Origin of the sequence: Aurantiacibacter sp. MUD61 (genome assembly GCF_027912455.1) — a bacterium.
Lineage (GTDB): Bacteria > Pseudomonadota > Alphaproteobacteria > Sphingomonadales > Sphingomonadaceae > Alteraurantiacibacter.
The window spans coordinates 1,081,161-1,137,677 of the sequence record NZ_CP115446.1; the positions used below are offsets into that span (position 1 = coordinate 1,081,161).

Sequence of the window (56,517 nt, forward strand, 5' to 3'; positions counted from 1 at the left end):
CGCTGTGCAGCGAGATGATCCGCAGCCCATAGAGGGCGGCGAACGAAAGTCCCGCCAGCATCGTCGCCTGGCGCAGAAAGCTGAGCGGTCTGGAGCGTGAGCTCCACAAACGCTTCACCAAAAAAGCGGCGGCCCCGATTGCGATAAGCGCCAAGACCACCACAAGAACAGCCTGGATATCACCGCGATCGGCATAGGCTCCCTGTTCGCGCAGCTGCGCGCGCAGCCATTCGCGCAAGGCATCCTCGCCGGAGAGCAACCGGCTCAACGCGAAAAAGGCGAACAAAGCGGCCGTGCCGAGAAAAGTGCTGCGATGCCGTTTCGGCAGTCCAGACCGCCCGGCTGAAGCCGCGGCGCGCAGGCAGCTTCCTATGGCTGCACAGTAAAGCAGGACCGCAATCACATTGAGCCACGAAATCATCGTTGTTTCCCTTGCACATAGATTCAGCGTTTCGCCACGGTTTTGGCCGCATTTTTTGCACAGCCTCAGGCGAGAACGCTGGTCTGTTTGGTTGCTAAGCGGCCTTGCCTCATTCACTATAAACCTACGCAATCCTGCCTGGGATTCGGGCGCTGACCAGCGTTGGCAGGAAATAGCTTTCAACCTTGGGGTTGCTTGAATGATGGACGTGTCGGGTGGCATTTTTTGGAGATCGAAAGCCCTTGCCGGGATGGTCTGTGCCTGCGCGCTGTCTGCATGTGCCGGGGGAGAGCCCGTTGCACCCGGTATGGCTGTGTCATCGCCAGATGTGGCTGCCAATCAAACAGAATATGCGGCTGATTTTTCAGGGGTTTACGTCCTTCGCCCGACCGATGTGATTTCGGTCACCGTGTACCGGGAGGCGGATTTATCGCTCAGCGATGTTACCATCGGACCTGATGGCGAGATTGCCATGCCGCTGCTCGGCGCAGTGCCCGCTGCAGGCCAGACGGCAGAGCAACTCGCTCAGCAAATCGAAGCGGGATTGAACGCGCGGTTCCTGCGTAATGCCGATGTCGCGGTGAATGTGGTCAACTACGCTTCGCACCGGGTAACGGTGGAAGGTGCAGTGCAGACGCCCGGTGTTTACAGCTTTTTACCGGGCACAAGGCTTTCCGGCGCGATCGCCATGGCAGAGGGTCCGACACGGGTGGCTGCGCGAGAGGAAATCGCGGTTTTCCGGGAAACCCCCGATGGCATCGCCATCGCGAAATTCGATTATGGCGCGATGCAGGCGGGCACCATGCTCGATCCTGTGCTTGCGCCTGGTGACCGCGTGGTCATCGGCACCGATGGCCTGTCGCAATTCTGGCAAGACCTGCTGCGAACGCTTCCCGCCTTCGCTCTCTTCACCAATGTGAATATCTGAGCGGGCCGGGTGCAGCGATGAACGAAGCAGTCAACCTATACGGCTCCCGCCCCGACGATGGGCACGAGGAAGAGGTCTATTACGGCGAGGATGGCGGAAGCCTTTTCACGCTGAACAATATCCGCGCGCTGCTGTGGCGGCAGCGGTATATTCTGGTGGGCGTGACTGCGCTCGCACTGATAGCGGGATTGCTGCTCACGCTCCTGATGAAGCCCTATTACCAGGCAACTTCGCAGGTGCGCGTCGATTACAACGAGAATGACATCGTCGAAGGTCAGGACCTGACGTCGACCTATCTCACCGGCACCGAAGTCGCGCGCTATCTGGAAACCCAGGCCGCCGAGATTCGCAGCCGGAGCATGGCTCTGCAGGTCGTCGATGATCTCGATCTCGCGTCGGGAGACCGGTTGCTCGGGCCTGCATCAGACGATGCCGGGACGGCTCTTTCCGAAGACGCGACGCTGGAAGCCCGGCGTGACCTTGCAGCATCGATCCTCGTAGACAATTTGACGGTTGAAGTGCCGATGGAAAGCCGGGTCATCTCGATCCGCTATTCCGCAGCAGAGCCTGTGCTCTCGGCCGATGTCGCCAATGCCTATGCGCGCGCTTTCCTGTCCAATGACCTCGGCCGATCGCTTGAAGCCTATTCCTACGCGCGGGAATACCTGCAGGAGCAGATTGACGAGACGCGCAATGCGCTGCGTGAAGCGGAAATCCTCGCCAATCAATACGCTCGCCAGAACGCGATCGTCGGCCAGCCATTCACGTCGGTGCGCGGAGATGGCGGAGAAAGCGAAACGGTCGCGACGCCGACGCTGACTGCCAGCAATCTGGCGCAAATCAATCGCCGCTATGTCGAAACGCGCGCCGCCCGCATTGCTGCGCAGGAACGCTGGGAATCGGTCGCGAATACGTCAGCGATGGAATTACCCGAAGTTCAGGGCAGCGCCGTCGCCCAGCAATTGCGCGGCCGCATTGCCGAACTTGAAGCGCGGCTGGCAGACCTGCTCGAACGCTATCAGGAAGAGTATCCTGAAGTGCGCGAAGTGCGCGCAGAAATCGTCTCCCTCGAACGGCAGCTGGCGCGAGTTGCGGCAGAGATCAAGAATTCGATCCGCAGTGAATATCTGATCGCCCGTAATCAAGAGCAGGCGCTGCAGTCGGAGCTGGAGCGTGTATCGGGTGAAGCGCTGGATGAGCAAGACCGGCGCGTGCAGTACAATCTGCTGGATCGCGATGTTGCCGCCTACCGCTCCCAGCTCGCTTCTCTGCTGGAACGCTTCAACGAGATTTCCTCGGCCGCGAATTTGCAATCGAGCAAAGTGACCTTGCTCGACGAAGCGACCGTCCCGCGCTCGCATTACAAGCCCAATCTAATGCGCAACATGCTCATCGCACTGGTTGTCGGTGGTGGCCTTGCGCTTGGCCTCGCCTTCTTGCGTGAAATCTTCGATGACCGGCTGCGCTCGACCTCCGACCTGGAGCGACGGCTTGGTGTACCGGCGCTAGGCCAGACGCCTTTCACGCCCGAAGGTGAAATCACGGAAGCGCTGGAAGACCCGTTCAGTGCCATCAGCGAGTCCTATTCCTCGGTCCGCGCGACGCTCGATTTCGCGTTACCGCCGGAGGCTCGGCAGGTGATCCAGTTTACCAGCGGCCAGCAGATGGAAGGCAAGACCACATCTGCCCTCGCCGTGGCCGCGCGCTATGCTGCAGTCGGCAAGAAAGTTCTGCTGATGGATGTCGATCTCAGGCGGCCTGCGGTGGCGAAGCGACTGACCGATCAGAAACCGAAAGATGGGCTGGTGAGTGCGCTGTATGGCCGTGCCGATTACAAGAGCCTGCTGCTCAAGACGGACACTGCCAATCTGGATGTCCTGCCAGCCGGAAAAGCACCGCCCAATCCGGTAGAAATTCTTTCTTCCGGTCTGATGCATGATTTTCTGGCGCAGGTGCGGGACGAATATGATGTCGTGATTATCGATGGTCCGCCCGTCATGGGTCTGGCCGATGCGCCGCTGGTGTCGCGTTTTGTCGACTGCACTGTTTTCGTGGCTGAGGCCAACCGTGTCGAATTCGGAAAAACACGCGCCGCCGTTCGGCGCCTGCGCGATGCCGGGGCCAATATCGCAGGTGCGATCCTGACGAAATATCGCGCGCTCGAAGCGGGCGAAAGCTACAATTACGAATATCAGTATTACACCTATTCCAAGGGATAGGGAGGTGACCGGAAGGTCAGGCGGATGCCCGTAATGAGCACAGGCGACACAGAACCAGCGGGGCAAAGCGAGGGCGCGGCAGACACCGTGAGCCCGCCATTCTCCGTTGTGATCCCTGCCCATAATGAGGAGCCAGTGATTGCCCGTTGCCTGAATGCGATCATCAATGGTGTCGCGGCGCAAGATCTTCCCGAGATCATCGTGGCGGCAAATGGCTGCACCGATCGCACGGTCGAGATCGCCCGCGAAACAGCGCCGAGCGCGACGGTCCTCGATCTGCCTGCGGGATCGAAAGTGATCGCGATGAATGCGGCGAATACGCATGCGACAGTCACGCCGCGGTTCTTTCTCGATGCCGATGTGCAGTGCGACTACCGATCGCTGCTGGCCACCGCGAAAGTCTTGCGGGAGCCGGGCGTAATGGCCGCATCGCCGCGGTTGAAAATGGACCTGCGCGGTTGTGACAGAAGGGTGCGGGCCTATTATCGCGTCTGGCGCACCCAGCCTTACGTGCAGGATCGCCTCGTCGGATCGGGCCTCTTTGGTCTATCTGCCGAAGGGCTGGAGCGGATCGGGACAATACCGCCGACCTTTGCCGATGATACCTGGGTGCGCACGCGCTTCTCTTACGATGAGCGTCGCAATGTGGCGCAAGACGAGAACGGCGCAGAGGCGTATTTCATCGTAACACCGCCGAGGACGGCCGCTGACCTGGTGCGTATCGAAGCGAGACGCAGGATCGGCAGCGAGCAGGTGCGCGTACTTTACCCGAGCCCGCACAATGGCCGGATTAACCGCCCCAGAGATTTGCGGGCGGCTTTGGCGGACGGCGCAAGCATCTTCGATGTGGTGATCTATCTTGGCCTCAAAGCCGCGGTATTGACGCGCTATCGCTGGAACAAATTGCGCGGAAAATCGCCCCAATGGGTGCGAGACACCAAAGCGCGGCAGACGACGGCATGAACCCTCTTGCTACCTCGCATGTGTCCGGTTTCCGCGATCGCCAGACAGCCCGGCCCAAGGTGAGGCGCCGCGAGGGCCTCCCCAAATATCTCTATTTCCTGATCATCGCAGGGTACGCCTGTCTGCTGCCGCGGGAATTCACCGTGTCGATCGCGGGCGCCAATCTGCCACCCTATCGCCTGATGCTGGTGCTGAGCCTGCCTTTTATCGTGCAGAGCTTCCAGTCCGGAGCCGTCAGGGTGCGCCCCTTCGATGCCGTCGTCGTGCTCGCTGCGCTGTGGTTTCCCATCGCGCTCGCCAATACGGCCACGATGCGCGACGTTTTCATCGTGGGCGGCTCGCAAGGTATCGATTATCCGCTGTCCTACCTGCTGGGACGCGCGTCGATCAGGCATTACCGCGATGTCGGCAAATTCTTCCGCGCAATTATACCGGGGCTAGCGGTGATCGCGCTCATCCTCGCAGCCGAGGCGATAAGCGGGCAGATGATCTTGCGGCCGCTCGCCGCCCAGATCACCGGGCAGGCGCCGCCCGTGCTCTATGAGCGAGAGAGATTTGGCCTGCTCCGCGCCATCGGCCCGTTCCCGCATCCGATCCTCGCTGGCCTGTTTATGGCAACCATCCTGCCATTTGCCTGGTATGTTTTTCGCAGGCCGGCTTACCGCGCGCTCGGTCTCGGCATCGCCTTTTGCGCGGTCTTCACCGTCAGCAGTGCCGCTGTCATCGCGGCGGCGATCTCCGCGGCGGCAATCACGCTTAACTGGCTAAAGCGGGAAACGCGTTTGCCGGTCTGGCCGCTGGCGACATTCGGTGCATCGGCGATCGCGCTTTTCATCGAACTTGCCTCGGGCAACGGCCTGCTCAACTTCCTCCTGCGAAATTTTACGCTCGATAGCGGGTCAGCCTTCTATCGCCGTTTGATCTGGGAATATGCAGGCGCAGAGGCGCTTTCGCATCCGCTGTTCGGCATTGGCCTCAGGGATTGGGAGCGATTGCCCTGGATGGTCGAATCGATCGATTCCTACTGGCTGCTTTTGGCGACCCGCTATGGCATGCCGCTGCCAGCCATGATCATGGTGCTAATGGTGGGCGCGATAGCAATTACCCTGCGCCAGTCCCGCGGACGCTCGCGCTATGAACGCGATGTGGCCTCTGCTTTTGCCATTGCTATCGCGAGCATGATCGTCGCCGGATTCACGGTGTTCATCTGGGAAAACATGACCTGCTGGTTGCTGCTGCTCTGCGGCATGGCGGTGAGCCTTGGCATGGATCGAACCCATCGCGCGCGCCGCGTGAAGAGGCCCAAACTACGTCCCGCCTTCGACCCGCCGATGGCCGACAGGATATCGTGATGAAACGGCGCGTGTGTGTGGTTACCGTGACCTATCGCGGTGACATCGACCTGTTCGAGCAGCTTTGCCAAAGCATGGATGAGACCATGCCTGAGATGGAGCATCACGTGCTTGTCGACCCGTCCGACCTCGATCTGTTTGGGCGCTCCGCCGGGCCAAATCGCCTCATCATCGACGCTTCAACTCTGCTGCCACAATTTCACCAATTCACTATCGGCGCACGGCGGTTGTGGTGGCGCTGGCCGTTCTACATTGCGCGCGGCTGGACCTACCAGCAGCTCGTCAAAATCGCTTACGCCAGCGAGCTTGATCACGATGCAATCTTGCTGGTCGATAGCGATATGGTTTTCCTACGCGCTGTGGAGGACGGTGACGTTTTCGAAGGCGACCGCGTCCGGCTTTATCTTCGTCCAGGCCAGGCGGACGGTCCGGAATTTGCCAAATGGCACGATGTCGCCTCGCGCGCTCTGGGCCTTCCCGAAACAGGCTATACCGGCAGCGATTACATCTCGACCGCTGTGATCTGGAGCCCGCAGGTCGTGCGCGCGATGATTGCGCGGATCGAGGCATCGACGGGCCGCAAATGGCACGATGCGCTGATCGCGAATTTCCGCTTCTCGGAATACATCACTTACGGAATCTTCTGTCAGCACGTCTCCGGGCTGCACACCGATCTGATCGCGGCGACGCAGAAAGAGCTGTGCCATTGTTCGTGGCATTATGATCTCAAGACCGAAGAAGGGGTGGCCGCCTTCGTCGCAGAGCTGGCGCCGCACCACGCGGGCGTCCTGATCCAGTCGAACCTCGGATTGACCGAGGTAAGGCGCGCCGAATTGCTCGCGCGATTCAGGCCATCATGACGGGCCGGGCTCCCAAAGTCAGCGTGCTTGTGCTCGGCTACAACTCGCGGCCTTATCTGTCAGCGTGCCTGCAGTCAGTCGCGGCTGCGGTGGGCCCGTACAGCTTCGAAATTCTCTTCCTCAACAACGGCAGCGATGAATCCGAGGATCTGGTCCGGCGGGAATTCCCGGAGGTGCGCGTGCTGCCTCCCGCGGGCAATATCGGCTTTGCAGCGGGAGTGAACCGTCTGGCCGATCACGCGCAAGGAGAATGGCTGCTGAACCTCAATCCCGATACCGTGCTGGAACCGGAAAGTATCGCCAGGCTGGTGGACTTCGCCGAAGAGAATCCAAAGTTCGGGGCGGTGGGCGGACTCAATGTCGATGCCGAGGGCGAGGCCTTGAGCATCACCCATGCCCGCCTACCAAGCCTGCGTTCGATGCTGCGTCGTTTTCTTGGTGTGCAGTCCCGCTTGGCGGACCATGCAGACACAGGCTCACCCGGATATGCGGAAGTGGAAACGCTATGCGGAGGTTTCTTCCTGATGCGGCGCGACCTGTGGCTGGAACTTGCCGGTTTTGACGAAAGCTTCTTTCTCTATTGCGAGGAATTCGACCTGTTCAAACGCATGCAATCGGGCGGGTACAAGGCTGCACTTGTCCCTGAAAGCCGCGTATTTCACGATGTCGGCAGCGGCACACCGCTCGCACCCGATCGCATCTTCTATCAGGTCGTGGCGAATGCCCATTACGCGCATAAGCATTTTGGGCGAGCAAAGGCTTGGCTCGCCATCATCCTCATCTGGCTTTCTGCGGCTACGCGCTACCTCTATGCCGCGCTGCTTTCCTGGCGCGGAGGGCGCTATCCAGCGATGAAACAGGCCTTTGCCAAGCCAGCGCTCAAACCCCAAAGCTGGATGGCGGGCTTCAATGCACCGGGCGCAGACCCCCGCAAGCAGGCGCGAAGTTAGACCGATGGGCATGATGACCAGCCTCGCCAAGAACTGGCTTCCGAAACCTCTTTTCAATTGGCTCAAGGCGAAACGCGATGCCCGACGCCGCGCAACACTTAAGGCTGCGGGCAGCCGCGCCGAAATATTCTCTGCCGTCTATCGGGAGAAGATGTGGGGTGGATCGGGAGAGAAATTTCATTCCGGCTGGGGCAGTCATCGCGCCGCTGTGGTCGAGCCCTATGTGACCGCCGTGAGCGACTATCTGCAATCGCTGCCGACGAAGCCCGATGTCTGCGATCTTGGTTGCGGCGATTTTGCCGTCGGCGTGCAATTGCGCCCCTACTGCGATCGCTACATCGCCTGCGATATCGTGCCCGAACTGGTTGAGCGCAATCGCAAGCAATTCGCCGATTGCGATGTGGATTTCCGCACGCTCGACCTCGTCACAGATCCGCTGCCTGAAGCGCAAGTTCTGCTGGTGCGGCAGGTTTTCCAGCACCTTTCCAATGGCGATATTGCAGCCACCCTTCCGAAGCTGAAACGCTACCGCGCCATCATCGCCACCGAAGATGTGCCTGATGGTGAGTTCGAGCCCAATCACGACAAGCCCGCGGGCTTCGACGTGCGTCTTTCGACGGGCTCCGGGGTCGATCTGGCAGCGCCGCCTTTCAATTTCGAACATCGCTCTTCGCGTGTGCTGTGCCGCGCTACGCACAATGGCCAGGTGCTGCTGACCACGCTTTACGAGCCGCTATAGGCGCCCGGGCCAGAAACCATTTTCCTACAGTTTGGCAGCATCAATAGGCCCGCCTCTTCTTGATTCTAAGAAGAGGATTTTGCCGTGATTGATGAATTCGACAACACCGCCGACAGCCCGATTGCCCCTGCGCAAAGCTGCTTTGCCATCACGCCGTCGGACACGCTCGACCTGCCGATGGCGACCAAGGGCATCTACATCGGCGTCGGCGGTGACGTGAATGTACTGAGCCTGCGCGGCGACCAGCCGGTGCTGTTCCGCAATGTGCCCGATGGCGCGATTATCGACGTGCGAGTGCAGCAGATCCTTGCCAGCGGCACGACAGCCGACGCGATCGTGGGCCTCGCCTGATGGCAGGTTTTGGGTTTGGCTTCGGTGCGCGCCAGCGTCGTCCCGGCAGCGGAGCGAAGCTTCCTGAGCTGGAGCCCTCCGCCGCGTGGACTGGCCTCGCGGGTAGCGGCTTTGCGACTGCGCCCGCAGATCCTGTCCGCACCACCGCAAAGCCCGTCATGCGTTCGCTCGTGCCGCCCAACCAGTATTTCACTGACAGTCTGATGGTGGGCGTCATGGCGGCGGCCAACAATCAGGGGAAATTGCTGGACAATCTCGGACTGCAGAAAGTGGTGATCCATTACGAAGGCGAAAACTTCGATATCACCGCTCCAAGTTTCCAGAGTTTCGAGCGTTATGACGGAACGACGTATCAAGTGCTCGGCTGGTGGGCGAAGCTCAACAAGCCAGCGAACACAGCGGGTCATGCGCATGTCTATTTCGAGGCCGTGCCGCAGGATCCGACGATGCAGAGCCGCGTGATCGGGCCATTGCAGTTCAGCCCGTCAGATATCTTGCATGATTGGAGCGCGACGATCGCGATCGACGGCAGCGGCGATTACGCAAATGTTTTTGACGCAGTGCAGGCAGCTAAAGCAGCCAATGCGCAAAACCCGCTCTGCACCTTCACCCGTTCGGGCAGCTATGACATTGCAGGTGGCGTACCCAATTACAGCGGAGCGGGCTATCTTACCTTTGCCTGCGCCGACGGGGTCTCGGTCGAATTTGCGAAGCCGGGCTACACCAGTGATGCCGCGATGCAGATGCGCCCGCGCTTTGACGGGCTATGGTTTCGCGGCCGCGGTTTCACTTTCGATTTCGCCTATGTGAGCGAGCTCTATCACGAATCGCAGGTCAGCAGCCCCTTCGCCGCCGGTCGCAGTCATGTTTTCGAAGGCGTTCGCTTCACCCGCTCGCTCGCACCCGATGCGCTGATACGCAAAGCTCTCCCCGGAGGCGGTGTCGCGTGGTCGGTGCGCGGATCGCCGTGGTTTCTCGAATGCGACATTCATAATATGCAGGACCCGGCGATGGCGGCGAGCCTCTACCGCGGCTGCACCTTTCGCGATGGCTTCCACGATGTGGCCTACGGCGCGGCCTGCGTAATCGGCTGCACAGTTGAGGGCTGGTCGTCCGAGGCATATCGCACGCCGGTCCCCGCGCTGCAGTTGCAGTATAACGGCACTGCCGCGAGTGCCACGGTTTCGCTTTCGGGCATCAATGGCGCGGGCAGCCGTACGCTGACGATCAAGGAGGATGGCGCGGCCATAGCGTCTCTGACCCTCCAGGGAAGCGAGGCTGCGTTTCTGACAGACACCAATTACTCGGTTCAGAACGTGGTCGACTGGCTCAGCGCGCAGGCCGGGTGGTCGGCGATGCTGACTGACAATTCGCGCTATGCCGTGCTGCTGACCGATGGCAGCGCGGGCTATGGCGCGTTCACCGATCTCGCTGCGAAGTCTGCGCCACTGCAGCTCTACACCGCTTTCGACCTACACACCGATTTCTATCAGAAAGATGCCTTCAACCTGACCGAGAACGTGATCGTCTACGGCAATTCCGGGATTGGAGTGGATGCGCAAATGTTGATGGTGGGCGGCAATGAAACGCGTGACTGGCTGATCGCCAACAATGCGCTCGATACCGCGGGAGCGACCCTGGACAATCCGGGCGGTGTGACGCTGCGCAGCCAGTTCTCCAAAGCCCACAGCCATGTGATCTTCGCGCACAATTCCTATCCGCGGCAGCAATTGTGGCTGCGGACGGGCGGCGCATCGATCCGGGGCTATGATCCGGACGCCTATTGCCTGGTGGCGAACAATGCGCTCGCCGATCTGCAATGGGATATCGGTGGGCCGAATTCGGCTGTGACGATTTCCGACAACCATCTGCACGCCGGCGCGATTGGCACGGGCGATCTGGGCGAAGCGAAAAGCGGGGATGCGGCGAGCCTCTTTGCCGACCATGCGAGCGGGGTTTTCGCTCCGGCCGGTGACCTTCTCGGCATACCGGCGACGCCGAGCCTTCCGTATGATCTGCGCGGCAAGAAACGAGGCGCGATGGCGGCGAAAGGCGCGCTTGCTTAGAAGCAGCCATGGGGCGGCGGGTGACGGTTTGAACTCGCCCGTCGCCTCAGCGCGAGCCTCACTTGGTGCAGACGAACAGAATTTCCGCCGGATCGAGTTGCCACGCGCGTGCGGCATCAGCGTCATCGGCAAATGCGCTGTATTGCAGCACTTCTAGTCCGGCGGATTTCAGGGTCTCGAGATATCCGCCCAAGTCGAACAATCGCAGGTGATCGTCCTGACCCAGCTTCTCCTCGCGCTCTTTGGCTGTGCTATCGGGTGACAGTTCGATGGCCTGACCGAGCGCCATAGCGATGGGGACCTGCAGGATCGCGGTCGCGCCATCGGCCATGACGCGTGTGATTTCGCCGAGCGCCTGTGCAACATCGGGGACGTGTTCCAGCACATGGTTGCAGACCAGCAAATCGACCGAGCCGTCCTCCATAGGCAACGAACTCAAATCCGCGCGCTGCACATTGGCGGTGTGCCGATAACGCGCCGGGTCGAGGTCATAGGCAGTATAGCCTGCCGGAGCAGCTTGGGAGAGACGCCGCGATAGCCCCTTCTCGGGTGCGAAGTGGGCGATGCGGATGCTGTGCGGAAAGCGAAACCCCTCGCCATTCTTCGAAAGCCACAACCAGATCAGCCGCTCACGCGCGGAAGAATGGCACACCGGGCAGACATCGGCCTCCCGTCGTCGTCCGCCGACAACTTCGAGCCGCTCAAGCACGTCGAAGCCATAGCCATAATCGAGAAAGCGCCGCACGCTGTTCTGACATACCGGACACTTTCGGGAGCCTGCGTAGAGCCATCGCCGCACATTCTCGATCAGAGGGTAGGGAAGCGCGCGGCCGATGGCTTTCTTGAAACGCATTCAGGCCCTCCTTTCCTCAGGTTTCGCGATGCCGAATACACGCCGCACCATATCTGCAGGCCAATGCTTGTGGCGCAGGGCAGGGCGCTCGATCAACCTCCAGCTGAGCCATGCCGCCAGCATGGATAGCGCAAGCCCTGCCCCGAACAGGCCCAGCCATGATTGCAAACCGGTGTAGTGGACCAGCAGCGTAAGCATCACGCTATGCGTCAGATAGACTCCATAGGACAAATCCACCTTCGCCAGGACGCCTCCCCAAGGGAAGCGAATGAGACCGCAGCCGACCACCAGATAGGTAACAAGGAACGGCGCGATGATCCCGCCCACGCCGCTCCATAGAGACAAGAGCAGGGCGACCAGCGCGACGACCATCAGCGTAAGTGACCAGCGGATGATGTCTCTGAAAAGGAAGATCAGCACCCCGCTCCCGAAATAGGCGAAAAGGTACAGGAGCAGATAGGTCCAGGCGTTCTGCGCCGCGTCCGGAGATGGGCCGAAGATGCCGGTCAGCGCAGCGATTGCCGACACGTAGAGCAGCGCAAAAGCCCAGCGATAGCGAAGCATTCCGGTAAACGAGCCGGCGGCGAGGATGCCGTAACAGAGCCATTCGAAATGCAGCGACCAGAGCGGTGAGTTTATCGCACTGCCGCCATCGTAGCTGGTGACCCCAGGCAGCGTGAGGCTCAGCAGCGTGGTGATATTGCGGAGGTAGGCCCACGTCTCTTGCGCGGTGAAATATCGCTCGAGCGGCAGGCTGGTGAGCAGCGGCCCGACCACAAATATCGTGAGCAAAACGACAGTCGCCAACAGCGGCATGATGCGCATAAACCGTCGGCTTAGGTAATCGAGCACGCTGCCGCTTTTCAGCAGCCCCGGCGTCACCAAAAAGCCGCTTAAAGCGAAGAATACCGACACCGCGAGCAGGCCAAGATGGGTGTATCGCTCGGAGAATGCGTAGATCACATCATCGCGCACAATGTCGTGGCTCAGCGCGCCGGCGTGATGCAGGACGACTGCGCTTGCGGCGATCAGGCGTAGCGTGTCGAAGCCCGGTGCCCGGTCTCCATGCGCAGCATAAGCGTCCTTGAACGTCGGCGCGCTGGCTAGCACCGATCGGGCAGAGATTGTGCTTTGCATGGGCGACATATTGGCGACGCGCTCTTTCAGGCCAGCTTTGCGAATGCGCCTTACACCCTAGGCCCGATCTGCTATCGGCTGAAAGCCCCACCGCTGCGCGATGCGCAGATTTCGCCAGGCTGAGCAGGGACGATAACTTTGATGGCTCTTCGGCAGGCCCTTGCTCGCAGTTCGCAAATGGTAGGCGGGACGCTCGGCAATCTGCTGTTCCAGCTGATCCGCAACAAGCTGCTGGCTCTCGCGCTGGGCCCTGCCGGGGTCGGTTGGATCGCTCTGGTCAACAATCTCGTCGAAACGACTGCGACGGTCGCAGGCGGCGGAGTCAGCGATGCATTGAACCGCGAATTGGCGCGCAAGCGACCGGCTTTCACCCAGCGGGAGATTTTCTCGACTGCACTTGGAATTGCGCTTCTTATCGCGGCGATCGCAATGCCTGCGGTTGGCGTGGCGCTAGCCTGGGTCGTTCCGCAGACGCTGAACTTCGGACTGCTGGCGCTGGGTGTGGTGGTGGCGATTGCCGGAGCGACGGGCTGGCGCATCCTCGCCGGACTGTTCCTCGGCCTGGGGCTGGCACGAAGGATGGCGCTGGCGACACTCGCTGGCGCTGCGGCCAATCTGGTGCTCACCGCAATTCTCCTATCGCTGGGCGCGACCGAGCCATTGCTCTTTGTGATGCTCTCACCGCTGTGTGTGGCCATTTGCGGATTGATCGCAGCGCGCAGCCGCCTGCCTGCGCTCATCGAACGCGCCGCAATCCGCGCTCTCCCCGCCAAAGGCCCCGTTCTCCAAATCGCTCTACCGGTATCGATCGGCCTGCTGCTTGATCCGCTGACCTCGCTCTATCTGCGCTCTGCCGTTGGTCTACAGCTTGGCGAGGTTGCAATAGGCTTGCTGCAGCCGGGGTTCCTTTTCGTGCTGCTGGCGGCGAGCATTTTCAACGCCATCGCCGGCATTACCATCGTGCGATGGGACCAATCGCATGAGCGCGCCTTGTCTCGCAGATACGCTTTGCTGCTCGGCGCGGCACTCGCTTTGCCCCTCTTGGGAATATTCGTGATCTGGCTTCTCCAGCCGGTCTACCCGTTCCTCATTTCGTTGCTCTTCGCCGATGAATTCCGCAGCGGGGCAAGTGCAGTCCCGTGGCTGCTTGCAGGTGAAGCGCTGCGCATGGGCGGGGCGCTGTTCCTGTTCACCTTCCTGTCGCGCCAGCTAGGTTATTTGACGATCCTGCCGCGCCTTGCCGGTCTGCTAACCGCCATTGCGATGATCGAGCTGAGCCCGCAGCTAACCATCGAGCTGGCGGCGCAAAGCTATGCCGTTGCCTTCGTTGCGAATTTCGCGCTCTCACTGGTCTTGTGGCTGGGGCTGCAATTGCGGCTTCGAGGCGCAGGCGAGGCTGTCTAGCGAGCGCTAACGGCCCGCCACCACGCCTCATTCTCCAGATACCAGCGAAGCGTTTCGCGAATTCCCTCGTCGAAGTCCCGCTCCGCCCGGTATCCCAGCTCTGTACGCGCCTTGCTGTCGTCGATCGCGTAGCGCCGATCATGCCCCTTGCGGTCGGGCACGAAGGTCTTCAGCTCGGCGGATGAACGGCCATGCGATGCGGGAGCATCGGGGAAGCGCGAGGCGAGACTTTCATCCTCCGCGAAGGCCCGGTCCACCTCGGCGCAGATACGGTCGATCACCGCCATGTTCGCAAGCTCTGCCCCGCCGCCGATATTGTATGTTTCGCCCGCCGTGCCGTTTGTGAGGCAGGCCTCGATCGCACGGCAATGATCGCGAACATGCAGCCAGTCGCGCACATTCATCCCGTCGCCGTAGATCGGCAGCGGCTTGCCGTGCAGCGCATTGAGCAGGAACAGCGGGATCAGCTTTTCGGGATATTGGTACGGCCCGTAATTGTTCGAGCAATTGCTGGTCGTCACTTCCAGCCCGAAGGTCTGATGATAGGCACGCACCAGGTGATCGGACGCCGCCTTGGACGCGGAGTAAGGGGAGTTGGGCTGGTAAGGTGTCGCTTCGCTGAAGGGCGGATCGTCCGGCCCGAGCGAGCCGTAAACTTCGTCGGTCGAAATATGGTGGAAGCGGTGCGGCTTGCCCGATCCCTCATCCAGCCAGACCGCGCGCGCCGCTTTCAGCAGGCTGTTTGTGCCCAGCACATTGGTCTCGATGAAGGGATCCGACCCGCTGATCGATCGGTCGACATGGCTCTCGGCGGCGAAATGCACCAGCGTTGCAATCCCGCGCTCGCGCAGCAGTTTTTCCACCAGCGCCGTATCGCGAATATCGCCGACCACCAGTTCCGCTTGCACGACACCGGCAATCGTTTCCCGGTTGCCGGCATAGGTCAGGCTGTCGAGGACGATCAGCGCATCATCGGGATGGTTTTCGGCCCAGTAATGGACGAAATTGCCGCCGATAAATCCCGCGCCGCCGGTGATCAGCAGATTAGCCAAGATGCTTCTCCGCGCGCAGCATGTGCCACAGGTTTATGCGCCAATGGGTGTAGCCATCCTCCAGCAGCTGCCGCGTCTTGCTGCTGTCGAGAAGAGAGATGGCGGGGCGCTTCGCAGGGGTGGGATAGTCGGCAGACGCGATAGGAGTGATCGGAATGCTGCTTTGCAACAGACCCATCGCGCGCGCTTCTTCCTGAATGGCGACAGCGAAATCATACCAGCTCGCAACGCCCGCATCGCTGTGATGATACGTGCCCTTCGCCTCCGTCGCGACAAGACCCCAGATCGTTTTGGCAAGGCCTGGTGCCCAGGTAGGGCAACCGATCTGATCGGCGACGACGCGCAGCTCGTCCTGCTCGGCCATGAGGCGCAGCATGGTGCGCACGAAATTCTGCCCGCCTGCAGCATAGAGCCAAGCTGTGCGGATCAGCAGATCGGACTCGCGCAGATGATCTTCGCCCGTCGCCTTGGTTCGGCCGTAGGCCGAGAGCGGATTACGGCTATCCTCTGGGCGATATGGCCTGCTTGATGCGCCGTCGAATACGAAATCGGTCGAGACATGCACGATCCTGCCCGCATGCGCCGCGACCAGTGCTGCAACAGCATCGGCATTGATCGCCTGCGCCATTTCGGGCTCGCTCTCCGCCTGATCGACGGCGGTATAGGCCGCGCAATTGATGATCAGGTCCGGCGCGTGATCGGCCACCATCGCCCGCACAGCATTGGCATCGGAGAGGTCGCAATCCTGCTTATCGACGCCAACGACCTGCGCCGCATGCGGGGCCAGATCGATCACCGCGCGGCCAAGCTGGCCCGCTGCTCCCGTCACAAGAACCTTCATGCGAAGGTCTCAATCACGCTGAGCGCTGTGCCATTGCGGTCTTTCTCAGACAGCTGGATGTCATTTTTTGGCATTGGCCATTCGATGCCGAGGGCCGGATCATCCCACGCCAGCGTATGCTCGTGCTGCGGTGTATAATATGCGTCGCACTTATAGAGGAAATCGGTGCCGTCCTCGAGCGTCAGAAAACCATGCGCGAAGCCGCGCGGAAGCCAGAGCATTCGCTTGTTGCTGGCCGACAATTCCATCCCCACCCATTGCCCGAACGTCGGCGAGCTCCGGCGCAAATCGACCGCCACGTCGAACACCGCGCCGTTCACCACGCGAATGAGCTTCGCCTGCGCCTGCGGATTCTGGAAATGCAGCCCCCGCAGCACGCCCCTGTCAGAGCGTGAGTGATTGTCCTGCACGAATCGCGCGTCGATCCCGGCTTCGGCGAATGCAGCGGCATTCCAGCTTTCGCAGAAAAACCCGCGATCATCGCTGATGACGCGCGGCTCAATGATCAGTGGGCCGTCGATGGCGCAGGGCGTCACCTGCATCAGCGCGCCCCTTCACCCAGCAGCCGCAGCAGATATTCGCCATAGCCGGACGTCTCTAGAGGCTTGGCAATCGCTTCCAGCTGCGCATCATCGATGAAGCCCTGTCGCCACGCGATTTCTTCGGGACAGCAGATTTTCAGGCCCTGCCGCTCCTCGGTGATCCGCACGTAACTCGCCGCATCCAGAAGCGAAGCATGGGTGCCGGTATCCAGCCACGCAAACCCGCGGCCCATGATTTCGACCGACAGAGCGTCGTCGTCCAGATAAAGCCGGATGAGATCGGTAATTTCCAGCTCTCCGCGCGCCGATGGGATGAGGCCGCGCGCGCGCTCGAGCACCGTATCGTCGAAGAAATAGAGGCCCGTAACGGCGTATGGCGACTTTGGCGCGGCGGGCTTTTCTTCGATCGATCGCGCTTTGCCCTCTGCGTCAAAATCCACCACGCCATAGGCTTCGGGATGGTTGACCCGGTAGGCAAAGATGCTCGCACCGGTATCTTCAGCGGAGGCGCTTTCGAGCAATTTCTGCAGCCCGTGCCCATAAAAGATGTTGTCTCCCAGAACGAGCGCGCATGGCGATCCGCCGAGGAAATCCGCCCCGATGTGGAAGGCCTGCGCCAAACCCTCGGGCTGAGGCTGAACGGCGTAAGACAACGAAATGCCGAGCCCCGATCCATCGCCCAACAGGCGCTGGAATTGCTCCTGATCCTCCGGCGTCGTGATGATCAGGATATCGCGAATACCCGCCAGCATCAGCGTGCTGAGCGGATAATAGATCATCGGCTTATCATAGATCGGCATCAGCTGTTTGGAGAGGCCGCGCGTCAACGGGTAGAGGCGCGTGCCCGTGCCGCCTGCCAGAATGATGCCTTTGCGTTGCAAGAAATCCGGCCTTTTCCGCCATTGCCATAGGTTTGCGATGGCTGTCGGCATCGCCGCTATCGCTGGTGCCGTCAACCTTTAGCGGTCCGATGGGGTGGGGTGCGTGCGTTGTGGATCAGAGTGCTCTGGCCAGTGGCTCTCAGAAGTTGCAAGGATGGAGGGGATAGAGACCCTCTGCAGAGCACATCCGAAAGGCCGTTCCACGGTGAAATCGCCCGTCGCCGCAAATACCGAGCAAGCGCCCGATTTGCCGGGGCTGGACGGCGCGCTCGCTGCGATGCTGCGCGGCCAACAGCCGGCTTGGCAGGACGCGTGGATAGGGGTGTCAGGCGAAGCGGCAGCTGTAGACCGCATTCGCTATCACGGGGTCGCTCTCGCGCTGATAGAAAGCGGGCAGGAATTTCCGGGCTGGCCCGACATAGTGGTCGAAAGCATTCGCGAGGAAGCGCGGCTTCAGGTCCTGTGGGAAGCGTCACACAAAGACGCGCTTTCGCCATTGCTTGAACGATTTGGCGCGCAGCAGGTCGACTGCCTGATGATGAAGGGAACGGCGACTGCCTATCTGCTGCACGAGACACCGGCCGTGCGCAGGCGGGGAGACAGCGACCTATTGATCCGGCCACATCAACTGGCCGCCGCGCGCGAAACTTTGCAAGAAAGCGGCTGGACGCGTCACGAGGTCGATTACTTCGGTCAGGAAAGCTGGTTGTTCGATACCGGCATGGGGTTCGTTCATACCGTCGATTTGCACTGGCGCAGTGTGGGCACGCCCTTCTTGGCCAAGACATTCGGGGATGATGAGCTTTTCGAGACATCGGTCCCGCTTCCGCGTCTTTGCGCTGAAGCGCGCACGCTTGCGCCGCCGCTCCTGCTGCTGCGCGGTGTGCTCAATCAGGCTCTGCACGGCCTGTCGGGATACATTCAGGGAGATGCGCCAGTGTTCGCCCGGGACCGGTTGATATGGCTGCTCGACACCGCGCTTTTGATGCAGCGGTTCTCCGATGCTGACTGGGATGCTGTTGTTGCGGCGGCGGAGGCGCGCGGAATGCGGAAGCTGTGCCTCGAAGAGCTGCGCAAAGCCGAGATGCACTTCGATGCAACGCTGCCGGAGAGTGTCGCAACACGGCTCGGCGCTGACCGTGATGCGACGGGTGTCGAAAGCTACTTTGCGCGCGGATCGGCTGCCGCGCGCCTCTGGATGGATGTGGGTGCACTTGAAGGCGTTACGCCGCGCCTCGCCTTCCTTCGCCGACATGTATTTCCCGCCGAGGACGCTCTTGCCCGCCGCTTCCCGAATGCCGCGCATTGGCCCGCGCCGGTCCTGCATGCACGCCGCATCGCAAGCGGACTTAAAAACCTGATTGGGCGCAAAGGCGGCTAACGCCCATCAACCAGCGGCAGGCTTGATCAGTCCATTGGCGAGCAGGTCATTTGCAAGCGCGATTACGTCCGCCCCGGCCTGCGCGGCGTCGATATCGTACTCTTCGACCAGAATTTGCGTGATTTCGGCGATCGAGCGGCTCTGGCCTTCCAGCATGGACCATATCCGCCCACCCACCGAATTGAGGCCGAAATAAACACCGTTCTCGAGGTCGAGCAGCACCGTTTCCCCGCCCACGTCGCGCGCGATGACATCGCGGGATTGCGTAAATGTGTCGCCTGCCTCAATCGCCATTATGTCATCCGCCAAATTGCTCGGCGATCGCTGTCACCACCGCTGGCAATCGCGCAAAGTCGCGTGGGTAGTCAAGGTGATGACACGGCACAGCATTGGCCAGCGCGGCGAGCCGCTCGAAATGTGCGGAAAGGCGGGCGCGGTCTTCCACATCGAGGACGAAGCTGTGCTGCATGATTTCGGCTAGGGCAACCGCCGGATCGCACCGGCTGATGGTCACCTGCTCGACATCGCCCTGTCCAAGCAGACAAATGGCGCCAAGCGGTGCCGCATCCTTCGCTGCCGGTACGTCCGCACTTTCCGCAAGCTCGCTTTTCTCACCCCGCGCCGACGCTACCTCTCCAGAGAGATAGGCCGCAGTATCGTCAAATACACGCAGCACCGGGCGCTGCGGCGCGACGCTGTAGTTCGAGCCATCCGGTGTGAGCGCCAGTACGTCTTCGGTCAGGAATGGGTGGCCAGCCTTCGCAAGCGCGCCCGCCAGCGTCGTCTTCCCTCTGCGTGAAAAGCCCATGATCGCCAGTGCCTTTCCGCCGATCATCACCGCGCTGCCATGCAGGTTGAACTCGCCCGCGTGATTGCCGACGACTGGCCGAACCGAATTGGCATAAAGCGAAGCGATAGTCCGTTCGTCGGTGTCCGGCGTGGGAAAGCAGGTGATCGCTTCCAACCCGTCTGCGATGGCGAAGTCGGCCTGATCGGGAAAGCGGAGCAGATAGCCGCGATCACTGCGATGAAATTCGGCCGCGACATCGCCCGCAGGGGTCAGCCAGCGATCATAGGGTGTGCTCGCGAGCACCTGCTGCGCGCGAGCAGTCTCGGTCGCGAAAAACGGCTCAGGAGTCACTCGGATACCGATTTCAGCTCGGAGGCAACGAAGCGTTTCACTCCAGCCTCGGATGGGAAAAGCGGAGGTTCGATTGCCAACAACGCCGCCTCGATTTCCTGCGCACTACGTTTGCCATCGATCAGATCGAGCAGCGCCTTTCGCGCACGACCGAGCGCATTGGCCCGCAGCGGGCTGCCGCTCGGACCGGCAAGATCTGCGGGCGACAGGATCGTGCTGCGCCAGGTTGACATGGACTGCGAATCTTCCCCGTCCTGTCGCGCGACTGTCCAAGACAGGATCGGGCGCTCGTGATCGATGCGGAATGAGACTGTCAGCCGCTCACCAGTGTGGACCTCGATAGGCTTCGCCAGCGGAAAGAACGCCTGCGACCGCGCGATGCTGCGTTTCTCGATGGGCGAATTCGTCATCCAGACATCCTCGGCCAATTCGCAATCGAACCAGCCTGCGATCCCGTGAAGGGTGCCTTCACTTTCAATCGTGATTTCGCTCTCAAAGCGCAGCACATCGGGGCAATCCCGGTCGAGCGGAACAGTGCCAAGCTCTGCAGGGAGGCTGCAGAGCTCGTCCGCACTCAATTCCACGCGGTGCTTGGAATTGGCGGCATAGCTGTCGAGCCAGCTATATTCGCTAGGGACTGGAGCTGTGGACCACGCTGCCGCCAGTTCCGCGCATTTCTCGGAGCGCACGCCCGCGATCTTCAAATCAATGCGCCGTGGCATCACAATGCCGTCAGGCTTCAGAATTCGCTTTCGTGCGTCAGCCAGCATCGCGACGATGCCGTAATCCACGCCAAAAAAGCCGACATGGTCGCAGATGATGAGGTCGACCTTTTCATTCAGCTGTGTGCGGAAGCTGCTGCCGCGGATGCAGTGATAGCGATCGGACAGCCCTTCTCGCCGGGCGGTCTCGCGCGCTATCTCGATCGCGTCTGTGCGGTCGATGCCGTGCACCTGCGCCGCGCCTGCCTCAAGGCACTGGAACCCCAGAACACCGAAACCGCAGCCCAGATCAGCTACGGTAGCGCCCTCGGCCAATACCTTCGCGATGGCCTGCGCATAGAGCTCGTGCCGCCGCTCGGCGGATAAATATTCGTGATGTTCTTCGAGAATGCCGACCATGTCTCAGCCATTGTCTCGGCAAAGCATCGGCGCGTAAAGCCTGAAATCAGGCGAGGGCAATTCCCAGCTGCGCATAGTCGACGCGGGCATAGCCGTTGGCATCGCGCTTGACGGCAGAGGGCACGATGGTTGCCACCTCATCGGCCATTACACCGAACTGGCGACCAGCGCCGTGCTCGGCCTGGAATTCCGGCTTGTAATCGAAGCGATAGAGGCCGAACCCTGCTGGATGCGTTCCGATCCGGACTACGTTCTCTTTCGCGCGCGGATCCGACATACCTGTCCGGGTCATCGATCCGCCGTCACCCTGAAAGCCGAGACTTCCGCCTGTAAGATTGCGCACCGATCCAAAGACCTTCAACTCCGGCCGGACGTATGCGGGCTTTTGCGATGTGTGGTTTTGCATGATGCTGATCCCTTTACGTGATCATCTGAGGTTTGGTGCCTGCTCCAAAAACACGGCAGAGGCGTAACTTCCCCATAGCGACCAGATGGGTATCCGGTCAATTGCGGCCCCCTTCGCGCTGTCGAATGCCCCGCACACGATGTCGCTTTTTACAACCTCGCGAAATTGCGTGTTTTCATCGAGTTGCTCAGCGATAAATGCCTGCATTTCGGGCAGATAGGGTGCGAAGGTCTGGCTGAAATGAGCCTTGTCTTCCCGGTCGACAATCGCTCGCGGCAGAAGGTCGCGCATAGCTTCGCGATGGATGTATTTTGTCGTAAATCCGCGAAGCCGGATATGTTCGGGCGTGCTCGCGCTGAATTCCATGAATTTGCGCGAAAGCATGGGATGGCGATTTTCGACGCCGAGGCGGACCGATTGCAGATTAAGCATGTCATACACCAGCAGGGCGAAGGGTTCGACTAGCTTGCCGCGCTTGGCACGATCATCGGCTGGGAGAGCAGCCGTTTCCGCCTCGAAAGCGTCGGCGCGTTGCTTCAGTACCATTTGCATTTCGTCAGACAGCCAGTCTGCTCCTGAAGCGATGCTTCGCTCGCCGTCGCGCAAGTCTCGCAGCCGGTCGCGCACGACATCGGGCAGTGCGGCGACGAGGGATTGTCTGAGCGCCTGACGAGTCGACCAGCCAAGCCCTCTTGCTCGCCGATCCGCCCCGAAGCTTTGCCTGAAACCGCGCCAGTCAGCGCCGCGCAAGGACTGGCGATAATAATGCGGCAATCCATCGAGCCATTGGTCGCCGCCCTGGCCGGTCAGGCTGATGCGGCAGCCTTGCTCTGACGCGGCCTTGGCCAGACTTCGCAGCATCACCGTGTTGGGCAGGAAGGGTAGGCGCTGGTCACTGTTTGCCTGTGCTTCGAACCACTCGAGATCGGGGCAGAAGAGCGGGACACCCTCGATCGCGCGGCCAGTCGAGCGCACCAGAGCCTCGACATAGCGCGCTTCATCGGCAGGCGTGCCGCGCGGAGCTGATAGCGTGAAACCTGCAAGACCGGGGGAAGGCCATTTGCCCGCCCGATCCATGTGGTTCGCCAGTGCGAATATCGCCGATGAATCGAGCCCTCCGCTGACTTCGCAGGCCACCGGATGATCGCTGCGCCCGGCCTCTGCAACGCATTCCGTCAGCAGGCTCCGGTAATGCTCGATATACTCACCATCGGTGCGGTAGCGCGTGGTTATGTCGAGCGGCAATTCCCAATATTCGCGCCGCTGGAGCTTGCCGTTTGCGACCGTCAGGCAGTGCCCGCGCGGGAGTCTCATAATGCCCTGCCACGGCGTCTCATCACAGGTGAACCAGCCATTGGCGATATGCTCGGCCAGATAGCCAAGGTTTGGATCGGGACGCTCATCCAGCGCTGCCAGAACGCCGGTGATATCGGTGGCCGCTACAAAGGTGCGCCCGTTCCAGTGATAATGCAGCTGGCGAAGCCCGGTGTGGTCGCAGGCGCAGAACAAGGCATTTTCGACGCGATCATAAATGGCAAAAGCGAACTCGCCGTCTATGTGATCGAGGCATTCCTGGCCCCACAGGATGAAGGCCTGCAGCACCAGTTCCGCGTCGGAGCGATTGCGCAAGCGGGCTCCTCGCTGCGTCAGATCGCGGCGCAGTTCGGCATAATTCGCGACGTAACCATCGAGCGAAATCGTATAGCGCGAACCATCATCGCTGAGCGGCTGCACACTGTCGCGATCTTCCGCGCTGATTTGGAGCGCGCAGTGGCCCATTCCGCAAGCGTCCAGCAATTGATGATGCACACCGTCCTGCCCGCGATAGTGCATTGCGGCGGTCATCGCGCTGATCGCCGATGCGGCGGCGGGTTCGCCGTCTGTGTGCAGGATCACCGCGATTGCGCTCATCGGTGCTTTCCATCTGAGTGCGGGAGGTGACGGGTTTCTAGGGTTGCTTGGACACCTGTGTCCAGCGAATGCTTGGCGCGGGCTGCCGCACGCAGCTTGCATTGCACCCTATCGCGGGGTTAAACCGCCACATTGATCGCTACGGGACAGTCCGCATGCTGAAGAACACGCTTGCAATCATTGCCGCGACATTCGTGGCAACTGCACCCATCGCGGCGCAGGCGAATACGCGTGCGGACAGCGCTGGCATCTCGCTAGAGACCACGCAGATCGCTGCCATCACGGACGAGGATGATGATGACGACGAGGGTTTCATCTACATCCTGCTGGGCGCGCTCCTGATCGGCGGAGGACTGCTTGTGCTGGTGGCCGCCGACACCAATGAGGGCTCGAACGCCTCGCCTGGCACGGGTGGCTGACCCAAATCGCCAAAGCGGCGCTAACTTACGTTTCGGACAATCCGCTCGCTGGTTCGGCTCGCCTGATGTACATCTCAAAGTTCTGATATTGCTTGCTATTCTGCTGGGCGGTGGAGGCGTGGCCTATGGCCTCGGCAACATGGTCATTCAGCTCGCTGCCATCGCTGTGCTGGCGTTGAACTTGCGCGCTTGTGCCGACTTCGCCCGCAATGGCCCGCGCGCTTTGGTCGCACTGGTCGCCGTGACGCTGGCTCTTCCGCTCATCCAGCTGATCCCGCTGCCGCCTGCGCTCTGGCAGAGCTTGCCCGGGCGCGATCTGATAGCGCAGAGCTTCACCATCGCAGGGCTGGGTGCGGATCGCTGGTTTCCTGCCAGCGTCGATCCCATGCGCACACTCGTCGCGTTCTGCGGCACGCTTGCTCCCGCAGCGATCATCGTCACGGGCAGCATGCTGAGCCGGGAGCAGAAGCTCGGCTTGCTGCGCTGGGCTCTGATCTGCATTTGCGGGGCCTTTGTCCTTGGCGTTGTGCAATTCGCATCCGGCAACCAATGGGGACTGCTCTATGATGAGCGCTCCGATCCGAATGTGTTCTACGCGACCTTTGCCAATCGCAATTCGACAGCGCTTATGTTCGTCATCGCGCTCACCCTACTGGCGGCGCTGCCTCGTGCGAGGGGATTGGCGGCGGTTGCGAGTGCAGTCGCGGGCGTCCTCTTCGCGGTGGCAGTTGTCCTCACCCAGTCGCGAACGGGCATGGCCTTACTGGCCGTGCCCATTGGCCTGTTGGTGCTTCGACTGGGTGCTGCGGCGCTCGGACGCCGAACGCGGGAGCAAACGAGCCCCCGCATGGCGTTCGGCATGGCATTGGCTGCTGCAGTCGTGGTCAGCGGAGTGTTCGGAGCGTCCTATCTCACAGGAGGCCGAGTTGCCGAGAGCGTCGATCGCTTTGTCTCGGCGGGCGCGGCTGACCGGCCTGAGATGTGGGAAGACAGCTATTACGCAGCCGGACAGTACTGGCCGGTAGGCAGCGGCATGGGCACGTTCGACGAGGTTTTCCAGGTCCACGAATCGCTTGAATACGTCTCGCCGCGCCGCGCGGGCCGGGCGCACAGTGACTGGCTGGAGATCGCTATTGAGGGCGGCGTCTTTGCGCTTCTGGTCGCGGTGCTCTGGCTCGGCTGGGTCCTGCTTTCGGCCCTGCCACGCGGCAGTCGCGAGGGGACTTGGCTGCGGCTTGGCGCAGGCGCGGCGATAGGGGCGATCGCGCTGCAGTCATTGGTCGATTACCCGCTGCGCAACCAGTCGCTGCTCTGCCTCGCTGCCCTGTGTATCGTGCTGCTGGTCTCTCGCAGAGAGCAGGTGTCGTGATGGGCCGGGTCATCTGGATTGGCGCGCTCCTGGCGCTCGCCGCGGTGGTGATCTTCGCCCAACTAGACCGTGCATCGCGCTTCCAGCCGCATCTGGCACCGCTCGTTCCGCGCGCTTTTTCCGGCTTTGCCGCCGAACAGCGCAGCCGCGAGGCCATCGCGGCGGGGTATGGCGAGACCGCTGTGCGTGAGGCTAGCCGCCTCATCGCGCGCCGCCCCTTGCCTGCCGAGCACCTTGCCCTGCTCTCGCTCGCGGCGACCCAGAATGGCGATCAGGCGCTGGCCCTCGCCGCGATGGAAGCGAGCGCGACGCGCGGCTGGCGTGTGCCGGTTGCCCAGCTGGCCTCCGCCCGCGCTGCGCTCTCGGCAGAGCGCTACGATCTCGCAGCGCAGCGCATTGCCGCGCTGCTGTCGACTGGCTCACTACCTGACGAGACCCACGCCCTGCTTGCCGAGCTCATCACCAGCGCAGAAGGCCGCGCCGCGATGGCCGAGCGTTACGCGGCTGAGGGGCATTGGCAGGCCAACTCGCTCACGGTGGCGCTGCCCTCTGCCGATCCGCGCGATGTCGCGTGGCTTCTAGCCGAGGCGCTCGATGCGGGCGCTACCCTGCCGTGCGACCGGCTCGCCATTCTCGCCGCATCCGCTTCATCAGAGGATCGTGCGCTCTTCTGGCCGCGCGATTGTCCTGCTGATTAGTTGCCTTCCGGCACCGCGAAAGTGCCCGACACGCGCCCGTCGCTGTCGCGCGAGCCCTGCCCGTCGACACTCGTCACGCCGGAGTTCAGATCGAGCACCAGACGACCGCCATCGAGCCGGTCGGTCCCGCGATTGATCGCCACCCCGCCAGACAGGATGATCACCCGCCGGTTGAAGTCATAGACTGCCGCATCGCCGCGCGCTCGTTCATCGCCGCGGGTCACTACGACGCCGCCGGTCGCATTGATGCGCTGGATGCGCAGCGTTCCGGCATCGGTGTACGCGATGGTCGTGCGGTCAGCGGTCATCCGCAGATTGCCCTGCTGGATCACGACATTGCCTGAAAGCACCACGCGGTTCTGCCGATCCTGCAGCTGGCCATTGTCGGCAGACCAGCTGACCGGCTCATTCGAGACGATTCCGCCCAGATCCTGCGCCCCTGCCAGCGCGCCAAAGCCGATCGCGCTTGCACCGCCTGCCAGAAGGCCGGCGGCAAGTCCGCGCAGGGCCAGCTTGCGTAAAGGGAGGCGGGAAGCTGTCGTGTCGGTCATCGTCGATCTCTTTGTCATACTAACGTCCCGGCATGCTCATGCCGCTTGGCATGCGCAATTGTCCGGGCACCATGCGTCCGCGCACATTGCCGGTGAGAGTGAATGTGCGCGCTTCCATGTCGGCCTGCATCGAATCCGCCTGGAACGTGCCTGCCGGTATCTCGCCGCGTATCCCGCCTTCGCCCATCAGCGTGCGGGTGAGGAGGTTGATCGTTACATTGCTGGCGGTGAATTCATAGCCGTCCGACGCGGTAAAGCGCACCGTGCCGGGAATGCCCACCTGCTCGTCATCGATGTCATAGCTGCCTTCGGGCGCGCTCAGCACGGCGGGGCCTTCGGGCAGCAGGAGGCGCGCGGTGAGCTCGCGCATTTCCACCACCGGCACCGAATTGCTCTGCTGGACGGCAGAGCCTGCGATCAGCGAAAAGGGCCGGCCTTCGCCGTCCTCTCCGCGGTACATGGCATTGTCGACGCGCAGCCGGTCATCGGCGACGGCGACCTTGTTGCGATCGAGCAGGAAGCTGACTTCGCCGCGCGGCCCCAGCGGGGTGATCAGCATGAGCGCTGCGACCACACCGACCAGTGCAGGCAAGCCGACCGCCAGCGCGCGCACGACCTTGTCGAGCGAGCTGCCCGGGGCGGCGAAAGCCTGGCGCTTTGAGCGCATACGGTCGGCGGCGGCGGTCATGTGTGTCTCTAACGCCAGAGGATGGCCATTTGCTCCTTACGCGTGGCTGAAGATGTCGTGATCCGCCCAACCGGCAATGTCGAGCCGTGCGCGGGTGGGCAGGAAGTCGAAACAGGCCTGCGCCATTGCAGTGCGGCCTTCGCGCTCCAGCCGCTCGATGAAGACATCGCGCATGCGGTGGAGGTAGCGCACATCGGACGCGGCATATTCGCGCTGCGCATCGTTCAGTTCCACCGCACCCCAGTCACTCGATTGCTGCTGCTTTGAGATCGACTCGCCCAACAGTTCGTCGACGAGGATCTTGAGGCCATGGCGATCGGTGAATGTGCGGGTCAGCTTGCTGGCGATCTTTGTGCAGAACACCGGGCCTGCCTCCACGCCCAGATAGTACTCGATCGCGGCAAGGTCGAAACGCGCGAAGTGGTAGATCTTGATGCGATCCGGATCGGCGAGCACCGCCTTCAGATTCGGCGCATCGAAGGTGCTGTCCTTGGCAAAGCGCACCAGATGCTCATCGCCCTGGCCATCGCTGATCTGGACGACGCACAAGCGGTCGCGCGGCGTTACCAGCCCCATGGTTTCGGTATCGACGGCAACGGGGCCATCGGCGAGCACGCCTGCGGGCAGGTCTTCTTCGTGAAAGTGTACAGTCATCGCTGCCGCCTTAGTCGCAATGGGGATAGGAGGGAAGGGCGGACTGGCCCTGCCATCCCGGCGCCCCTATCCGTTCGTCCTGAGCCTGTCGAAAGGCGATGAGAGGTTGATCCATGTCCGATGCCATTCCCGATAGCTGGAAGCCGGTTCTCGAACCTGCACTCGCCACGCCTGAAGCGCGCAGACTGGGCGGCTGGCTGCGAGCGGAGGAGGATGCGGGCAAGCGTATCTACCCGCCGCGCGGCTGCCGCCTGCGCGCGCTGGAGCTGACGCCGCTGGAAAGCGTGAAAGTCGTGATCCTGGGGCAGGATCCGTATCACGGGCCGGGGCAGGCGCATGGGCTGTGCTTCTCGGTGCAGGACGGTGTCAAAGTGCCGCCATCGCTGGTCAACATCTTCAAGGAGATGGAGAGCGATATCGGCATTGCGCGTCCCACCCATGGCAACCTTGAAAGCTGGGCGCAGCAGGGCGTGCTGCTGCTCAACAACACGCTGACGGTGGAGGAAGCCAGGGCAGGCAGCCATGCGGGTAAGGGGTGGGACGCGATTACCGATGCCTGCGTCGCGGCAGTGGCCGAGCGCGATGCGCCCTGCGTTTTCATCCTCTGGGGCAGCCATGCGCAGGCCAAGGCGAAGCGCATTCCGGCACTCGGCGCGAGCGATCGGCATCTGCTCATCACCAGCCCGCACCCCAGCCCGCTGTCCGCACATCGCGGCTTCCTTGGCAGCATGCCTTTCAGCCGGACCAACGCCTTTCTGGAAGCGCAGGGGTGTGAGCCTGTCGACTGGTCGCTCTGACCCGAGTCGAACGCCCGGGGGTGTGACAGGTGTGACAGGTGTGACAGTGTCCTGAAGCAAAATCTCCGGCGTGCGTTTCATGACTGCAAAATGCTGTATCGGAAAGGAAATTTGCATTGCGCCGAGCATGGGGTGGGCTTTGACAAACGCGCAGTTTGTAGGAAAGCTGTTTCGCATGACCGAGGATGACGCGCGCCAAGCTCTCACCGCCCGGCTGGAAGAGCTGGACCGGCTCGATGCGCTGAGCGCGGAGGGCCGAGAGCCCGTCACCCTGCAGCAGGACAGCGTGGGCCGCCTCTCCCGCATGGACGCAATGCAGCAGCAGGCGATGGCCCAGGCCGAGGAGCGCCGCCGCAGCGCAGAACGCGCGCGCATCAAAGCTGCCTTCGCGCGGCTCGACGAGGGCGAATGGGGCTATTGCGCCAAATGCGGCGAGGAGATTGCTGCGGGACGGCTCAGCAACGACCCGAGCGTCGCGCGCTGTGTGGGGTGCGCGGGTTAAAAAGATTCCGTAATTCCATTGCCTTGACTCGCGGGAGGGTCGCTTGCAGTGTACGCGAGAAGGGGAGAGGTCATGCTTGGCGAAGCATTCGTCCATGCCGTATTGGACAGCACTGATAGCCTGATTTTTGTGAAAGATCGCGAATCCCGCGTCGTCTATGCCAATGACGCGTTTCTCGCGCTCTATTCTCCTGAAGAACGCAAGAACGTGATCGGCGCGACGACAGTCGAGAATTTTGCCGAAGATGAGGCTGCGCTTTTCCTTGAGGAAGACCGCAAGGCATTTGCCCGCGGACAATCCGAAATCGTCGAAGAAATCACCGATTGGGAGGGTGAAAAGCGGATCCTCAGCACGCGCAAGACGGTCTATACGACAGAGGATGGTGGGGAATTGCTGCTGGCAATTGCCAAGGACATTACCGCGCTCAAAAACCGCGAGCATGCGTTGACCCGGGCTAACAGGCAATTGCGCGAATATGCCCATTCGGTGGCGCATGATTTGCGCAGCCCGATTGCAGCGATCATCAGCGGTGTGAGCATTATCGAGCGGGACAAGAATTCAAGCCTGAGCGAACGCGCCACACTGGTCAGCAAGGCCGTGAAGGAAAGCGCGCATGGGTTGTCGAAACATCTTACAGCCATGCTTGAGGCTGCGAAATCCGACCAGCTTGGGCTGAGCTTCAAGGAGACCGATCTCAACCTTCTGCTGGAGGAAGTTCGCTTCAATCTGTCCGCGCTGTCGATCAGTCGCGAGGCGAAGATCCATTCGCCGCGCTTGCCGGTAGTCGTTGTCGAACCGACCCTGTTCCGACAAATGCTGCAAAGCCTGATCGAAAATGCCATTCGCCATGCGGGGGTTGAAAAACCGGTGGTAAAAATTGGCGTCCAGCGCGACGGCGGCGAATATGAAATCAGTTTTTGCGACAAGGGCCCGGGCATTCCCACGGAAAAACGCCATCTGGCGATGAAGCCCTTCTCCAAACCCGAAGACGGGCATGTCGGCGAAGGCTACGGTCTCGGACTGATGCAGTGCCAGCGCATTGCCCAGCTCCACGAAGGGTTCCTCGAAATCCCAAACGAAAAAACGGCGCCCGACGATCCGACAATCGTCGCGCGTATCTCCGCAGAGCTGCAAGCGCGCTGAAGCGGGTTTTTGTCGGGCAGATCGCCCGGCGAGGCTCCTCTCCGCGATTGAGAGAAACGCAAGCAATTCGCGCTAAACCCGTGTCATGACGAGGAGTGCGGAGAGATTTCACACGCTTGATGCGATGCGCGGGATCGCGGCTTTGGCGGTGGTATTCTACCATGCCGGGCGGATGGTGCCGCGCGGATACCTCGCGGTCGACCTGTTCTTCGCGCTCAGCGGATTTGTGCTGTTTCACGCCTATGCCCACCGCATGCAAGCAGGACCGTTCCTGATCGAACGGCTTATCCGGCTTGGGCCCATGATGGTGATCGGTGCGGCGATCGGTCTGGCGATCAATGGCGGTTCCGCCGGAACACTGCTGATGATTCCGACAGGCCGGACTTTCCTCTATCCGGCCAATATTCCGCTCTGGTCGCTCCTGTTCGAATTCATCGCGGGGGCTGCATTTGCGTTGCTGCTGGGTTTCGGCAAGCGCGCTTGGGTGGCAGCTCTGCTGATCGGCTTGGTCGGCGTTGTCGCTGGCATCGAAGTGCGCGGGAGTGCCGACCTTGGCTTCCGATGGGACACCTTCGGCTATGGCCTTGCGCGCACGGCGTTCAGTTTCTGCATCGGCATTGCGATCTACCGGATCGTGACGCGTTCTCGCCTGCGCCTCGGCTGGCCCTGTGGAATGCTCGCCCTGCTGCTGCCTTTCACCGTCATGATGATGCCGCAGGATGGCAATGTGCTGGTCGATTACGCTGCCCTGATGGTCGTGATGCCACTCGCCTTGTGGCTGGGCGCGGTGAGCCGGTTTCCGAGAGCGAAAGTGGCCGCGTGGCTGGGTATTCCGTCTTATGCGCTTTATGCCGTTCACCACCCGCTGGTGAAAATGGAGCTGTCCGCCTGGCTGACCATTCCTGCGGCAGTCCTGCTGGCGATAGTGCTGGGTTTTCTGGTGGAGCCACGATGCCGCGCCGCCTTGCAGCCGCTGCAACAACGCTTCGCAAATGCTCACTTTCGCGCTTCGCTGAAAGGCCTATGATGGCGCCATGGCACGCGCCCTGATCGCTCGCATTCCGCGCAATGTCGCGGTGGTTATCGCCACTATCGCTGCTTTGGGTCTCGCGCGGCTGATGACCTATACGGACTGGGCTGCGGCGAATGTGACCATTGCAGCGCTGCTCTTTGCTTGGATCGTCATCGACACGCTGTGCCTTTCAACCATCGCCAAGGCTGAGAATCGCAGGCCCGGTGCCTTTGCAATGCTCAGTGCGGCCGCGATCGGGGCGCTGGTCGTGCTGGTGGGCGGAGCGCCTGCGGTGCGCGAACGCATCCTCGCCATGCCGCCACTGCTTGCAGCGCTGGCGGGCACCATCGCTCTCTGGGCTGTGTGGTCGGGCGTGAAGCTGCTCGCCGCGAGACGAGCTGGCGTAGGGTGGGAATCGGCGCTGGGCAGCGTCCTGCCGCCGCAAATGGTCAGTATGTGGGCCACCGAGCTTCGCATGATGCATCTGGCGCTGTTCGTCTGGCGGCGCGCTCCCGATGTGCCTGAAGGCACGCGGGGCTTCGCCTATCACCGCTATCTAACGCCCATGCTGGTGACGCTGATTGCGTTGCAGGTGATCGAACTGGGTGTCGTGCATTTGCTGCTGATGCTGTGGAACCCGCTGGTCGCATGGATCGCCTTCGCGCTGACGCTGGCAGGATTGATGTGGTTTGTCGCGCTCACCAAGAGCCTGCGACTGATGCCGGTGCTGGTGGGTCCGGACTACGTCCGCATCCGCGCGGGCGCTCCTCTGGATTTCACCGTGCCGCTGGATAACATTGCCGCAGTGGGTGAGACGTTCGATGCCGATACACTCAAGGCCAAATCGACCATCGACACCGCGATCCTTAGCGCGCCCAATATGACGCTCCGCCTTGGCGAGCCGGTCGAAGTTCAGGGCCTGTTCGGCAGGACAAAGCTGATCACCCACATCGCCTTGCGCCTCGATGAACCCGCCGCCTTCCGTGCGGCGCTGGATGAGGCGCGCGGCTAAACCGGCACTGCGGTGGTGAACTTCACCCGCGAATATACGACATGGCTATTGCACCGGCGCACGGCCGGGTCTGACAGGATGAAGTCCTGTATCCATTGTTCGTATGTCGCCATATCGGGCATCGTCACATGGGCGATCAAATCCACATCGCCCGTCACGCTGTAGCATTGGGTCACTTCGGGTGCGGAGCGGATGCGGCGTTTCAGCCGGTCGTATCCCGATGATTGCTCCTCCATCATGGTAATGGCGACGATAATCTCGATGCCGAGCTGCGCGCTATCGACCAGCGCCACCTCGCGCAGCACCACGCCTGCCTTGCGCAAGCGGGTGAGGCGGCGGCGATAGGCGGAGACGGAGATGCCCACCGCATCGGCGATTGCGGGCACCGGCCTGCCGATATCGGCCTGCACCTCGCGCAATATGCGGCGATCGATGGCGTCGGGAGCGGGGTGAACGTTTTCGGTCATTTCATACTTCATTAAGAGCGAAATACGTCAGCAATGTGGTGAAACAGGTCACCTTCGCTTCGCCACGGCTCTTACCCTCGCGGGCATGACGACTTGGAGAATTTCGATGGTTTCACCATATCTTGCCCTGCTCTTCGCCCTGTCCTGTGCTGGTTGTTCAGCCGCTGCTTCGGATGAGGAGGAGGGAGCAAGCGCACAGCCTGCAACCGACACCGCAGTCGCGACGCCGCTTGGGGCACGGCGGCTCGCCCCGGAAGCACTCGGCCAGGACGGACGGATCACTTTCAGCCCAGGCTTCTCACCTGACGGGCAGACGATGTATTTCACCCGCGCCGATTGCGAGCTGATCTGGGAATGCCCGCAATTGCTCTACCGCTCGCAGCGAACCGCCAGCGGCTGGTCGCCCGCCGAGCGCGTACAATTACCCCAAGCAGAAGCGCGCGCCGAATGGCCGAGCGTCAGCCCCGATGGCTCCACGCTATACTTCTCTTGGGCACCGGACCGCCCGCGCCACGCTGGCGAGAATGTTTACGAGGATTTCGACCTCTTCGCTCTCTCGCTTTCCGATGCGGGGGCAGAGCCGGTCGCGCTCGATAATCCCGACATCAGCCGCATTCGCGGAGGCCGCATCCGCCAGACGCGCTTCGTGAACAATGAAACCGCGCCGGTGCTGACGCGCGGGGGCGATCTCTATTTCTGGAGCGAGCGTCTCGACGGCGTGGGCCTGCGCGATATCTATGTCGCGCGCGGGAATGGGAGCGGCGGTTTTGCCGCGCCGATCCCGGTACCCGGAGACATCAATACCGCAGGCGAGAACGACGGATCATGGGTCACCGCCGATGGCCGCGTAATGCTGCTCAGCACCGATGTGGTTGAGGGCGAAGGCGGCGCGGATATCTTCGTTTCGGTGCTGTGCGAAGGCGAATGGAGCGCGCCGCGCAATCTCGGGCCGGAAATCAACACCCCGGACGCCGAGTTCGCCGCCCGGATCACTCCCGATGGCGAGAGCGTGGTCTTCACGTCATCGCGCCCCACCGAAGCGGGCGGCGAGAGCGGGCTCTATCAGGTATGGACGATGCCAGTCGCCGAAATACCGGTGCTGCGCGAAGTCCTCGGCGAAGCGCGCGCGAACTAGCGCGGCAGCTCGGTAACGCCCATCAGCGCTTCGTCCACGCTGGCGGCGCATTGGCGACCTTCACGGATTGCCCATACGACGAGGCTCTGGCCCCGGCGCATGTCTCCGCAAGCGTAAATCTGCTCGTCCGAGGTGCGGTAATCCTGCTCGTTCGCATCGACATTGCCGCGCTGGGTGATCTCCACCCCGGCCTGATCGAGCATGCCCTGCCGGCGCGGGCCGAGGAAACCCATGGCGAGGAGGATCAGGTCTGCCTTCAGCGTGAATTCGCTGTTCGGCACTTCTTTCAGCTGCCCTTCGGACCAGTCCGCGCGAACGCATTTGAGGCCGGTGACCTTGCCGTCTTCGCCAATCACTTCCTTCGTCAGTACCGCCCAGTCGCGCTCCACGCCTTCTTCATGGCTGGAGGATGTGCGCAGCTTCATCGGCCAGTCGGGCCAGGTGAGCAGCTTGTTCTCTTTCTCGGGCGGCTGCGGCATGATTTCGATCTGGGTGACCGAAGCCGCGCCCTGCCGATTGCTGGTGCCCACGCAATCGCTGCCGGTGTCACCGCCGCCGATCACGATCACATGCTTGCCCGTGGCGGTCAGCGAGCCGCGCGGTGCGGCGCGGGTTTCATCGTCGCCCGCATTGCGCTTGTTCTGCTGGGTGAGGAATTCCATGGCCAAGCGAACGCCAGCCATTTCCGCGCCCGGTATCTCGAGCTGGCGCGGATGCTCTGCCCCGCCCGACAGCACGATTGCGTCGAAGTTTTCCTTCAGCGACTTCATTGACACATCGACGCCGACTTCGGTGCTGGTGCGGAAGGTCACGCCTTCGGCCTCCATCTGCACCGCGCGGCGATTGATGAGGGTCTTCTCCATCTTGAAGTCGGGGATGCCGTAGCGCAGCAGGCCGCCCACGCGGTCGCTCTTCTCGAATACCGTCACCGAATGTCCCGCACGCGCCAACTGCTGTGCGCAGGCCATGCCCGCCGGGCCCGAGCCAACCACGGCGACACTTTTGCCGGACTGTTTCTCCGGCGGCTGCGGCTTTACCCAGCCTTCCTTCCAGCCACGATCAATAATGGCGCATTCGATGCTTTTGATCGTCACCGGCTGGTCGGTGATGTTGAGCGTGCAGCTCGCCTCGCACGGGGCGGGGCAGATCCGGCCGGTGAATTCCGGGAAATTGTTGGTCGAATGCAGCACTTCCAGCGCGTTCTGCCAGTCGCCTTCGTAGACGAGGTGGTTCCAGTCCGGGATGATGTTGTTCACCGGGCAGCCGTTATGGCAGTAGGGAATGCCGCAATTCATGCAGCGGCTGGCCTGCTTCTGCAGGGCAGGCTCGTCATGCGGAATGACGAATTCCTTGTAATGCTTCAGCCGCTCCTTGGGATCGGTATAGGTGCGATCTTCACGGTCGACTTCGAGAAAGCCTGTCTCTTTTCCCATTATTCTGACCCTTATTCCGCCGCTTCCATGGCGGCTTCATCGCGCTCAGCCTCAAGCTGCTTCAGAGCGCGCGCATAATCCTTCGGCATGACCTTAACGAATTTGCCCAGCGTGTTTTCCCAATCGTCGAGCATTTCTGCCGCGCGGGCAGAGCCGGTGTGCAGCTTGTGGCGTTCCAGCAGGATCTTGAGCCGCGCGGCATCGTGATAGAGCGGATCGCCCATGCCGAGATCGTCCACGGTGGAGGGGCGCTGCTGCGGCAGGCCCATACCCTCTGGATCGTCCGCCATGGGATCGATCTTTTGCAGCTCCACCTGCGCCATGTTGCAGCGTTCGTGGAACGTGCCTTTGGGGTCGTAGACATAGGCGATGCCGCCGCTCATCCCGGCAGCAAAATTGCGGCCCGTGCGGCCAAGCACGGCGACAACCCCGCCGGTCATATATTCGCAGCCATGATCGCCCGTGCCTTCGACGACGGCGACCGCGCCCGAATTGCGCACGGCAAAGCGTTCACCCGCCACGCCGCAGAAATAGGCCTCGCCCGAAATCGCGCCGTAAAGGCAGGTATTGCCGACGATAATGTTCTTGCGCGGATCGCGGTCCACGCCGTCGGGCTGGCGAACGATCACGCGGCCACCGGACAAGCCCTTGCCGACATAGTCATTGGCATCGCCCACCAGATCCAGCGTCACGCCATGCGCCAGCCATGCAGCAAAGCTCTGCCCCGCCGTGCCGGTGAAGTTCACGCGGACGGTATCGACCGGAAGGCCTGCGTGGCCATGTTGCTTGGCGATTTCGCCCGACAGCATTGTGCCGACGGTGCGGTTAACATTGCGGACTTCGCGCTCCACCTGAACGCTTTCGCCGCGTTCCAGCGCCGGGGCGCAGGCAGTGATAAGCTCGTTGTCGAGCGCGTTTTCAAGGCCGTGCTCCTGCGTTTCCGTATGGAACAGCTCCTTGCCTTCGGGCGGCTCGACCGTGTGAAGCAGGCGGGAAAGGTCCACCCCGTCCGCCTTCCAGTGACGGATGGCGCGGTTCATGTCGATGCGGTCCACCCGGCCGATCATCTCCTCCACCGTGCGGAAGCCCATTTCGGCCATGATCTCGCGCAGCTCTTCGGCGATGAAGAAGAAGTAATTGATCACATGCTCCGGCGTGCCGACGAAGCGCTTGCGCAGCTCCGGATTCTGCGTGGCGACGCCCACGGGGCAGGTGTTAAGGTGACACTTGCGCATCATGATGCAGCCCGCCGCGATCAGCGGAGCCGTAGCAAAGCCGAATTCGTCCGCGCCCAGCAATGCGCCGATCGCGACATCGCGCCCGGTGCGCAGGCCGCCATCCACCTGCACCGCGATGCGGCTGCGCAGATTGTTGAGGAGCAAAGTCTGCTGCGTTTCGGCGAGGCCGATTTCCCACGGGCTGCCGGCGTGGGTGAGGCTGGTGAGCGGCGATGCGCCCGTGCCGCCTTCATAGCCCGAAATGGTCACATGGTCGGCACGCGCCTTGGAAACGCCTGCGGCCACCGTGCCCACGCCCACTTCGGATACGAGCTTGACCGAAATGCGCGCGGCAGGATTCACGTTCTTCAGATCGTGAATCAGCTGCGCGAGGTCTTCGATCGAGTAGATATCGTGATGCGGCGGCGGCGAGATGAGGCCCACACCCGGAGTGGAATGCCGCACCTTACCGATGCGCTTGTCCACTTTGTGGCCGGGCAGCTGGCCGCCTTCGCCGGGCTTTGCGCCCTGCGCCATCTTGATCTGGATATCGTCCGAATTGGCGAGATATTCGGTGGTCACGCCGAAGCGGCCACTAGCAACCTGCTTGATCCGGCTGCGCATGGAATCGCCATTGTCGAGCGGCTGGAAACGGAACGGCTCCTCACCGCCTTCGCCGGTATTCGAACGGCCGCCGATCCGGTTCATCGCGATGGCGAGTGTCGAATGCGCTTCATGGCTTATCGAGCCGAAGCTCATCGCGCCCGTGCTGAAGCGCTTGACGATATCTTCCGCGCTCTCGACCTCTTCGAGCGGGATTGGATCGTTGGCCGGTTTTAATTCCATCAGGCCACGAATGGTCAGCAGGCGCTCGGCCTGTTCGTTCACCGACTTGGCAAAGGCCCTGTAGCGATCCTGCGCATTCTGTCCCGGCTCGCTGCGCACGGCATGCTGCAGGTCGGCGATATTGGCAGGCGTCCAGGCATGCTCTTCGCCGCGCAGCCGGTATTGGTAGATGCCGCCGACATCGAGCATGTTCTTGTAGATCGGGTTATCGCCATAGGCCTCGGCATGGCGGCGCACGGTCTCCTGCGCGACTTCCTTCAGGCCGATGCCTTCGATGGTGGTCGCGGTGCGGGTGAAGAAGCGCTCTACGAATTCGGAGGACAGGCCCACCGCATCGAAAATCTGCGCCCCGCAATAGGACTGGTAGGTGGAGATACCCATTTTGGACATCACTTTCATGATGCCTTTGCCGACCGCCTTCTGGTAATTCTTCTCGACCTCTTTGGTGGTCAGTTCAGGCGCCTTGCGTTGGCGGATGTCCTCCAGCGTCTCGAAGGCGAGGTAAGGATTGATCGCTTCCGCGCCGTAGCCCGCCAGCACGCAGAAATGATGCACTTCGCGCGCTTCGCCGGTTTCGACGACGATGCCGGTCTGCATGCGCAGGCCCTGCCGGGTCAGCTGGTGGTGCACCGCAGCCGTGGCGAGAAGGGCGGGCATGGGAATGCGGTCCGGCCCCTGTGCACGGTCGGACAGGATCAGGATGTTCTTGTCCTGCAGCACCGCTTCGGTCGCGGCCCAGCACATTTCCTTGATCGCCATTTCGAGGCCCTCTGCCCCGCTGTCCACATCCCAGGTGATGTCGATCGTCTCGGTACGGAAGGCGCCGTCGAGCACGCTCTCGACCGAGCGGATTTTCTCCATCCCGCTATTTGTCAGTATCGGTTGGCTGATTTCGAGGCGCTTGTGCGTGCCGGCCTCCCGGCCCAGCAGGTTCGGGCGCGGGCCGACCATCGTCAGCAGGCTCATCACCAGCTCTTCGCGGATCGGATCGATCGGCGGGTTGGTGACCTGCGCGAAGTTCTGCTTGAAGTAATCGTAGAGCAGGCGGCTGCGCTTGGAGAGCACGGCAATCGGCGTGTCGGTACCCATCGATCCGATCGGATCGTCGCCCGCCACCGCCATCGGCTCGAGAAAGCGCGAAATGTCTTCCTGCGTGTAGCCAAAGGCCTGCTGGCGATCGAGCAGCGAGACTTCGTGCTGCTGCACCGCCTCGTCATCGGTCTCGATCGCTTCGAGGTCCTTCAGCTTGTATTGCGCGGCGCGCAGCCATTCCTCGTAAGGATGCGCATTGGCGAGCTCGTTTTTGAGCTCCTCATCCTCGATAATACGCTCTTCCTCGAGGTCGATGAGAAGCATGCGGCCCGGCTGCAGGCGCCATTTCCGGGTGATGTCCTCTTCCGCGAAAGGCAGCACGCCGCTTTCCGAAGCGAGGCAGACGAGATCGTCCTTGGTCACGCAATAGCGCGCGGGGCGGAGGCCGTTACGGTCGAGCGTGGCGGCAATCTGGCGGCCATCGGTGAAGGCGACCGAAGCGGGCCCATCCCATGGCTCCATCAGCGCAGCATGGTATTCGTAAAAAGCCCGGCGCTTGGGATCCATGAGGTCGTTCTTGGCCCATGCCTCCGGGATCAGCATCATCATCGCATGGGCGAGGCTGTATCCGCCGAGCAGCAGCAGCTCGAGCGCATTGTCGAGGCAGGCGGTGTCGGACTGGCCGTGCGGCACGATCGGCCACAGCTTGTCGAGATCGGCACCCAGCAGCTCGCTTTCCATCGTACGGCGGCGGGCGTTCATCCAGTTCACATTACCGCGTACCGTATTGATCTCGCCATTGTGGCAGATAAGGCGGAAGGGCTGGGCCAGACGCCAGCTGGGGAAAGTGTTGGTAGAGAAGCGCTGGTGCACGAGGCCCAATGCGCTCTGGCAATCGGGATCGCGCAGATCGTCGTAGAAACTGCCGACCTGATTGGCGAGCAGCAGGCCTTTGTAAACGACGGTGCGGCTGGAGAAGCTGGGCATGTAGAGCTTGGTCAGGCCCGGCATGTCATGCTTTTCAGCCAGCTCTTTCAGCGGGTTCTGCGTCTGCTTGCGGATGACGATGAGCTTGCGCTCGAAAGCGTCCTGGTCGGGGCAATTGTCTCCGCGCGCGATGAAGCACTGGCGGATCACCGGCATGCTTTCCAGCACGGCCTTGCCAAGGCCTGTCTCGGTCGTCGGTACATCGCGCCAGCCGATCAGCTGCTGGCCTTCCTTGGCGATGAATTTCTCGAATTGGCCGGTGATGAAATCGCGGGCCTCTTCATCCTGCGGCATGAAGCACATGGCGACAGCGTAATCGCCCGGCTGGGGCAGTATCAGGCCTTCGCCATCCGCCCAGCGGCGATAGAGCTTGTCCGGAATCTGGATCAGGATACCTGCGCCATCGCCCAAAAGCGGGTCCGCACCCACGGCGCCGCGGTGATCGAGATTGGCGAGGATTTCCAGCGCCTGCGTAATAATGTCGTGCGATTTCCCGCCTTTGATATGCGCGACGAAGCCCATGCCGCAATTGTCATGTTCGTTTACGCTGTCATACAGGCCCTGGGCCTGGGGAAAATCGGCACGATACTCGGTCAATTGCAATACTCTTCCATGTTGCGAGACGGATAGAGCGCGCGTCCGAAACCGGTTTCATCGGTAACGAATTGCGAAACTCCAGCACGCGGCTGCACGAAAATGTCGTGAGCCGCCGCTATGGCGACATGAAACGTCTTTTGCAAGTTTTGCTGCAGCGCACAAGGGGGTAGAAGGGCGGTGCAAACCTATGCACGCCCTGACCCCGAGGCTTCGTATTGGTAGTGCGTTGCGGCGAGGGAGCGGAATGCCCCCGCGCGCTGTGCTTATTTGCTCATGCGTTGTAGGTTCATCAGCGCTTCGCGCAGAGCGCGCTCATTGTCATCGTTCGATGCCGATTTGCGCGGCTGCGGTGCAGGGGCTGCGCTTGCCTCAGCCAATGCTTGCGGCTTGGGCTGGCGTGCCTCCTGATGCGGAAAGACGACTGCCGGACGCGGCGCTTCTGCGGCCGGCTCGGCCTCTTCAATGCGCACGAAATCGGTGGCGTTCTGCTTGAATGGATTGTTGATCGAAGAGAGCGAGCCATAGGCGGCATCGCGCGAATAGCCGGCTGGCTGCGTGCCTGGCTCGTCTTCAACAACGCTTTCGCCAGCCGGCTCTTCGGCTTCGTCAAACTCGGCCACTTCAGCCGGTGCGCTCGGCGAAGGAGGCGGAATATCGAAAGAAGGCCGCGGCGTAGGCGTTGCGGTCTGAGGAGCGGGCGCAGGCGCAGGCGTAGCGCTTTGCTGCTTGAGCGGCAGAGAGAAAGACGCGGCAATCTCGGACAGATCGTCGGCATCTTCTTCTTCATCATCCTCGACATCGTCGCTCAGACGCATGCTGGCCGACAGCGGAGCATAAGCCTCGCCCGGCGCAGGCCGAGGCACGCTCGGATGTTCCGGATCGCTTTCGGCAGGCTTGTTGAAATAGGCAGCCATGGCTTCGGCAGCATCTTCAGGCGGGGCAGCTTCGAAAACCTGCGGAACGGGAGCGGGAGCGCTTTCCTCTGCTGCTTCCTGCGGCGCGGCAAAAGGAGCGGGGGCAGGCACGGGTGCGGGCGTTTCCGCCGCGCGCTGGGCGCTCCACTCGCGATGCTTTTCCAGCGTATCGCCGAGTTTCTGCACCAATTGGACAAGGCCACCACCGTCTGCTTCGGGTTCGACCGGCTCACCGGTTTCGGCTTGCTGGACGGGTGCGGAGCTCTCGCTGGTCTGCTCGTCAAAAGCGACGGGCACTGCCGGGGCTGCGGCATTGAAAATCTGTTTGTCCGGCATGGTGTCCTCAGGTGATTCGGTTTCGCCGCTATCCTCTTCGCTGGCGTCTCCTGCAGCGTCCGACTGGTCGGCAGGCGCATCGAAGGGGCGGCTATCGCCTTCAGCGTCCGAATTGTCGAATTGGCGCATCATCGAAGGGGGTGAGAACGGCAGTGGTTCGGGCATCTGCTCGGATTCGACCGCTTCGGGCTCATCGACAGGCGCTTCCTCGTGAGAGATCGGAGCAGGCGCGGCGACAAATTCCTGCCGCCCGGACTGGTTCTCCAAAGTAGCCTCGTCTTCTTCCTCGACCGCTGACTCGGCATCGAGATCGAGCGGCTGATCGAGGTCGATGTAATCTGTCTCCTCGGCTGCGCCCGGAAGGGGAGCGGCAACGAGGAACTCGCTCGGCCCTTCTTCCTCCTCCATCGCCAGCGCGCGGCGGCGCTTTGTCAGCGCGGGTGCGGGCTCTTCGTCGATTTCGTCGAAATCTTCAGCATCGGGCTCGATGCCGTCTTCTTCCAGATCCATTTCGGCGTTGAAAGGCTGGCGCGCAAAGCGAGGCTCACTGGCGTCCTCCAGCAGGTCATCGTCCAGATCATCGCTGGCTTTGATGGCTGCAACACGGCGTGCTGCGACGACACCGATCAGCGCGCCAAGGATAGTGGCGACCAGCGCAATGGCGGCACGGGCAGTGAAGCCAAGTGGCGGTGCAGCTGCGGGGATGAGCGAGGCGATGCCAGTGGCGGTCACCAATCGTTCAATCAATTGCACAGGCAGGATAAGGCTGCCGAGGCCCAGCAGCGCAGCAAACCACAGCGCCACAACGGCCGGAAAGGCCGGATGCGCGCTGACCGGCGGCTTGCCGCCACTGCGTGAACTCTGCTTTTGATCCATCGGCATTGATGCCACGATCACATCCTATTCTGGCGCCCGGTCACCTGCATGCTGAGTATCACGCAGCAGCCGACGTCTGGCTATTCACCGGGTGCCCTAGCAAGCTTTGGTAAACGACCTGATAACGCTGTGCATTGCGGTGCCAGTCATGATTGGTGCGGACATGCGTGCGGCCGCGCTCGCGATAGGCATCCCAATCCCCGCGCGCATCGAGCAGATCGGCGAGCGCCTTCGCGCAGTCTGCCGCATCGTCGGGCGCGAACAGCACGCCGGTTTCGCCATGGGTGATCAGCTCCCGGTGACCGCCGACATCGCTCGCGGCGACGAGCTTCATCTGCGCCATGGCCTCCAGCGGCTTGAGCGGGGTCACGAGATCGGTCAGGCGGCTTTTCTTGCGTGGATAGGCCATGATGTCGGTGAGCGCGTAATAGCGTTCGACTTCGGAATGCGGCACGCGCCCGGTAAAGCAGATCGCATCGGCGACCGGAGAGACCTCTGCCTGTGCTTTCAGCTCGTCTGCCATCGGCCCGCCGCCGACCATCAGCAGCCGCGCGTCGGGATGGCGCTCTATCAGCATGGGCATGGCGGCGATCAGATCGTCCAGCCCCTCGTAATCGTAGAAGCTGCCGATAAAGCCGATCACCGGACCTGCGCCAAGGTCAAGCTGCTCAGTGAGCGCGTCATCGCGCGCGGCTGGCTCGCCGAACATCGTTAGGTCGACGCCGTTGGGCATGATGCCGATCTTGTCCGGCGAGACACCGCGCGAGACGAGATCGCCCTTCAGCCCTTCGCAGATCGTCATCACATGGTCCGCTCCGCTCACCGCCATGTTCTCGAGCTGGCGCGTCAGGCGGTATTTGATTGAACCTTCGGCCGAGGTGAGATTGCCGACAGCGGCATCTTCCCAGAAGGCGCGAATTTCATAGACCACCGGTATTCCGAGCTTCTTGCCTGCACGCACCGCAGCAAGGCCATCGAGCGCGGGCGAATGGGCATGGAGAATGTCGGGCCGCCATTCCTTGGCCAGCGCCACGATCGCATCGGCAAGCGCGCCGATTTCCCGCCATTCCTTCAGGCCAGCGGGTCCTTCCGCCTTGCCCGGCGTGCGGTGGAAAGTGAGGCCGTCCACTTCTTCGACTGGCGGGCCGTCCATGCTGTGGCGCAGACCGGTAATGCCGCGCACTTCCAGCCCCATCGCTTTCTGCGCGGTCAGGATTGCGCGCGTGCGAAAGGTATAGCCGCTGTGCAGCGGCAATGAATGGTCGAGAACGTGCAAAATCCGGGTCATCGCCGGTGCCTCTGCCACATCTTGCTTAACGCAGCGTCAAGAGCTTGCGCGTATGGGCGAGGCTGAACCGCACTCGGGAACAGCTTTTGTGATCGATATTTTCTCCATCCTGCTGACGCACGGCCTGATCCTTCTGGTCGGCTGGCGCATGCTGTTCCGGGAAGATCTCGATTTTGACAATCCGGGGGATGGCAAGGCGCTGCGCCCGTGGGAGCGTGGGTCTGGCGATAGCCCCGCAGCGGCCGAACAGCCGGAGGGCGCAGGCGATGCGTGATATCCTGCTGTTCGCCTTCATCGCGGCCATGCTAACGATGGGCTTCAAGCGCCCCTTCCTGTGGGTGCTGCTCTATATCTATGTCGATATCGTCGCGCCGCAGAAGGTTGCGTGGGGTTTCCTCACCAGCCTGCAGGTCTCGCTGATCGTCTTCCTTGCAGCCTTCGGCGGCTACATCCTGCTCGACAACAAGCAGGGCAGCAGGCCCTCTGTCCGGCAGGGGCTGATCATCATGCTGTTGCTGTGGTGCGGCTACACGACCCTGGGCGCGGAGTTCCAGGATTCGGCATGGGAGAAATGGGACTGGGTCTGGAAAGGCCTCGTCTTCGCCGCTTTCCTGCCGCTGACATTGCGGACCAAGTTAAGGCTCGAATCGGCGGCGCTGGTCATGGTGCTGAGCGCGGCGACGATCATCATTCCGGCTGGCATCAAAACGGTGTTCTCCGGCGGGGGCGGGTACGGAACGCTCGCATCGCTGGTGCAGGAAAATAGCGGCCTTTATGAAGGCAGCACGCTGTCCACCGTGGCGATTACAATGATCCCGCTGATCCTGTGGGTCGCGCGCTATTCCACGATCATTACCGAGAGGCGGCTGGCCTGGGCTTTCGCCCTCGCGCTGACTTTTGCCGCGCTGCTCACCCCCATCGGCACGCAGACTCGCACCGGGCTTGTCTGCATCGCCGTGCTGGCGGCGCTGATGCTACGCAGCGTGAAGCACAAATTCCTTTTCGCCGGCATGGCTGCGGCTGCCGTGCTGGTGGCGATTCCCTTCCTGCCCGCGCAATATACAGAGCGCATGGCGACCATCACCGATCACCAGTCGGACCAGTCCGCCTCGACGCGCGTAGCGGTCTGGCAATGGACGCTCGACTATGTGGCGGCCAATCCCAAGGGCGGCGGTTTCGATGCCTATCGCGGCAACAGCTTCACCTACAACACCCGCAATGTGACCGAGCTGGGCGAGACGCAGCAGGTCGAATATGTCGAAATTACCGAGGAAAGCCGCGCCTATCACTCTGCCTATTTCGAAGTGCTGGGCGAGCAGGGCTATTTCGGTTTTGCGATCTGGCTGGCGATCCATTTGACCGGCCTTATCAGCATGGAGCGCGTTCGCCGCCGCTATGCCCGCTTCAAGGATGAAGAGGCGGTGAAATGGCGCGGCTTCGCGACTGCATTGCAGCATGGCCACGTCATCTATCTGGTCGGCGCGCTGTTTATCGGGGTGGGCTACCAGCCCTTTATCTTCATGATGGTGGGCCTGGAAATTGCCCTCGCCACGATCCTGCGCCGCGACAAGCGGGATGAGACCGCCGAAACGCGTCCGTGGCTGAAGAACCGCCAGCCTGCAGAGGCTTCTGCGTGACCACCGTCATCGCTCCACCTGAGCGGCCCCCGCACCTGCCCGCGCTCACGGGCACTCGCGGGATCGCTGCCTGGTTCGTGGTGCTCTACCACGCGCGGCTTTCGCTCACCGGCTGGGTGCCTGAGCCGCTGATCGGCGTGTTCGCGCGGGGCTATCTCGCCGTGGACCTGTTCTTCATGCTCTCGGGCTTCGTCATGTGGCTCAACTACGGGCCGCGCCTCAGGGCAGGCGGTCTGGCAGGCGCCCCCGATTTCTGGTGGCGGCGCGTGGCGCGTATCTGGCCGCTGCATATCGCCGTGCTGCTGGCGATGGTGGGATTTGCCGTGCTGCTCGTGGTGACCGGTCGCCCGACCGATGGCTATCCCTTTGCCGAACTGCCGCTGCACGTGCTGCTGCTCCAGAATTGGGGCTTCACCGACGCGCTAAGCTGGAACCACCCGGCTTGGTCGATCAGCGCCGAGATGGGCGCCTATGTGGTGTTTCCCTTCCTCGTGCTCGCGGTGCGATGGGAGGAATGGCGCGTGCCTGCGCTCATCGTGATGATTTTGGCCTGTGCTTTGGCTCTGGCAGGAGTGTTCACGGCATTCGGCGCCGCGACTTTGGGGGAAGAGATCACAAGGCTCGGCTTGCTGCGCTGCGTGCTGCAATTCACGATCGGCATGATGCTCGCGCTGCTGTGGCTGCGCTGGCGCAATGGCGCGGTGAAAGCGCTGTGGCCCGCATTGCTGGGCTTCGCACTGCTCGCCTCCTGGGCGCTCACCCAACGCGCCGAGACGTTGCTCGTCCCGTTAGGCTTTGCCGCTTCCCTGATCGGCCTCGCGCTTTCTACTGGTCCCGCCGCCCGGCTGCTGGGTGGGCGCGTCTTCGAGTGGCTGGGCGATATCAGCTATGCGACCTACCTCATCCACTTCCCGCTTTTCATCCTGGCCAAGATCGTGCTGGCAGACGATGCCGCGCAGATCGGTCCCGGCGGATTTGCGATCTATTGTGTGGCCCTCCTTATCCTGAGCCACCTCGCCTATGGTTTGCTGGAAAAGCCGGCCCAGCGCGCGCTCAATCGATTTGCGCCATCAAAGCGGCGCAGCGCAGTTCCCGCCGAATAGACGCGCAATCTCGACATTTGCGCAATGTGCGGGAATACTCACGCGCATGGATGGGACAGCGTCGCTCGGCATCATGGAAATCATCGGCATAGCGGGCAGCATGAGCTTGCTCGCGGGCTGGCGGCTGTACCTCGTCATTTTCGCGACCGGGCTTGCAATGAGCACCGGCCATGTGCCGCTCCCCGAACATCTCGAATCGCTGCAAATACTCGCCAATCCCTGGGTGATGGGCGTGGCCGCTTTCGGCGCGCTGGCGGAATTTTTTGCCGACAAGATACCATGGCTCGATAGCGCGTGGGACACGGTCCACACGCTGGTGCGCCCGATTGGCGGTGCGCTGTTGTCGCTCGCCATCGTCGATCCCGGCGATCCGGCGCTGCAAGTGCTCGCCTTCCTCCTCGGCGGCGGCGGAGCACTGCTTTCACATGGCGGCAAGGCAGGCGCCCGCGCGGCGATCAACACAAGCCCCGAACCCGTCAGCAATATCGCCATGTCCACCGCAGAGGATGTCGCGACAATCGGTCTGTTGTGGTTCGTCTACGAATACCCCTGGGCCGCAGCGGGCGTGGCGCTGGTCCTGCTGGCGCTGGCTATCGGGACGGTGATCATGCTCAGGCGCTTGCTGAAGCGGGTGTTCGGGAAGAGGGATGTAAGCGAGGGGTCGGTTTGAGTTTGTTTGTTTTTCGAAAGCGCATCCGCGCTTTCGTCCTCGCTATACGCGCAGGCAAGCTGCGCCCGCTGCGGACGGCCGTTCGGCCTTGCCCTCGGCTGGTCGCCGAGCGTGCTCCGCGAAATCGATCAATTGAAGTGCTGGTCTCGCTGGCCGAAGGTCAGCGACCGAGCGCACGGCGCGACCCGCAGGTGCCGCGTAGGCGGAACGCAGTCCCGCCGGAGCGAATAGCACCGAGGACGAGGGCGCGGATGCGCCCTCGAAAATCAAGAATTCGCCCGCATCCATTCCTCGACAACCGGCGCAATACGCTCGCGCCATTTGCTGCCGTTGAAAATACCATAGTGCCCGCAATCGCGTGCGAGGTGGTATTTCTTCTTGGACATCGGCAAATGCTCGGCGAGATCGAGCGCGGCGCGGGTCTGGCCGATGCCGGAAATGTCATCCAACTCGCCCTCGATGCACAAGAGCGCGGTATCGCGAATGGCATCGGGATCGATCGCCTTGCCGCGATGGACGAATTCGCCCTTGGGCAGCGAATGTTCCTGGAACACATGCACGATGGTCTGCAGGTAGAATTCCTCGGTCATGTCGCAGACGGAGAGATATTCGTCGTAGAACTGCTTCGTGCGATCGGCGCTGTCGTGATCGCCAATCGTCATGTGTTTGAACATTTCGTAATGGCTCATCATGTGATCGGCGAGGTTCATGCTGATGAAGCCGGCAAGCTGCAGAAAGCCCGGATAGACTTTGCGCCCCGCGCCCGGATAGTTGATCGGCACGGTCGCGATCACATTGTTCTCGAACCAGCTCAGCGGCTTTTCCATCGCGAGGTCGTTCACGCTGGTCGGGCTGGCGCGAGTGTCGATCGGTCCGCCCATCATGGTCAGCGTCTTGGGACGGCACGGATCCTTTGCTGCAGCCATCACTGCGGTGGCCGCGAAAGCGGGGACCGAAGGCTGGCACACGGCGAGCACATGCGCACCTTTTCCGATGAATTGCAGAAATTCGATCAGGTAATCGATATAGTCATCGAGGTCGAAATGGCCTTCGGACAGCGGAACCGTACGTGCATCGGCCCAATCGGTAATCCAGACTTCCTGATTTTCCACCATGCGCTGCACCGTGCCACGCAGCAGCGTGGCGTAATGGCCGCTCATCGGGGCAACGATCAGCAGTTTGGGCGCGTCTTTCGGCAGGTCGTCCCGCTTGAACCGGCGCAGCGAACCGAAGGCCTTTTCCAATACCACAGTTTCAGAAACGGGTGTCAGCGTGCCGTCCACGTCCACCGGCTGGATGTCGAAATCGGGCTTCCCACGCTCTTCATAAAGATGCGCGAAGAGCTTCAGCGCGCTGGCGGCGGCGGGTCCCATGCCGAAATATCCCATCGGCAGTGATGGATTGTCGAGCAGCCGTGCACCCACGGTCGCCCAGTTGCTGGCCGAGCTGAACCAGGCCTTTTGCATTTCATATGCGGAATAAAGCAAGTTGTCGCATCCCCTGCGTGTGGTGGCTCCGCGTCATGGCTGGACGGTAATGTCCTCTCCCCGCGGGCCGGATTCGTGCGCCTGCCATTATGGGCATGTGCGCGAGTTGCGCTGACATGCCCCTTTTTTAGCGATGTTGCAATGCGGCATGACGATTCCGCACTGCGGTAGTGGAAAATTCATGGCTGGAGGGTCGTTGGCAGACCGCAGTCCGGGTTGACGGGGCCGCGCATTGGGCTACGTCCGAAAACACTTATGGCGCTTCCCCAAACGGCAGACGATCCGAAACCGGCCAAGAGCCTGAAGCCCCTGCGCATGATTGTGCGGGAGGCTAAGAAGTATCCGACGCAGCTCACCTTCGCGATTATCGCTCTATTAGTGACAGCTGCCGTGATGTCCCTGGCGATTCCGTTTGGCCTCAAGCTGGTGGTCGATCGCGGCTTTGGTGGTGACGGCGATATTTCTCGCTGGTTCCGGTACCTGTTGCTTCTCGTTTGCGTGCTGGGCGTCGGTACGGCGCTGCGCTTCTATTTCGTCAGTTGGATTGGCGAACGCGTGGTCGCCGACATTCGCCACCGGGTCTATTCGAACCTGTTGCGCCTCTCGCCGAGTTTCTTCGAAGAAAACAGTCCGAAGGAAATCAGCAGCCGGATGACGTCTGACACGGCGATTATCGAAACGATAGTCGGCACGACCATTTCGGTCGCGCTGCGCAATTCGATCATGGCGATTCTCAGTATTGGAGGCCTGTTTTATCTAGCCCCGCAGCTCACAGTCTGGTTGCTGGCCGGAATCCCATTGGTGATTATCCCCATTGCGGTATTTGGACGTCGCCTAAGAGCGGTGAGCAGGACCAGCCAAGATCGGGTCGCCGATGTCGGCGGGATCACCACCGAAGTGCTTTCTTCGATGAAAATCGTGCAGGGTTTCAATCAAGAATTTCGCGAGGCGGAGCGTTTTCGCGGCGCGGTAGAGGACACGTTTGCTGTCGCCAAAAGACGTATTTTGCTGCGCGCGGTGATGACCGCGACCATCATGACACTAATCTTCGGGGCCATCGTGCTGCTACTGTGGCGGGGCGCGATACTCGTCAGTGAGGGGGCAATTACGGGTGGGACGATCACCGCATTCGTCACTGGTGGAATTATTGCAGCAGGGTCTTTGGGCGCGCTGACCGAAGTCTATGGCGACCTCTTGCGCGGCGCGGGTGCCGCGAGCCGTTTGGCCGAATTGCTGGAGGAGGAGCCGGAAATCACCGCTCCCGCCCGTCCGCAGTCCCTGCCCACACCGCCGCGCGGCGGCCTTGCATTCCAGAACGTCACTTTCAGCTATCCCACCCGCCCTGATGAAGAGGCGCTCGCCGATTTCAGCCTGACGGTGGAGCCGGGTGAGACAGTGGCGATCGTCGGCCCGTCTGGCGCGGGCAAATCAACGATTTTCCAGCTCGTCGAGCGATTCTATGATCCCAAGGCCGGCACGATCAAGCTCGATGGCGTGCCGCTGACGCAGGCCGATCCGGCCGACATTCGCCGGCGCATCGCTCTGGTCCCGCAGGAAGGCATCCTCTTCGCGGCGAGTGCCCGCGACAATTTGCGCTACGGCGCGTGGGATGCCGATGAGGAGGCGATCTGGGATGCGGCGCGCGCGGCCAATGCCGAGGACTTCCTGCGCGCTTTGCCCGATGGCCTCGATACATTCCTGGGTGAAGGCGGCGCACGGCTTTCCGGCGGGCAGCGGCAGCGTGTGGCGATTGCCCGTGCGCTGCTGCGCGATGCGCCGATCCTGCTGCTCGATGAAGCGACCAGCGCGCTCGATGCCGAAAGCGAGCGGCTGGTGCAGGATGCGCTCGACCATCTGATGGAGAACCGCACCACGCTTGTGATCGCCCACCGCCTCGCCACCGTGCGCGCAGCCGATCGCATCGTGGTGATGGAAGATGGGCGCATGGTGGAGCAGGGCGATCACGCCAGCCTGAGCGAGAGGGGCGGGCTCTATGCGCGCCTCGCCTCGCTGCAATTCGATGAGCCTGCGGCGAAGTGAGCCACACGCCCGTTGACTTGCGTCGAGCGGATTCAACGCTACATCGATATCGTAACGACAGAAACCGTCCCGCACTGCTGTGCGAAACTGGTCATAGCTTACCCTGACATCAACGAGAGGACTGCTCGGATATGATCCGCAAGATTTTGATTACCTCGGCATCGGCATTGAGCCTTGCCGCAACTGCGCCCGCCTTGGCGCAGGACGAACACCAGCACGATGGCGACATGCATGGGTTGGTTCATGACGAACTCGTCGGCCAGGACGAAGGTGGCAGCGATACGCCCACCATGGACTTCGGCGAGTGGGGTGTGGGCCTCGATTACGTCAACACCGATCTCGATCCGGGCGATGATTTCAACGCCTATGCCAACGGCCTCTGGATCGACCAGAACGAGATCCCGGCAGACCGCCAGCGCTTCGGTGCTTTCGACATGCTGCGCGAAAAATCGGTTGCCGACGTCCAGGGCCTGATCCGCCAGCTGGTCGATTCCAACCCCGCCGAAGGCACGACTGCTCGCCGCATCGTGGATGCCTACAACGCTTATGTCGATGTAGAATCGATTGACGCGAGCGGCCTCGCGCCTGCCCAGCCTTATCTGCAGAACATCTTCACCGCGCCCGATCTGGAAGCGCTGGTGCGGATGATGGAACAGCCGGGCTATGCGAGCCTGGTGAGCGCAGGCGTCGGTATCGATGCGCGCAACCCGACCAACTATAACGTCTCGATCGGCTTCAACGGCATGGGCCTGCCCGACCGCGACTATTACCTCGTCGATTCGGAGAGCAATCTCGAAATCCGCGCGGCCTATATCGAATATCTGAGCACCATGCTTGAAGCTGCCGGTTACGCTGACGGCGATGCCGCTGCGCAGGCCGTTTACGCTTTCGAGCGCAACGTTGCCGAGCTGGAATGGGCACGCCAGATGCTGCGTGTGCCGCAGCTCACCTACAATGTGCTGAGCCGTGACGAGCTCGTCTCCATGGCCGGTGACTTCCCGATCGAAGCGCTTCTTGAAGCCGGCCAGTTCGGCGAAGAAGACCGCTTCCTCGCCAGCCAGCTGCCGCCGACCGATGAAGAGATCGAGGAACTCGGCCTCACGCAGGCGCAGCTCGACATGATTGGCGGCGGCCTGCCGGCAATGATGCAGCTGCTGACCGAAACTCCGCTGGAAACGATCAAGGCCTATATGGCCGTGCGCTTCCTCAGCAGTAATGCCGATGTGCTCTCGACCGAGCTCGATGCGGTCAACTTCGCTTTCTACGGACAGACCATCAATGGTCTGGAAGAGCAGCAGCCCCGCTGGAAGCGAGGCATCTCCGCTGTCGAAGGCATGCTGGGCGAACAGCTTGGCGCGCTTTATGTGGAGCAGTTCTTCCCCCCCGAAAGCAAGGAGCGCATGGATGCGCTGGTCGGCAATCTGACCATCGCGATGAGCGGCTTCCTCGATCAGAACGAGTGGATGACGCCCGAAACGCTCGCTGAAGCGCGCACCAAGCTGGAAGGCTTTGTGCCGATGATCGGCTATCCGGATGAGTTCGAAACCTATGACGGTATCGAAATCAGCAGCGATCCGCTCGCCAACCGGATGAGCGCCATCCAATGGGGCATCAATGATAACCTCTCGCGCCTCGGCACGCAGGTTGATCCCAGTGAATGGGGCATGCTGCCGCAGACGGTAAATGCCTATTATTCGCCGCTCACCAACCGCATCGTCTTCCCCGCCGCGATCCTGCAGCCGCCGTTCTTCAATGGCACCGCTGATCCGGCTGTGAACTATGGCGGCATCGGCGCGGTGATCGGTCACGAAATAGGCCACGGTTTCGACGATCAGGGCTCGCAGTTCGATGCTACCGGCACGCTGCGCAACTGGTGGCAGGATTCGGACCGTGAAGGCTTCGAAAACTTCACCGCACGCATGGGCGAGTATATCGAAAGCTTCTGCCCGGTCGACAGCCCGGAAGGCCCGGTCTGCCTGCGCGCGCAGCAGTCCATGGGTGAAACGCTGGGCGATGTCGTCGGCCTGCAGATGGCATACCGCGCCTACCAGCTTTCGCTGGGCGGTGAGGAAGCCCCTGTGATCGACGGCCTGACCGGCGACCAGCGCTTCTTCCTCGGTTACGCGCAGATCTGGCGCGGCATGGAGCGTGAGGAATCCCTGCGCAACCGCGTGATGACGGCGAACCACCCCCCGGGTGAATTCCGCCTCAACAACGCGGTGCGTCACACCGATGCATGGTACGAAGCGTTCAACGTCTCCGAAGACGATGAATTGTACCTGGCCCCGGAAGAGCGCATCCGCATCTGGTAAGCGCTTGCCATACCAAACTCGAAAAGCCCGTCCTCGGCATTGCTGAGGGCGGGCTTTTCGTAAGCAGCCCACCCCGCTGCGACTACGCCGCGCCTTCGGCTTGGCAAGTCTCGCTCCCCTCCCGCTTGCGGGAGGGGTTGGGGGTGGGCAGCCACTTCCGCTTGACTTGGCCTGCCACCACGCCATTGAGCTACGCCCATGACCTTTCTCCAGCTGCTGCTGATCGCCATTGTCCAGGGGATCACCGAATTCCTGCCGATTTCGTCATCAGGCCACCTGATCCTGATCCCCTATCTCACCGATTTTCCCGATCAGGGTCCGCTGATCGATGTGGCCGTGCATGTCGGGTCGCTGCTCGCGATCATGGTCTATTTCTTCAAGGACGTGGTGATGCTGGCGCGAGGCGGTTTTGCCAGCATTGGCATCGGCAAGGCTCCCGAAGCACGCCAGCTGTTCTGGTGGATCGTGCTGGGTACGATCCCTGCGGTCGCCTTCGGCCTGTCGATCAAGCTCGGCCTGTTCAACGGTATCGCGACCAGCCTGTTCGGCATCACCATCGTCGATGACGATCTGATGAGCTCGATCCGCTTTACCGATCTCATCGCGTTCAACCTGATCTTCTACGGCATCCTGCTCGGCCTTGCCGACCACTTCGGTCGCGAGGTGAAGAAATTCGAGGACATGACCTGGCGGGACGGCCTGATCGTCGGGATCGCGCAGGCGCTGGCGATCATTCCGGGCACCAGCCGATCCGGCGTGACGATGACGGCAGCGCGCGCGCTCGGCTACAACCGGTTTGAATCAGCGCGCTTTTCCTTCCTGCTTTCCATTCCCGCTGTTGCGGGCGCAGGCGTGCTCATCGTTCCGGAGATTTTCGAAGCGGGCGCAGGCCTCGCCATGGAAGCGCTGATCGCAGGCGTGCTCACATTCATCGCCGCTTTCGTGACGATGGCGTTCCTTATGAACTTCCTGAAAAAAGCGAGCATGCTCGTCTTCGTGCTGTACCGCATCGCGATGGGAGCGGCGCTGCTCGCTTTCTTCTGAGCGTTTTGCGTGGGCATCCCGCATCCAGGCTTGTCGGAACAAACGCTGTCCCACCCTGTTTTCGCTCTAGGTCGAGAGTTATAAACACAGGTTTATTTTCGTGGGTATTGTTTTCATGATTGTTGCAGGAGCCGTCATCGGTTGGCTGACGGCTTTCGTGCTGCGTGCCGAGCGATTGTCCCGGGGCATCGGCATCAATGTCATTGGCGGAATTGTGGGTTGCCTGATCGGCGGGCTGATCGTGGCTCCGCTGCTGGGCGCCGGCAATCTTGCTGCAGGAAATAACACCATTGCGGCGGTGCTTATCTCAATTCTGGGGGCAATCGTCGCGCTGATTGTGGTGAACCTGTTGCACGCCCGATTTATGCGTTAGGCATCCTCACGCATTTGAAGAAGGTGCGAAGTGATCCGGGATAGCGCCATGGGGCCGACCGGATGCAATGTGGGTCGTGCCACGAAATCCAAGAGGATGCATTCATGAAGAGAATTGTCGTATTCGCCGCTGCCACTGCGCTCGGCCTGACCCTTGCTGCCTGCGGTGAAGCCGCTGACGAGGGTGCAGAGGAAATGGGCGCGGAGAGCGAATACTCCGCCGAAGCTGCTGACGACAGCGTTGTAATGTCCGACGCCGAAGCCGATGCCATCGTCGATGAAGCCGCTGAAGACAGCGCCGCCATGGAAGCTGAGGGCATGGAAGGCGAAGACATGGAAGAAGGCGACGCGATGTAATCGCTGCGCATCTGCCGCATATCAGAAAGGGCCGGCGCCAGCGATGGCGACCGGCCTTTTTCTTTGCCTCGCGGTCGTGCGCTTATACCGGTTTGGCGCTGCTGCCCCGGCCACCGCGCAGGAAGTATTCCTGGGTGCCGCGATGCACCACATTGTCGACATCGATCACCGCCGAATTGGCATAGGTGAAGCTCGGGCCGAGGCTACGGTACAGGCGATCGAAATCGCGCTCCACCGTCTGGCGGTAGAGGTCTTCAAAGCTCTCGATGACGAAATAGGTCGGCTGCAAATCGTCGATCACATAATCGGTGCGCATGACGCGGTCGACATTCAGCATTATGCGATTGGGGCTGTCCGCCTCCAGCGCGAAGATAGCTTCCTGCGGGCCGGACAGAATGCCTGCACCGAAAATCTTCGGTTCGTTCTTCTCCATGATCAGGCCGAATTCGACGGTGTACCAATAGAGCGCGCCCAGCGCCTTCAGCCGGTTGTAGCGCATGGCCTTCCACCCGGCGCGGCCATATTCCTGCATGTAATCGGCAAACACCGGATCGGTCAGCAGCGGCACATGGCCGAATACATCGTGGAATACGTCGGGTTCCTGGATGTAGTCGAATGTCTCGCGCGTGCGGATGAAATTGCCCGCCGGAAAGCGGCGATTGGCGAGGTGCCAGAAGAATACGTGATCGGGGATCAGCATGGGCACGGGGATGACACTCCATCCGGTCATCGCGCCCAGTTCTTCGCTCAGCCGGTCGAAATCGGGGACGCCGCCTTTGCCAAGATCGAGCTTTTCCATGCCTTCCATCATCGCACTGCAGGCGCGGCCGGGCAGGACTTCCATCTGACGCGCGAACAGATCGTTCCAGATCGCGTCATCTTCCGATGTGTACTGGGTCTGCTGAGGCTCGATCCAGTCCTCACCCACATGTTCGGGGCGCTTCAGCGGAGCGGTAAACACGTCGCTGGAAACTTCTGGAAGCGCGGAGAAATCCTGCGCCTGATCGGAATTGTGAGTCATCGTTGCCATGCGCGGCAAATTATCACACTTCGTGACGGCTATCCAGTTTCATCTGATACCAGATTGGCCTCAGGGTGCCGGACTAACGGGCGGTTGGGGTGCGTCCGGTGAAGCGTCCGCATCGCTCCCATTGCCGGTTCGCTCGTCGAGCATTTCCGCTGCTTGGGCAATGGCGCGTTCTTCATCGCGCGTGGGCGCTTCGGGCGCCTCGGTGCTGTTCTGCGGAGAACAGGAAGAAAGCGCCGCACCCAGCACGCAAGCGATAAGGGTGCGGCGCATCATGGGCTTATTCAGCCGCTTCCATTTCGGCCTCGGCAGCTTCGGCTGCTTCGACAACGCTCATGGCGTCGTCGCCAGCCTGCTCGGCCATGTCTTCGTTCATGTCCATTTCGGCATCGGCTTCTTCGTCGGTCATCATCTCTTCATCGGCGACCGGCTCAGGCACGTCGTCCATCGCGTCATCGGCAGGCACTTCGACCGTGTCGGCGACTGCGTCGTCCGAAGCGTCGGTGGTTTCCCCGCAGGCAGACAGCGCGAAAGCAGCGCCAGCGGCGATAATGGCAATTTTCTTCATGGATGAACCCCTCTCTGGTGGTGGTAAACAAGGCGAGCACGTTTAGCGCAGGCAATCCCAAGTGGAAATGCACTTTGCAGTGCTGGTGAGGCAGGGTGCGATCTGGCAGGGACGAATGGCGATGCCCGCCGCCTCAACCCTCACTTTGCCCGATGCCATTCACGCGCATGATCAATTGCGCCGCATTTTCGGCTTCACCGACTTTCGCGGGGTGCAGGTCGATGTCGTCGCGAGAGTGCTGCACGGGCAATCGACGCTGGCGGTGATGCCGACGGGTGCGGGCAAGTCGCTGACCTATCAGCTGCCCGCCACGATGATAGATGGGACCTGCGTGGTGATTTCCCCGCTGATTGCGCTGATGCACGACCAGCTGCGTAGCGCGCGCGCCAACGGCATTCGTGCAGCCAC

At 61.7% G+C, this 56,517-nt stretch carries 55 protein-coding genes (2 of these 55 running past the window's edge); 30 read left to right on the forward strand and 25 right to left on the reverse strand.

Annotation, left to right across the window (positions count from 1 at the left end):
- Positions 1-538, reverse strand: the 5' portion of a protein-coding gene (locus O2N64_RS05155; RefSeq protein WP_271079210.1) for a hypothetical protein. It extends 119 nt beyond the left edge of the window; 538 of the gene's 657 nt are visible here — the first part of the coding sequence; the start codon lies at positions 536-538; its stop codon lies off the left edge, out of view.
- A gap of 211 nt (positions 539-749) precedes the next feature.
- Here O2N64_RS05155 and O2N64_RS05160 point away from each other — a divergent pair, with 211 nt between their 5' ends.
- The 9 genes from O2N64_RS05160 (at position 750) to O2N64_RS05200 (ending at position 10,849) form a co-directional block, all read left to right on the forward strand.
- Positions 750-1,349: a polysaccharide biosynthesis/export family protein gene (locus tag O2N64_RS05160; protein ID WP_271079211.1), complete on the forward strand. Its 600-nt coding sequence runs from the start codon at positions 750-752 to the stop codon at positions 1,347-1,349.
- A gap of 17 nt (positions 1,350-1,366) precedes the next feature.
- Positions 1,367-3,568: a GumC family protein gene (locus O2N64_RS05165; protein ID WP_271079212.1), complete on the forward strand. Its 2,202-nt coding sequence runs from the start codon at positions 1,367-1,369 to the stop codon at positions 3,566-3,568.
- A gap of 33 nt (positions 3,569-3,601) precedes the next feature.
- The gene (locus O2N64_RS05170) at positions 3,602-4,531 is read left to right on the forward strand and encodes a glycosyltransferase (RefSeq protein WP_271079213.1); all 930 of its coding nucleotides are present in this window, start codon (positions 3,602-3,604) and stop codon (positions 4,529-4,531) included.
- Positions 4,528-5,883 (forward strand): hypothetical protein, encoded by a 1,356-nt coding sequence (locus tag O2N64_RS05175; RefSeq protein ID WP_271079214.1) that lies wholly within the window; start codon positions 4,528-4,530, stop codon positions 5,881-5,883. Before O2N64_RS05170 ends, O2N64_RS05175 begins: the two co-directional genes overlap by 4 nt.
- Positions 5,883-6,743, forward strand: a complete 861-nt coding sequence (locus O2N64_RS05180; RefSeq protein ID WP_271079215.1) for a DUF6492 family protein — start codon at positions 5,883-5,885, stop codon at positions 6,741-6,743. The genes O2N64_RS05175 and O2N64_RS05180 overlap by 1 nt, the downstream gene beginning before the upstream one ends.
- Entirely contained in the window at positions 6,740-7,693 is a 954-nt protein-coding gene (locus O2N64_RS05185; protein WP_271079216.1) for a glycosyltransferase family 2 protein, read from the forward strand. The genes O2N64_RS05180 and O2N64_RS05185 overlap by 4 nt, the downstream gene beginning before the upstream one ends.
- A gap of 10 nt (positions 7,694-7,703) precedes the next feature.
- Positions 7,704-8,432: a class I SAM-dependent methyltransferase gene (locus O2N64_RS05190; protein WP_271079217.1), complete on the forward strand. Its 729-nt coding sequence runs from the start codon at positions 7,704-7,706 to the stop codon at positions 8,430-8,432.
- Positions 8,433-8,516: 84 nt separating this feature from the next.
- Complete coding sequence (locus tag O2N64_RS05195; RefSeq protein WP_271079218.1) at positions 8,517-8,783, forward strand: spike base protein, RCAP_Rcc01079 family; 267 nt, start codon at positions 8,517-8,519, stop codon at positions 8,781-8,783.
- Positions 8,783-10,849, forward strand: coding sequence for a hypothetical protein (locus tag O2N64_RS05200; protein ID WP_271079219.1), 2,067 nt, complete (start codon positions 8,783-8,785; stop codon positions 10,847-10,849). The genes O2N64_RS05195 and O2N64_RS05200 overlap by 1 nt, the downstream gene beginning before the upstream one ends.
- Positions 10,850-10,907: 58 nt before the next feature.
- Here the strand turns inward: O2N64_RS05200 and O2N64_RS05205 are convergent, their stop codons facing one another.
- Both O2N64_RS05205 and O2N64_RS05210 read right to left on the reverse strand, forming a co-directional pair.
- The gene (locus O2N64_RS05205) at positions 10,908-11,702 is read right to left on the reverse strand and encodes a class I SAM-dependent methyltransferase (RefSeq protein ID WP_271079220.1); all 795 of its coding nucleotides are present in this window, start codon (positions 11,700-11,702) and stop codon (positions 10,908-10,910) included.
- A complete protein-coding gene (locus O2N64_RS05210) occupies positions 11,703-12,839 on the reverse strand; it encodes an acyltransferase family protein (RefSeq protein ID WP_271079221.1) in 1,137 nt (378 codons plus the stop codon).
- A gap of 141 nt (positions 12,840-12,980) precedes the next feature.
- Here O2N64_RS05210 and O2N64_RS05215 point away from each other — a divergent pair, with 141 nt between their 5' ends.
- Positions 12,981-14,243, forward strand: a complete 1,263-nt coding sequence (locus O2N64_RS05215) for a lipopolysaccharide biosynthesis protein (RefSeq protein WP_271079222.1) — start codon at positions 12,981-12,983, stop codon at positions 14,241-14,243.
- Here O2N64_RS05215 and rfbB read toward each other — a convergent pair.
- The 4 genes from rfbB to rfbA are packed head-to-tail and all read right to left on the reverse strand — an operon-like array spanning position 14,240 to position 17,559.
- Positions 14,240-15,295 carry a dTDP-glucose 4,6-dehydratase gene (rfbB, locus tag O2N64_RS05220; protein WP_271079223.1) on the reverse strand — a complete coding sequence of 352 codons (1,056 nt, stop codon included), beginning with the start codon at positions 15,293-15,295 and terminating at the stop codon, positions 14,240-14,242. The genes O2N64_RS05215 and rfbB overlap by 4 nt on opposite strands.
- Positions 15,288-16,136, reverse strand: a complete 849-nt coding sequence (gene rfbD, locus O2N64_RS05225; protein WP_271079224.1) for a dTDP-4-dehydrorhamnose reductase — start codon at positions 16,134-16,136, stop codon at positions 15,288-15,290. Before rfbD ends, rfbB begins: the two co-directional genes overlap by 8 nt.
- Entirely contained in the window at positions 16,133-16,678 is a 546-nt protein-coding gene (gene rfbC / locus O2N64_RS05230; protein ID WP_271079225.1) for a dTDP-4-dehydrorhamnose 3,5-epimerase, read from the reverse strand. Before rfbC ends, rfbD begins: the two co-directional genes overlap by 4 nt.
- Complete coding sequence (gene rfbA / locus O2N64_RS05235; protein ID WP_271079226.1) at positions 16,678-17,559, reverse strand: glucose-1-phosphate thymidylyltransferase RfbA; 882 nt, start codon at positions 17,557-17,559, stop codon at positions 16,678-16,680. Before rfbA ends, rfbC begins: the two co-directional genes overlap by 1 nt.
- Before the next feature lie 205 nt (positions 17,560-17,764).
- Here rfbA and O2N64_RS05240 point away from each other — a divergent pair, with 205 nt between their 5' ends.
- Positions 17,765-18,940 (forward strand): nucleotidyltransferase family protein, encoded by a 1,176-nt coding sequence (locus O2N64_RS05240; RefSeq protein WP_271079227.1) that lies wholly within the window; start codon positions 17,765-17,767, stop codon positions 18,938-18,940.
- Between the two features lie 6 nt (positions 18,941-18,946).
- Here the strand turns inward: O2N64_RS05240 and O2N64_RS05245 are convergent, their stop codons facing one another.
- The 5 genes from O2N64_RS05245 to O2N64_RS05265 are packed head-to-tail and all read right to left on the reverse strand — an operon-like array spanning position 18,947 to position 23,519.
- A complete protein-coding gene (locus O2N64_RS05245) occupies positions 18,947-19,249 on the reverse strand; it encodes a PqqD family peptide modification chaperone (protein ID WP_271079228.1) in 303 nt (100 codons plus the stop codon).
- Complete coding sequence (locus O2N64_RS05250) at positions 19,239-20,081, reverse strand: hypothetical protein (protein WP_271079229.1); 843 nt, start codon at positions 20,079-20,081, stop codon at positions 19,239-19,241. Before O2N64_RS05250 ends, O2N64_RS05245 begins: the two co-directional genes overlap by 11 nt.
- A complete protein-coding gene (locus O2N64_RS05255) occupies positions 20,078-21,202 on the reverse strand; it encodes a methyltransferase domain-containing protein (RefSeq protein WP_271079230.1) in 1,125 nt (374 codons plus the stop codon). Before O2N64_RS05255 ends, O2N64_RS05250 begins: the two co-directional genes overlap by 4 nt.
- A 46-nt stretch (positions 21,203-21,248) precedes the next feature.
- The gene (locus O2N64_RS05260) at positions 21,249-21,608 is read right to left on the reverse strand and encodes a tail fiber domain-containing protein (RefSeq protein ID WP_271079231.1); all 360 of its coding nucleotides are present in this window, start codon (positions 21,606-21,608) and stop codon (positions 21,249-21,251) included.
- A gap of 21 nt (positions 21,609-21,629) precedes the next feature.
- Positions 21,630-23,519 (reverse strand): asparagine synthetase B family protein, encoded by a 1,890-nt coding sequence (locus O2N64_RS05265; RefSeq protein ID WP_271079232.1) that lies wholly within the window; start codon positions 23,517-23,519, stop codon positions 21,630-21,632.
- Positions 23,520-23,674: 155 nt separating this feature from the next.
- On the opposite strand from O2N64_RS05265, the gene O2N64_RS05270 reads away from it, so the two are divergent.
- The 3 genes from O2N64_RS05270 (at position 23,675) to O2N64_RS05280 (ending at position 26,005) form a co-directional block, all read left to right on the forward strand.
- On the forward strand, positions 23,675-23,938 hold the full coding sequence (locus O2N64_RS05270; protein ID WP_271079233.1) for a hypothetical protein: 264 nt from the start codon (positions 23,675-23,677) through the stop codon (positions 23,936-23,938).
- 88 nt (positions 23,939-24,026) lie between these two features.
- Entirely contained in the window at positions 24,027-25,307 is a 1,281-nt protein-coding gene (locus O2N64_RS05275) for an O-antigen ligase family protein (protein WP_271079234.1), read from the forward strand.
- Positions 25,307-26,005 (forward strand): hypothetical protein, encoded by a 699-nt coding sequence (locus O2N64_RS05280; RefSeq protein WP_271079235.1) that lies wholly within the window; start codon positions 25,307-25,309, stop codon positions 26,003-26,005. Before O2N64_RS05275 ends, O2N64_RS05280 begins: the two co-directional genes overlap by 1 nt.
- Here O2N64_RS05280 and O2N64_RS05285 read toward each other — a convergent pair.
- The 3 genes from O2N64_RS05285 to O2N64_RS05295 are packed head-to-tail and all read right to left on the reverse strand — an operon-like array spanning position 26,002 to position 27,898.
- A complete protein-coding gene (locus O2N64_RS05285; RefSeq protein WP_271079236.1) occupies positions 26,002-26,556 on the reverse strand; it encodes an LptA/OstA family protein in 555 nt (184 codons plus the stop codon). The two genes, O2N64_RS05280 and O2N64_RS05285, sit on opposite strands and share 4 nt — an antisense overlap.
- 19 nt (positions 26,557-26,575) lie before the next feature.
- Positions 26,576-27,244: an LPS export ABC transporter periplasmic protein LptC gene (gene lptC, locus O2N64_RS05290; RefSeq protein ID WP_271079237.1), complete on the reverse strand. Its 669-nt coding sequence runs from the start codon at positions 27,242-27,244 to the stop codon at positions 26,576-26,578.
- A 36-nt stretch (positions 27,245-27,280) separates the two neighbouring features.
- Positions 27,281-27,898: a ribonuclease D gene (locus O2N64_RS05295; protein WP_271079238.1), complete on the reverse strand. Its 618-nt coding sequence runs from the start codon at positions 27,896-27,898 to the stop codon at positions 27,281-27,283.
- A 113-nt stretch (positions 27,899-28,011) separates the two neighbouring features.
- Between O2N64_RS05295 and ung the strand changes: the two genes are divergently transcribed.
- From ung to O2N64_RS05320, 5 genes are all read left to right on the forward strand, one after another.
- Positions 28,012-28,695: a uracil-DNA glycosylase gene (ung, locus tag O2N64_RS05300; RefSeq protein WP_271079239.1), complete on the forward strand. Its 684-nt coding sequence runs from the start codon at positions 28,012-28,014 to the stop codon at positions 28,693-28,695.
- 175 nt (positions 28,696-28,870) lie between these two features.
- Positions 28,871-29,197, forward strand: coding sequence for a TraR/DksA C4-type zinc finger protein (locus O2N64_RS05305; RefSeq protein WP_271079240.1), 327 nt, complete (start codon positions 28,871-28,873; stop codon positions 29,195-29,197).
- A 72-nt stretch (positions 29,198-29,269) separates the two neighbouring features.
- Entirely contained in the window at positions 29,270-30,340 is a 1,071-nt protein-coding gene (locus O2N64_RS05310) for a PAS domain-containing sensor histidine kinase (protein WP_271079241.1), read from the forward strand.
- Between the two features lie 85 nt (positions 30,341-30,425).
- Positions 30,426-31,367, forward strand: coding sequence for an acyltransferase family protein (locus O2N64_RS05315; protein WP_271079242.1), 942 nt, complete (start codon positions 30,426-30,428; stop codon positions 31,365-31,367).
- Positions 31,368-31,374: 7 nt separating this feature from the next.
- The gene (locus O2N64_RS05320; protein ID WP_271079243.1) at positions 31,375-32,364 is read left to right on the forward strand and encodes a hypothetical protein; all 990 of its coding nucleotides are present in this window, start codon (positions 31,375-31,377) and stop codon (positions 32,362-32,364) included.
- Here O2N64_RS05320 and O2N64_RS05325 read toward each other — a convergent pair.
- Entirely contained in the window at positions 32,361-32,831 is a 471-nt protein-coding gene (locus O2N64_RS05325) for an Lrp/AsnC family transcriptional regulator (RefSeq protein ID WP_271079244.1), read from the reverse strand. The two genes, O2N64_RS05320 and O2N64_RS05325, sit on opposite strands and share 4 nt — an antisense overlap.
- Positions 32,832-32,937: 106 nt before the next feature.
- Here O2N64_RS05325 and O2N64_RS05330 point away from each other — a divergent pair, with 106 nt between their 5' ends.
- Entirely contained in the window at positions 32,938-33,966 is a 1,029-nt protein-coding gene (locus O2N64_RS05330; protein ID WP_271079245.1) for a TolB family protein, read from the forward strand.
- Here the strand turns inward: O2N64_RS05330 and O2N64_RS05335 are convergent.
- The 5 genes from O2N64_RS05335 to O2N64_RS05355 all read right to left on the reverse strand — a co-directional run bounded on the left by O2N64_RS05335 (position 33,963) and on the right by O2N64_RS05355 (position 43,492).
- Positions 33,963-35,399 carry a glutamate synthase subunit beta gene (locus O2N64_RS05335; protein WP_271079246.1) on the reverse strand — a complete coding sequence of 479 codons (1,437 nt, stop codon included), beginning with the start codon at positions 35,397-35,399 and terminating at the stop codon, positions 33,963-33,965. The two genes, O2N64_RS05330 and O2N64_RS05335, sit on opposite strands and share 4 nt — an antisense overlap.
- An 11-nt stretch (positions 35,400-35,410) precedes the next feature.
- Complete coding sequence (gltB, locus tag O2N64_RS05340; protein ID WP_442866743.1) at positions 35,411-40,078, reverse strand: glutamate synthase large subunit; 4,668 nt, start codon at positions 40,076-40,078, stop codon at positions 35,411-35,413.
- Positions 40,075-40,221 (reverse strand): hypothetical protein, encoded by a 147-nt coding sequence (locus O2N64_RS05345; protein ID WP_271079248.1) that lies wholly within the window; start codon positions 40,219-40,221, stop codon positions 40,075-40,077. Before O2N64_RS05345 ends, gltB begins: the two co-directional genes overlap by 4 nt.
- A 120-nt stretch (positions 40,222-40,341) precedes the next feature.
- Positions 40,342-42,219 carry a hypothetical protein gene (locus tag O2N64_RS05350; RefSeq protein WP_271079249.1) on the reverse strand — a complete coding sequence of 626 codons (1,878 nt, stop codon included), beginning with the start codon at positions 42,217-42,219 and terminating at the stop codon, positions 40,342-40,344.
- Positions 42,220-42,262: 43 nt separating this feature from the next.
- Positions 42,263-43,492: a TIGR04063 family PEP-CTERM/XrtA system glycosyltransferase gene (locus O2N64_RS05355; protein WP_271079250.1), complete on the reverse strand. Its 1,230-nt coding sequence runs from the start codon at positions 43,490-43,492 to the stop codon at positions 42,263-42,265.
- An 88-nt stretch (positions 43,493-43,580) separates the two neighbouring features.
- On the opposite strand from O2N64_RS05355, the gene O2N64_RS05360 reads away from it, so the two are divergent.
- Genes O2N64_RS05360 through O2N64_RS05375 form a run of 4 tightly spaced genes read left to right on the forward strand, consistent with a single transcriptional unit; the run spans position 43,581 to position 46,902 of the window.
- On the forward strand, positions 43,581-43,766 hold the full coding sequence (locus tag O2N64_RS05360) for a hypothetical protein (protein WP_271079251.1): 186 nt from the start codon (positions 43,581-43,583) through the stop codon (positions 43,764-43,766).
- On the forward strand, positions 43,759-45,129 hold the full coding sequence (locus tag O2N64_RS05365) for a putative O-glycosylation ligase, exosortase A system-associated (protein ID WP_271079252.1): 1,371 nt from the start codon (positions 43,759-43,761) through the stop codon (positions 45,127-45,129). Before O2N64_RS05360 ends, O2N64_RS05365 begins: the two co-directional genes overlap by 8 nt.
- Positions 45,126-46,232 carry an acyltransferase family protein gene (locus O2N64_RS05370; RefSeq protein WP_271079253.1) on the forward strand — a complete coding sequence of 369 codons (1,107 nt, stop codon included), beginning with the start codon at positions 45,126-45,128 and terminating at the stop codon, positions 46,230-46,232. The genes O2N64_RS05365 and O2N64_RS05370 overlap by 4 nt, the downstream gene beginning before the upstream one ends.
- Before the next feature lie 46 nt (positions 46,233-46,278).
- Complete coding sequence (locus O2N64_RS05375; RefSeq protein WP_271079254.1) at positions 46,279-46,902, forward strand: DUF4126 domain-containing protein; 624 nt, start codon at positions 46,279-46,281, stop codon at positions 46,900-46,902.
- A 266-nt stretch (positions 46,903-47,168) separates the two neighbouring features.
- Here O2N64_RS05375 and O2N64_RS05380 read toward each other — a convergent pair whose 3' ends face one another.
- Positions 47,169-48,389 carry a polyhydroxyalkanoate depolymerase gene (locus tag O2N64_RS05380; protein WP_271079255.1) on the reverse strand — a complete coding sequence of 407 codons (1,221 nt, stop codon included), beginning with the start codon at positions 48,387-48,389 and terminating at the stop codon, positions 47,169-47,171.
- 255 nt (positions 48,390-48,644) lie between these two features.
- On the opposite strand from O2N64_RS05380, the gene O2N64_RS05385 reads away from it, so the two are divergent.
- The 5 genes from O2N64_RS05385 (at position 48,645) to O2N64_RS05405 (ending at position 54,514) form a co-directional block, all read left to right on the forward strand.
- Complete coding sequence (locus tag O2N64_RS05385) at positions 48,645-50,429, forward strand: ABC transporter transmembrane domain-containing protein (RefSeq protein ID WP_271079256.1); 1,785 nt, start codon at positions 48,645-48,647, stop codon at positions 50,427-50,429.
- A 131-nt stretch (positions 50,430-50,560) separates the two neighbouring features.
- Positions 50,561-52,741, forward strand: a complete 2,181-nt coding sequence (locus O2N64_RS05390) for a M13 family metallopeptidase (RefSeq protein ID WP_271079257.1) — start codon at positions 50,561-50,563, stop codon at positions 52,739-52,741.
- 198 nt (positions 52,742-52,939) lie between these two features.
- Complete coding sequence (locus O2N64_RS05395; RefSeq protein ID WP_271079258.1) at positions 52,940-53,785, forward strand: undecaprenyl-diphosphate phosphatase; 846 nt, start codon at positions 52,940-52,942, stop codon at positions 53,783-53,785.
- Between the two features lie 100 nt (positions 53,786-53,885).
- The gene (locus tag O2N64_RS05400; RefSeq protein WP_271079259.1) at positions 53,886-54,158 is read left to right on the forward strand and encodes a GlsB/YeaQ/YmgE family stress response membrane protein; all 273 of its coding nucleotides are present in this window, start codon (positions 53,886-53,888) and stop codon (positions 54,156-54,158) included.
- Positions 54,159-54,262: 104 nt separating this feature from the next.
- Entirely contained in the window at positions 54,263-54,514 is a 252-nt protein-coding gene (locus O2N64_RS05405) for a hypothetical protein (protein WP_271079260.1), read from the forward strand.
- Positions 54,515-54,596: 82 nt separating this feature from the next.
- Here the strand turns inward: O2N64_RS05405 and phhA are convergent, their stop codons facing one another.
- From phhA to O2N64_RS05420, 3 genes are all read right to left on the reverse strand, one after another.
- A complete protein-coding gene (phhA, locus tag O2N64_RS05410; RefSeq protein WP_442866749.1) occupies positions 54,597-55,535 on the reverse strand; it encodes a phenylalanine 4-monooxygenase in 939 nt (312 codons plus the stop codon).
- A 69-nt stretch (positions 55,536-55,604) separates the two neighbouring features.
- Positions 55,605-55,817 (reverse strand): hypothetical protein, encoded by a 213-nt coding sequence (locus O2N64_RS05415; RefSeq protein WP_271079262.1) that lies wholly within the window; start codon positions 55,815-55,817, stop codon positions 55,605-55,607.
- Positions 55,818-55,821: 4 nt separating this feature from the next.
- Positions 55,822-56,109 (reverse strand): lipoprotein, encoded by a 288-nt coding sequence (locus tag O2N64_RS05420; RefSeq protein WP_271079263.1) that lies wholly within the window; start codon positions 56,107-56,109, stop codon positions 55,822-55,824.
- 121 nt (positions 56,110-56,230) lie between these two features.
- Between O2N64_RS05420 and recQ the strand changes: the two genes are divergently transcribed.
- Positions 56,231-56,517, forward strand: partial view of a DNA helicase RecQ gene (gene recQ / locus O2N64_RS05425; RefSeq protein WP_271079605.1) — the start only. Its footprint extends 1,513 nt past the window's final position; the window shows 287 of its 1,800 coding nt (coding positions 1-287); its start codon is at positions 56,231-56,233; its stop codon lies off the right edge, out of view.

What these genes read in the sequence shown, in the direction of transcription:
- O2N64_RS05170 (WP_271079213.1), top strand. Translation starts at nt 3,602, where the DNA reads ATGAGCACAGGCGACACAGAACCAGCGGGGCAAAGCGAGGGCGCGGCA.
- O2N64_RS05405 (WP_271079260.1), top strand. Translation starts at nt 54,263, where the DNA reads ATGAAGAGAATTGTCGTATTCGCCGCTGCCACTGCGCTCGGCCTGACC.
- O2N64_RS05335 (WP_271079246.1), bottom strand. Translation starts at nt 35,399, where the DNA reads ATGGGAAAAGAGACAGGCTTTCTCGAAGTCGACCGTGAAGATCGCACC.
- O2N64_RS05310 (WP_271079241.1), top strand. Translation starts at nt 29,270, where the DNA reads ATGCTTGGCGAAGCATTCGTCCATGCCGTATTGGACAGCACTGATAGC.
- O2N64_RS05415 (WP_271079262.1), bottom strand. Translation starts at nt 55,817, where the DNA reads ATGATGCGCCGCACCCTTATCGCTTGCGTGCTGGGTGCGGCGCTTTCT.
- lptC (WP_271079237.1), bottom strand. Translation starts at nt 27,244, where the DNA reads ATGACCGCCGCCGCCGACCGTATGCGCTCAAAGCGCCAGGCTTTCGCC.
- O2N64_RS05315 (WP_271079242.1), top strand. Translation starts at nt 30,426, where the DNA reads ATGACGAGGAGTGCGGAGAGATTTCACACGCTTGATGCGATGCGCGGG.
- O2N64_RS05165 (WP_271079212.1), top strand. Translation starts at nt 1,367, where the DNA reads ATGAACGAAGCAGTCAACCTATACGGCTCCCGCCCCGACGATGGGCAC.
- O2N64_RS05270 (WP_271079233.1), top strand. Translation starts at nt 23,675, where the DNA reads ATGCTGAAGAACACGCTTGCAATCATTGCCGCGACATTCGTGGCAACT.
- O2N64_RS05285 (WP_271079236.1), bottom strand. Translation starts at nt 26,556, where the DNA reads ATGACCGACACGACAGCTTCCCGCCTCCCTTTACGCAAGCTGGCCCTG.
- O2N64_RS05330 (WP_271079245.1), top strand. Translation starts at nt 32,938, where the DNA reads ATGGTTTCACCATATCTTGCCCTGCTCTTCGCCCTGTCCTGTGCTGGT.
- O2N64_RS05205 (WP_271079220.1), bottom strand. Translation starts at nt 11,702, where the DNA reads ATGCGTTTCAAGAAAGCCATCGGCCGCGCGCTTCCCTACCCTCTGATC.
- O2N64_RS05190 (WP_271079217.1), top strand. Translation starts at nt 7,704, where the DNA reads ATGATGACCAGCCTCGCCAAGAACTGGCTTCCGAAACCTCTTTTCAAT.
- O2N64_RS05390 (WP_271079257.1), top strand. Translation starts at nt 50,561, where the DNA reads ATGATCCGCAAGATTTTGATTACCTCGGCATCGGCATTGAGCCTTGCC.
- O2N64_RS05180 (WP_271079215.1), top strand. Translation starts at nt 5,883, where the DNA reads ATGAAACGGCGCGTGTGTGTGGTTACCGTGACCTATCGCGGTGACATC.
- O2N64_RS05420 (WP_271079263.1), bottom strand. Translation starts at nt 56,109, where the DNA reads ATGAAGAAAATTGCCATTATCGCCGCTGGCGCTGCTTTCGCGCTGTCT.
- O2N64_RS05355 (WP_271079250.1), bottom strand. Translation starts at nt 43,492, where the DNA reads ATGACCCGGATTTTGCACGTTCTCGACCATTCATTGCCGCTGCACAGC.
- O2N64_RS05385 (WP_271079256.1), top strand. Translation starts at nt 48,645, where the DNA reads ATGGCGCTTCCCCAAACGGCAGACGATCCGAAACCGGCCAAGAGCCTG.
- rfbC (WP_271079225.1), bottom strand. Translation starts at nt 16,678, where the DNA reads ATGCAGGTGACGCCCTGCGCCATCGACGGCCCACTGATCATTGAGCCG.
- O2N64_RS05295 (WP_271079238.1), bottom strand. Translation starts at nt 27,898, where the DNA reads ATGACTGTACACTTTCACGAAGAAGACCTGCCCGCAGGCGTGCTCGCC.
- O2N64_RS05320 (WP_271079243.1), top strand. Translation starts at nt 31,375, where the DNA reads ATGGCACGCGCCCTGATCGCTCGCATTCCGCGCAATGTCGCGGTGGTT.
- O2N64_RS05175 (WP_271079214.1), top strand. Translation starts at nt 4,528, where the DNA reads ATGAACCCTCTTGCTACCTCGCATGTGTCCGGTTTCCGCGATCGCCAG.
- ung (WP_271079239.1), top strand. Translation starts at nt 28,012, where the DNA reads ATGTCCGATGCCATTCCCGATAGCTGGAAGCCGGTTCTCGAACCTGCA.
- rfbD (WP_271079224.1), bottom strand. Translation starts at nt 16,136, where the DNA reads ATGAAGGTTCTTGTGACGGGAGCAGCGGGCCAGCTTGGCCGCGCGGTG.
- O2N64_RS05260 (WP_271079231.1), bottom strand. Translation starts at nt 21,608, where the DNA reads ATGCAAAACCACACATCGCAAAAGCCCGCATACGTCCGGCCGGAGTTG.
- O2N64_RS05185 (WP_271079216.1), top strand. Translation starts at nt 6,740, where the DNA reads ATGACGGGCCGGGCTCCCAAAGTCAGCGTGCTTGTGCTCGGCTACAAC.
- O2N64_RS05200 (WP_271079219.1), top strand. Translation starts at nt 8,783, where the DNA reads ATGGCAGGTTTTGGGTTTGGCTTCGGTGCGCGCCAGCGTCGTCCCGGC.
- O2N64_RS05395 (WP_271079258.1), top strand. Translation starts at nt 52,940, where the DNA reads ATGACCTTTCTCCAGCTGCTGCTGATCGCCATTGTCCAGGGGATCACC.
- phhA (WP_442866749.1), bottom strand. Translation starts at nt 55,535, where the DNA reads ATGACTCACAATTCCGATCAGGCGCAGGATTTCTCCGCGCTTCCAGAA.
- O2N64_RS05210 (WP_271079221.1), bottom strand. Translation starts at nt 12,839, where the DNA reads ATGCAAAGCACAATCTCTGCCCGATCGGTGCTAGCCAGCGCGCCGACG.
- O2N64_RS05255 (WP_271079230.1), bottom strand. Translation starts at nt 21,202, where the DNA reads ATGGTCGGCATTCTCGAAGAACATCACGAATATTTATCCGCCGAGCGG.
- O2N64_RS05280 (WP_271079235.1), top strand. Translation starts at nt 25,307, where the DNA reads ATGGGCCGGGTCATCTGGATTGGCGCGCTCCTGGCGCTCGCCGCGGTG.
- O2N64_RS05365 (WP_271079252.1), top strand. Translation starts at nt 43,759, where the DNA reads ATGCGTGATATCCTGCTGTTCGCCTTCATCGCGGCCATGCTAACGATG.
- O2N64_RS05215 (WP_271079222.1), top strand. Translation starts at nt 12,981, where the DNA reads ATGGCTCTTCGGCAGGCCCTTGCTCGCAGTTCGCAAATGGTAGGCGGG.
- O2N64_RS05265 (WP_271079232.1), bottom strand. Translation starts at nt 23,519, where the DNA reads ATGAGCGCAATCGCGGTGATCCTGCACACAGACGGCGAACCCGCCGCC.
- O2N64_RS05305 (WP_271079240.1), top strand. Translation starts at nt 28,871, where the DNA reads ATGACCGAGGATGACGCGCGCCAAGCTCTCACCGCCCGGCTGGAAGAG.
- O2N64_RS05375 (WP_271079254.1), top strand. Translation starts at nt 46,279, where the DNA reads ATGGATGGGACAGCGTCGCTCGGCATCATGGAAATCATCGGCATAGCG.
- O2N64_RS05325 (WP_271079244.1), bottom strand. Translation starts at nt 32,831, where the DNA reads ATGACCGAAAACGTTCACCCCGCTCCCGACGCCATCGATCGCCGCATA.